Source organism: Streptomyces sp. NPDC001514, assembly GCF_053597075.1.
This window is the reverse complement of the sequence record NZ_JBSFHO010000011.1, coordinates 1-57,671: the sequence shown is the minus strand read 5'-3', so window position 1 is coordinate 57,671 and position 57,671 is coordinate 1. Positions and strand designations below refer to the sequence as shown.

Annotated in this window: 42 protein-coding genes and 1 pseudogene (1 of these 43 running past the window's edge); 27 read left to right on the top strand and 16 right to left on the bottom strand. The window is 72.6% G+C overall.

Features of this window, described 5'->3' with window-relative positions; genetic code table 11:
* The 4 genes from ACWCXB_RS14205 to ACWCXB_RS14190 form a co-directional block, all read left to right on the top strand.
* On the top strand, positions 1-1,198 hold the 3' end of the coding sequence (locus ACWCXB_RS14205; protein ID WP_450722510.1) for a S8 family peptidase. 2,549 nt of this gene lie to the left of the window's left edge; only the last 1,198 of its 3,747 coding nucleotides appear in the window; the start codon falls outside the window, past its left edge; its stop codon occupies positions 1,196-1,198.
* A 133-nt stretch (positions 1,199-1,331) separates the two neighbouring features.
* Complete coding sequence (locus ACWCXB_RS14200) at positions 1,332-2,831, top strand: protein phosphatase 2C domain-containing protein (RefSeq protein ID WP_450722508.1); 1,500 nt, start codon at positions 1,332-1,334, stop codon at positions 2,829-2,831.
* Between the two features lie 41 nt (positions 2,832-2,872).
* Positions 2,873-4,615 (top strand): pyruvate dehydrogenase, encoded by a 1,743-nt coding sequence (locus ACWCXB_RS14195; protein ID WP_450722506.1) that lies wholly within the window; start codon positions 2,873-2,875, stop codon positions 4,613-4,615.
* Positions 4,616-4,756: 141 nt separating this feature from the next.
* Positions 4,757-5,176 carry an ATP-binding protein gene (locus tag ACWCXB_RS14190; protein ID WP_450722504.1) on the top strand — a complete coding sequence of 140 codons (420 nt, stop codon included), beginning with the start codon at positions 4,757-4,759 and terminating at the stop codon, positions 5,174-5,176.
* Between the two features lie 67 nt (positions 5,177-5,243).
* Here the strand turns inward: ACWCXB_RS14190 and ACWCXB_RS14185 are convergent, their stop codons facing one another.
* Both ACWCXB_RS14185 and ACWCXB_RS14180 read right to left on the bottom strand, forming a co-directional pair.
* Complete coding sequence (locus ACWCXB_RS14185) at positions 5,244-6,329, bottom strand: DUF2637 domain-containing protein (RefSeq protein ID WP_450722502.1); 1,086 nt, start codon at positions 6,327-6,329, stop codon at positions 5,244-5,246.
* 244 nt (positions 6,330-6,573) lie between these two features.
* Positions 6,574-7,449, bottom strand: a complete 876-nt coding sequence (locus ACWCXB_RS14180; protein WP_450722500.1) for a (2Fe-2S)-binding protein — start codon at positions 7,447-7,449, stop codon at positions 6,574-6,576.
* A 149-nt stretch (positions 7,450-7,598) separates the two neighbouring features.
* Here ACWCXB_RS14180 and ACWCXB_RS14175 point away from each other — a divergent pair, with 149 nt between their 5' ends.
* From ACWCXB_RS14175 to ACWCXB_RS14165, 3 genes are all read left to right on the top strand, one after another.
* Positions 7,599-8,411, top strand: a complete 813-nt coding sequence (locus ACWCXB_RS14175; RefSeq protein ID WP_450722498.1) for a GntR family transcriptional regulator — start codon at positions 7,599-7,601, stop codon at positions 8,409-8,411.
* Between the two features lie 17 nt (positions 8,412-8,428).
* Positions 8,429-9,742, top strand: a complete 1,314-nt coding sequence (locus tag ACWCXB_RS14170) for a hypothetical protein (RefSeq protein ID WP_450722496.1) — start codon at positions 8,429-8,431, stop codon at positions 9,740-9,742.
* Positions 9,743-10,053: 311 nt separating this feature from the next.
* Positions 10,054-10,527 carry a DUF4429 domain-containing protein gene (locus ACWCXB_RS14165; protein ID WP_450722494.1) on the top strand — a complete coding sequence of 158 codons (474 nt, stop codon included), beginning with the start codon at positions 10,054-10,056 and terminating at the stop codon, positions 10,525-10,527.
* 129 nt (positions 10,528-10,656) lie between these two features.
* Here the strand turns inward: ACWCXB_RS14165 and ACWCXB_RS14160 are convergent, their stop codons facing one another.
* Positions 10,657-11,430 carry a hypothetical protein gene (locus tag ACWCXB_RS14160; RefSeq protein ID WP_450722492.1) on the bottom strand — a complete coding sequence of 258 codons (774 nt, stop codon included), beginning with the start codon at positions 11,428-11,430 and terminating at the stop codon, positions 10,657-10,659.
* A 337-nt stretch (positions 11,431-11,767) separates the two neighbouring features.
* Positions 11,768-13,504, bottom strand: a complete 1,737-nt coding sequence (locus ACWCXB_RS14155) for a PucR family transcriptional regulator (protein WP_450722491.1) — start codon at positions 13,502-13,504, stop codon at positions 11,768-11,770.
* A 284-nt stretch (positions 13,505-13,788) separates the two neighbouring features.
* Here ACWCXB_RS14155 and ACWCXB_RS14150 point away from each other — a divergent pair, with 284 nt between their 5' ends.
* From ACWCXB_RS14150 to ACWCXB_RS14120, 7 genes are all read left to right on the top strand, one after another.
* A complete protein-coding gene (locus tag ACWCXB_RS14150) occupies positions 13,789-14,679 on the top strand; it encodes an FAD binding domain-containing protein (RefSeq protein ID WP_450722489.1) in 891 nt (296 codons plus the stop codon).
* A 2-nt stretch (positions 14,680-14,681) separates the two neighbouring features.
* Entirely contained in the window at positions 14,682-15,278 is a 597-nt protein-coding gene (locus ACWCXB_RS14145) for a (2Fe-2S)-binding protein (protein ID WP_450722487.1), read from the top strand.
* Positions 15,279-15,283: 5 nt separating this feature from the next.
* A complete protein-coding gene (locus tag ACWCXB_RS14140) occupies positions 15,284-17,689 on the top strand; it encodes a xanthine dehydrogenase family protein molybdopterin-binding subunit (RefSeq protein ID WP_450722485.1) in 2,406 nt (801 codons plus the stop codon).
* Between the two features lie 222 nt (positions 17,690-17,911).
* Positions 17,912-19,375 carry an NCS2 family permease gene (locus tag ACWCXB_RS14135; protein ID WP_450722483.1) on the top strand — a complete coding sequence of 488 codons (1,464 nt, stop codon included), beginning with the start codon at positions 17,912-17,914 and terminating at the stop codon, positions 19,373-19,375.
* Positions 19,376-19,421: 46 nt separating this feature from the next.
* Entirely contained in the window at positions 19,422-20,573 is a 1,152-nt protein-coding gene (locus ACWCXB_RS14130) for an XdhC family protein (protein ID WP_450722481.1), read from the top strand.
* 77 nt (positions 20,574-20,650) lie between these two features.
* Positions 20,651-23,074, top strand: a complete 2,424-nt coding sequence (locus tag ACWCXB_RS14125; RefSeq protein ID WP_450722479.1) for an FHA domain-containing protein — start codon at positions 20,651-20,653, stop codon at positions 23,072-23,074.
* Between the two features lie 14 nt (positions 23,075-23,088).
* Positions 23,089-23,754, top strand: a complete 666-nt coding sequence (locus ACWCXB_RS14120; protein ID WP_450722477.1) for a hypothetical protein — start codon at positions 23,089-23,091, stop codon at positions 23,752-23,754.
* A 481-nt stretch (positions 23,755-24,235) separates the two neighbouring features.
* Here the strand turns inward: ACWCXB_RS14120 and ACWCXB_RS14115 are convergent, their stop codons facing one another.
* Complete coding sequence (locus ACWCXB_RS14115; RefSeq protein ID WP_450722750.1) at positions 24,236-25,525, bottom strand: streptophobe family protein; 1,290 nt, start codon at positions 25,523-25,525, stop codon at positions 24,236-24,238.
* 169 nt (positions 25,526-25,694) lie between these two features.
* On the opposite strand from ACWCXB_RS14115, the gene ACWCXB_RS14110 reads away from it, so the two are divergent.
* Positions 25,695-27,275, top strand: a complete 1,581-nt coding sequence (locus ACWCXB_RS14110) for a DUF6777 domain-containing protein (protein ID WP_450722475.1) — start codon at positions 25,695-25,697, stop codon at positions 27,273-27,275.
* A gap of 37 nt (positions 27,276-27,312) precedes the next feature.
* Positions 27,313-29,439 (top strand): SpoIIE family protein phosphatase, encoded by a 2,127-nt coding sequence (locus ACWCXB_RS14105; RefSeq protein ID WP_450722473.1) that lies wholly within the window; start codon positions 27,313-27,315, stop codon positions 29,437-29,439.
* A gap of 56 nt (positions 29,440-29,495) precedes the next feature.
* Here ACWCXB_RS14105 and ACWCXB_RS14100 read toward each other — a convergent pair whose 3' ends face one another.
* Positions 29,496-31,154: a SpoIIE family protein phosphatase gene (locus ACWCXB_RS14100; protein WP_450722471.1), complete on the bottom strand. Its 1,659-nt coding sequence runs from the start codon at positions 31,152-31,154 to the stop codon at positions 29,496-29,498.
* A 151-nt stretch (positions 31,155-31,305) separates the two neighbouring features.
* On the opposite strand from ACWCXB_RS14100, the gene pdxR reads away from it, so the two are divergent.
* The gene (gene pdxR / locus ACWCXB_RS14095; RefSeq protein WP_450722469.1) at positions 31,306-32,889 is read left to right on the top strand and encodes a MocR-like pyridoxine biosynthesis transcription factor PdxR; all 1,584 of its coding nucleotides are present in this window, start codon (positions 31,306-31,308) and stop codon (positions 32,887-32,889) included.
* A 298-nt stretch (positions 32,890-33,187) separates the two neighbouring features.
* On the opposite strand, the gene ACWCXB_RS14090 is transcribed toward pdxR, so the two are convergent.
* The 3 genes from ACWCXB_RS14090 to ACWCXB_RS14080 all read right to left on the bottom strand — a co-directional run bounded on the left by ACWCXB_RS14090 (position 33,188) and on the right by ACWCXB_RS14080 (position 38,053).
* The gene (locus tag ACWCXB_RS14090; protein WP_450722467.1) at positions 33,188-34,279 is read right to left on the bottom strand and encodes a PP2C family protein-serine/threonine phosphatase; all 1,092 of its coding nucleotides are present in this window, start codon (positions 34,277-34,279) and stop codon (positions 33,188-33,190) included.
* 61 nt (positions 34,280-34,340) lie between these two features.
* Complete coding sequence (locus ACWCXB_RS14085) at positions 34,341-36,542, bottom strand: FUSC family protein (RefSeq protein WP_450722465.1); 2,202 nt, start codon at positions 36,540-36,542, stop codon at positions 34,341-34,343.
* A complete protein-coding gene (locus tag ACWCXB_RS14080; RefSeq protein ID WP_450722463.1) occupies positions 36,539-38,053 on the bottom strand; it encodes an MFS transporter in 1,515 nt (504 codons plus the stop codon). The genes ACWCXB_RS14085 and ACWCXB_RS14080 overlap by 4 nt, the downstream gene beginning before the upstream one ends.
* 221 nt (positions 38,054-38,274) lie before the next feature.
* Between ACWCXB_RS14080 and ACWCXB_RS14075 the strand changes: the two genes are divergently transcribed.
* Positions 38,275-39,192: a DMT family transporter gene (locus ACWCXB_RS14075; protein WP_450722461.1), complete on the top strand. Its 918-nt coding sequence runs from the start codon at positions 38,275-38,277 to the stop codon at positions 39,190-39,192.
* Here the strand turns inward: ACWCXB_RS14075 and ACWCXB_RS14070 are convergent.
* Positions 39,119-39,859, bottom strand: a complete 741-nt coding sequence (locus ACWCXB_RS14070; RefSeq protein ID WP_450722459.1) for a TetR/AcrR family transcriptional regulator — start codon at positions 39,857-39,859, stop codon at positions 39,119-39,121. The genes ACWCXB_RS14075 and ACWCXB_RS14070 overlap by 74 nt on opposite strands.
* Positions 39,860-39,993: 134 nt before the next feature.
* Between ACWCXB_RS14070 and ACWCXB_RS14065 the strand changes: the two genes are divergently transcribed.
* Positions 39,994-41,514 (top strand): APC family permease, encoded by a 1,521-nt coding sequence (locus tag ACWCXB_RS14065; protein ID WP_450722457.1) that lies wholly within the window; start codon positions 39,994-39,996, stop codon positions 41,512-41,514.
* Entirely contained in the window at positions 41,511-43,187 is a 1,677-nt protein-coding gene (locus ACWCXB_RS14060; RefSeq protein WP_450722455.1) for an amidohydrolase, read from the top strand. Before ACWCXB_RS14065 ends, ACWCXB_RS14060 begins: the two co-directional genes overlap by 4 nt.
* A gap of 23 nt (positions 43,188-43,210) precedes the next feature.
* On the opposite strand, the gene ACWCXB_RS14055 is transcribed toward ACWCXB_RS14060, so the two are convergent.
* Positions 43,211-43,666, bottom strand: a complete 456-nt coding sequence (locus ACWCXB_RS14055; RefSeq protein ID WP_450722453.1) for a VOC family protein — start codon at positions 43,664-43,666, stop codon at positions 43,211-43,213.
* Between the two features lie 121 nt (positions 43,667-43,787).
* Between ACWCXB_RS14055 and ACWCXB_RS14050 the strand changes: the two genes are divergently transcribed.
* The gene (locus tag ACWCXB_RS14050; RefSeq protein ID WP_450722452.1) at positions 43,788-44,270 is read left to right on the top strand and encodes an SPW repeat protein; all 483 of its coding nucleotides are present in this window, start codon (positions 43,788-43,790) and stop codon (positions 44,268-44,270) included.
* Between the two features lie 207 nt (positions 44,271-44,477).
* Here ACWCXB_RS14050 and ACWCXB_RS14045 read toward each other — a convergent pair whose 3' ends face one another.
* Complete coding sequence (locus tag ACWCXB_RS14045; RefSeq protein ID WP_450722450.1) at positions 44,478-46,559, bottom strand: SpoIIE family protein phosphatase; 2,082 nt, start codon at positions 46,557-46,559, stop codon at positions 44,478-44,480.
* Positions 46,560-46,824: 265 nt separating this feature from the next.
* On the opposite strand from ACWCXB_RS14045, the gene ACWCXB_RS14040 reads away from it, so the two are divergent.
* Together ACWCXB_RS14040 and ACWCXB_RS14035 are read left to right on the top strand one after the other, a co-directional pair.
* Positions 46,825-47,457, top strand: a complete 633-nt coding sequence (locus ACWCXB_RS14040) for a TetR/AcrR family transcriptional regulator (protein WP_450722448.1) — start codon at positions 46,825-46,827, stop codon at positions 47,455-47,457.
* 129 nt (positions 47,458-47,586) lie between these two features.
* On the top strand, positions 47,587-48,510 hold the full coding sequence (locus ACWCXB_RS14035; protein WP_450722446.1) for a MurR/RpiR family transcriptional regulator: 924 nt from the start codon (positions 47,587-47,589) through the stop codon (positions 48,508-48,510).
* A 234-nt stretch (positions 48,511-48,744) separates the two neighbouring features.
* On the opposite strand, the gene ACWCXB_RS14030 is transcribed toward ACWCXB_RS14035, so the two are convergent.
* Positions 48,745-51,303 carry a SpoIIE family protein phosphatase gene (locus tag ACWCXB_RS14030; RefSeq protein WP_450722444.1) on the bottom strand — a complete coding sequence of 853 codons (2,559 nt, stop codon included), beginning with the start codon at positions 51,301-51,303 and terminating at the stop codon, positions 48,745-48,747.
* A 192-nt stretch (positions 51,304-51,495) separates the two neighbouring features.
* On the opposite strand from ACWCXB_RS14030, the gene ACWCXB_RS14025 reads away from it, so the two are divergent.
* Complete coding sequence (locus tag ACWCXB_RS14025; protein WP_450722442.1) at positions 51,496-52,206, top strand: RNA polymerase sigma factor; 711 nt, start codon at positions 51,496-51,498, stop codon at positions 52,204-52,206.
* Entirely contained in the window at positions 52,203-52,937 is a 735-nt protein-coding gene (locus tag ACWCXB_RS14020) for a hypothetical protein (RefSeq protein WP_450722440.1), read from the top strand. Before ACWCXB_RS14025 ends, ACWCXB_RS14020 begins: the two co-directional genes overlap by 4 nt.
* Positions 52,938-53,194: 257 nt before the next feature.
* Here ACWCXB_RS14020 and ACWCXB_RS14015 read toward each other — a convergent pair whose 3' ends face one another.
* Both ACWCXB_RS14015 and ACWCXB_RS14010 read right to left on the bottom strand, forming a co-directional pair.
* A complete protein-coding gene (locus tag ACWCXB_RS14015) occupies positions 53,195-53,983 on the bottom strand; it encodes a TIGR03943 family putative permease subunit (RefSeq protein WP_450722438.1) in 789 nt (262 codons plus the stop codon).
* Positions 53,980-55,050 carry a permease gene (locus ACWCXB_RS14010; RefSeq protein ID WP_450722436.1) on the bottom strand — a complete coding sequence of 357 codons (1,071 nt, stop codon included), beginning with the start codon at positions 55,048-55,050 and terminating at the stop codon, positions 53,980-53,982. The genes ACWCXB_RS14015 and ACWCXB_RS14010 overlap by 4 nt, the downstream gene beginning before the upstream one ends.
* Before the next feature lie 297 nt (positions 55,051-55,347).
* On the opposite strand from ACWCXB_RS14010, the gene ACWCXB_RS14005 reads away from it, so the two are divergent.
* Complete coding sequence (locus ACWCXB_RS14005) at positions 55,348-55,980, top strand: DUF4232 domain-containing protein (RefSeq protein WP_450722434.1); 633 nt, start codon at positions 55,348-55,350, stop codon at positions 55,978-55,980.
* A gap of 53 nt (positions 55,981-56,033) precedes the next feature.
* Positions 56,034-56,965: pseudogene (locus ACWCXB_RS14000) on the top strand (IS5 family transposase).
* A 95-nt stretch (positions 56,966-57,060) separates the two neighbouring features.
* On the opposite strand, the gene ACWCXB_RS13995 reads toward ACWCXB_RS14000, so the two are convergent.
* On the bottom strand, positions 57,061-57,671 hold a 611-nt coding region (locus tag ACWCXB_RS13995; protein WP_450722432.1), incomplete at its 5' end, for a hypothetical protein.

Genomic DNA, 57,671 nt, shown 5'->3' with positions numbered 1-57,671 from the left:
GCTCATCGCCCACCGGGCCGCGCCCGGCGCCTGGTACCCGACCGCCGGCTTCCTCGGCGCCCAGCTGCCCGCGCTCTCCGTGCCCGCCGACGAGGCCGCCGGACTGCTCGAGCGGCTCGCGGCCGGATCCGTCACGCTGCGCTGGAAGGCCACGGCGAAGAGCCCGTACGTCTACAACCTCGCCTTCCCCGAGGACGGCCGGATCACCTCGGACCGCACCTACCGGGTCCACGACAGCAAGCTCGGCGCGACCGAGGCCACCTACCGGGCGATGGGTGTCACCGCCGACTACCTCGACGGCGTGTCCGCGGTACGCCCCGACACCGGCCAGCAGGTCTACCTCGGCGCGCTCGTCGACCCGGTCGCCGCGCCGGGCAAGCGCACCGAGTACCACTCGGCAGGCACCACGGTCTACGCCAAGACCGTGTCCAGCAGCTTCCCCTGGGGCGAGTTCATGCTCGGCAGCCCCGTCAGCTACCGGGCGGGGGAGCGGCGCACCGACTCCTGGTACGGCGGCGTCGTCGCCCCGACCGCCCCGCGCGACGCCGCGGGCCGGCCGGTGCTCGCGGCCGAGCGCCAGGGCGATCTGATCGGGGTCGCGACCGCCTTCTGGGGCGACAGCGAGCACGACGCCGTGGCCGGATCCTTCGGTGACATCGGCAGCATGATGCTCAAGCGGAACGGCGAGGAGATCGGCAACTCGCCCTATCCGTTCGGGGTCTTCGAGGTTCCGGCCGACGAGGCCGCGTACGAACTCACCCTGTGGACCACCAAGATCGGCAGCCCGGCGAAGGTGTGGAAGCGCTCGACGCAGCTGTCCACGGTGTGGACGTTCCGCTCCGCACGTGACGAAAGCGCGTACTCTCAAGGCATCCCGCTCCTCTTCCCGGTGATCGGCCTCCCCGAGGACGGGCTCAAGACCCTCCCGGCGGCCGACGGCCAGAAGCTCACGCTCGGGGTGTCGGGGCACGCGGGGTACACCCCCGGTGCGCTCGTCTCGGCCAAGGTGTCGTACTCGTACGACGGCGGCGCCACCTGGACCGAGGCCAAGTCCGAGCAGCAGAGCGCCGGGGCCTGGACCGCGACCGTGGACCACGCGGGCATGAGCGGCCAACCGGTCACCCTCAAGGTCGAGTTGACCGACGCGAACGACAACTCCGTCACCCAGACAGTGGAGCGCGCGTACGACGTGCGCTGACCACCGATACGTCCGCCGGGCGTCCTTCCCGTGGGGGGTTGGGCCGCCCGGCGGACTCCTTCGTGCACCCGTTCGCGGACAAATTCTCCCGTTGACCCGTTCTCCACCGCGCGCTGCGGTGGACAATAAGGGCATGAGTCAGCAGGGGGAGAAGCCCGCCGCCGCCGACGACGACTGGTGGCACCGGCTGTACGACGAGTCCGCCCCGGACACCGGACCCGCCGCGTCGGCGGGTGACACGCTGGACGACCGTTTCCACTCGGCGGTCGACACGGTGGGCGTGGACCAGGAGCCGGCGCCGCCACCACTTCCGCCCGAGGACGGCCCACGCGCCTGGTGGGAGCCTTCGTCCTCCGGGGCGCCGTCGCACCGCGCGCCCTGGGAGCCACCCGCCCCACCTGCCCCACCCGCCGCGACGATCCCGCACCAGGCCGCACCGCCCGGCGCTGTCCGTGCGGCCGGGAAGCCCGCCGTGTCCCGGCCGCCGGACGCGGACGCGGACGCGGGCACCGCAGGACCGTCGGCCGCACCGCCGCAATCCTCGCCCCCACCACTGCAGCCGCCCGCCCCACCGCCGCCCGCCGCACCGCCGCAGCCCTCGGTGCCGCCCGCCGTCGGCCCAACGCCCGCCCGTCGGCCGGCCGCGCCCCCACGCCCCCGCACCGAGTACGTCGGCGACCGCCCGCCCACGTATGACGCCGAGCCCACCGCGCTGCCCATCGCGCACCCCCAGGAGCTCGGCGAACTGGTCGCGGACACCGTGCTGGACGGGGCCCGGTACGGGGCGTACACGCTGCGGGCCGCGTCCGTGCGCGGGGACTCCGCGCGGTACAGGGGCGAGCCCCGGCGCGACGCCCTGCTCACCGCGCGCTTCGGCACGGGCGAGGGCGCGCTCGTGCTGGTGGCCGTGGCCACCGGGACCCGGGCCGACGAAGGGGCGCATCGTGCCGCCGCCGACGCGACCCACTGGATCGGGGGAGCCGTGGGCCGCAGCCACGTCCGGCTCGCCGAGGACATCAGGGCCGGGCGGCGCGGCGATCTCAAGTCCGGGCTGCAGCGCCTCACCGACCGCTCCCTCGGCAAGCTCCGCGCCCGGGCCGCCGAACTGGGCGTCCCGCCGGAGGAGTACACCGTGAGCCTCCGCTGCCTGCTGCTCTCCGCCGACCCCGCCTGCCGCACCCGCGTGTTCTTCGGCGTCGGCGGCGGCGGACTCTTCCGGCTCCGCGACGGCGCCTGGCAGGACATCGAGCCCTTCGTCCCCGAACCCGCCGCCATCACCGGCGAGCCCGTCGTCGGCTACGGCTCCCGGCCCCCGGAAACTCCCGAGGACGACCGGCTCACCATGGACCTCGGCATCACCACACCGCCGTCGCCGCACATCGACGCCCCCGTCCCGCCGCCCGCCGAGCCCTTCCGCTTCCGCGCCTCCGTGGCCCGGCCCGGCGACACCCTCCTCCTGTGCAGCGCCGGCCTCGCCGACCCGCTCCGCGGCGAGCCCTCCCTCGCCGAGGAGCTCGCCCGCCGCTGGGCGGACGACGAGCCCCCCGGCCTCGCCGCCTACCTCGCGGACACCCAGCTCAGGGTGAAGGGATACGCGGACGACCGCACGGCCTGCGCCGTCTGGGAGGCGTAACGCGAGAGGCGTGACCGCCGCGGCCATGGATAGATGGACCCATGGCCAAGCAGAACGTCGCAGAACAGTTCGTCGACATCCTCGTCCGTGCGGGCGTACAGCGGCTGTACGGAGTCGTCGGCGACAGCCTCAACCCCATCGTCGACGCCATCCGCCGCAACGCCGCCATCGAGTGGATCCAGGTCCGCCACGAAGAGACCGCCGCCTTCGCCGCGGGCGCCGAAGCGCAGATCACCGGCAGACTGGCCGCCTGCGCCGGCTCCTGCGGCCCCGGCAACCTCCACCTCATCAACGGCCTCTACGACGCCCACCGCTCGATGGCCCCCGTCCTGGCCCTCGCCTCCCACATCCCCTCCTCCGAGATCGGCCTCGGGTACTTCCAGGAGACCCACCCCGACCAGCTCTTCCGCGAGTGCAGCCACTACAGCGAGCTCATCTCCAGTCCGAAGCAGATGCCGCGTCTCCTCCAGACGGCGATCCAGCACGCCATCGGCCGCAGCGGCGTCAGCGTCGTCTCCCTCCCCGGTGACATCGCCTCGCAGCAGGCCCCCGAGAAGACCATCGAGCACGCCCTCGTCACCGCGCGCCCCACCGTCCGCCCCGGCGACGCGGAGATCGACGCCCTCGCCCGCATGATCGACGAGGCGGAGCGCGTCACCCTCTTCTGCGGCAGCGGGACGGCAGGTGCCCACGTCGAGGTCATGCAGTTCGCGGAGCGCATCAAGTCACCCGTCGGTCACGCGCTTCGCGGCAAGGAGTGGATCCAGTACGACAATCCGTACGACGTCGGCATGAGCGGCCTCCTCGGCTACGGCGCCGCGTACGAGGCCACGCACGAGTGCGATCTGCTGATCCTGCTCGGCACCGACTTCCCGTACAACGCCTTCCTCCCCGACGACGTCAAGATCGCCCAGGTCGACGTGCGGCCCGAACACCTGGGCCGCCGCTCCAAGCTCGACCTCGCCGTCTGGGGTGACGTGCGCGAGACGCTGCGCTGCCTCACCCCGAAGGTGCGGATCAAGAACGACCGGCGCTTCCTCGACAAGATGCTGAAGAAGCACGCCGATGCGCTCGAGGGCGTCATCAAGGCGTACACCCGCAAGGTCGACAAGCATGTCCCGGTCCACCCCGAGTACGTCGCCTCGGTCCTCGACGAACTCGCGGACGAGGACGCCGTGTTCACGGTCGACACGGGCATGTGCAACGTCTGGGCGGCGCGCTATCTGTCCCCCAACGGGCGCCGCCGCATCATCGGCTCCTTCAGCCACGGTTCGATGGCGAACGCCCTGCCCCAGGCCATCGGCGCGCAGTTCATCGACCGTGGACGGCAGGTCGTGTCGATGTCCGGCGACGGCGGATTCGCCATGCTGATGGGCGACTTCCTCACCCTCGTCCAGTACGACCTGCCGGTGAAGGTCGTCCTGTTCAACAACTCCTCGCTGAGCATGGTCGAGCTGGAGATGCTGGTCGCGGGCCTGCCCTCGTACGGAACCACGAACCGCAACCCGGACTTCTCGGCGATCGCGCGGGCGGCGGGCGCCCACGGCGTACGCGTGGAGAAGCCGAAACAGCTCGCCGGGGCGCTGAAGGAGGCCTTCGCGCACAAGGGACCGGCACTCGTGGACGTCGTCACCGACCCCAACGCGCTCTCCATCCCGCCGAGGATCAGCGCCGATATGGTGACCGGCTTCGCGCTCTCCGCCAGCAAGATCGTGCTGGACGGCGGAGTGGGCCGGATGGTCCAGATGGCCCGCTCCAACCTGCGGAACGTGCCACGGCCATGACGAGCGGAGCGTGCCCTGTCCCTCACGCGTGGTGAAAACCACAGGCGTGGCCGTACGGGGGCGGGGCATGCATTTCGGGAGTGCTTGTGAGCCTGTTCGAGCAAGCGAGAAGGAAGGGACCGTTCCGACGTGCGGTGGGGGATGATGACGAGGCGTCAGGGAGGGTCTCGGCCGGCGCAGCTGCGCCGCAGAGTGGGGCGCGCGGACCTGAGGGCCGTACCGGAGGTGAGGCGCGCCCTGCGCGATTTATTGGGGCACGGTGACTGGGGCGAGCCGGGTTCGGCAGAGGTCGCCGAGCTCCTCGTCAGCGAGCTGGTCACCAATGCCCTGGTCCACACGGACGACGGCGCGGTCGTGACGGCGATCGTCGCACCGACCAGACTCCGGGTCGAGGTGCGGGACTTCACGTCCGGGCTGCCGGAGCCCCGCGTCCCGGTGGCCGACGAGAGCACGCACGGGCGAGGTCTGATCCTGGTGCAGAACCTTGCGGACGCCTGGGGTGTGCAGGCGCATGCCCTGGGCAAAGTGGTCTGGTTCGAGCTGGACGGCGGGCGGACGTGAACCGTCCCCCTCGCCGTCCTCTCCACCCGCCGTCGGCGCCGACCGCCGCCGTCCCGCCGACGATCGCTCAGCCGAACTGCTGCTCGAGGTCCTTGAGTTTCCGTTCCAGGGAGTCGAGTCGCGGCAGCGCCTGGGTGTCGTCCTCGGCGGTGAGGTCGACCGTGATGGGCTCAGTGCCCCTCACGGCCTGAAGGGAGGGCCGGGGGCGTGGCGGCAGCTGTCCCGGCTCGGCTATGGCAGGCTCCGCGACGGGCCCCACGGCGGCCGGTGCGGAGCCCACTGAGCCGCTCACGGCCGAACCGGCCACGGTCGCGCCGTTCATGGTGGTGACCTCCACCTGGCGCCCGCCGCGGCCACGGCCCCACGCCCGGTGCTGCCGGTTGAGCGCCCGCAGATGGGCCCGCTCCAGCTTCTCCTGGCCGCGCCTGCGCAGCCGGTTCTGCTCCTTCTGTCGCCGGTCCTCGCGCACCTCGTCGACCGCCTCGTCCAGGGTGCGTACGCCTTCGAGGAGCATCAGCGACCAGGCGCCGAAGGTCTCGCGGGGCGCCCGCAGCCACCGTACGACCCGGATCTGCGGCAGCGGACGGGGCACCAGGCCCTGCTCGCGGAGCGCGGCCCTGCGGGTCTGCTTCAGGGCGCGGTCGAAGAGGACCGCGGCCGACAGCGACATGCCCGCGAAGAACTGTGGGGCGCCGGCGTGATCGATGCCGCGTGGTGCGTGGACCCAGTTGAACCAGGCGGCGGCGCCCGCGAACGTCCACACCAGCAGCCGGGAGCCGAGTGCGGCATCGCCGTGGCTGGCCTCGCGCACCGCGAGCACCGAGCAGAACATGGCGGCGCCGTCGAGGCCGAACGGGACGAGGTACTCCCAGCCGCCGGAGAGGTTCAGATTCTGCCGGCCGAAGCCGACCAGGCCGTGGAAGGACAGGGCCGCGGCGACCGCGGCACAGCAGAAGAGAAGCAGATAGGAGGCGGTGCCGTAGACCGCTTCCTTGCGCCTGCGGCGCTCCTCGCTGCGTTCCCAGGAGTCGTCGGCCGCGGAACCGTCCCCGGCGCGCCTGCCGCGCGCGAGCACCGCCACCGCCGCCACGACCCCCGCGAGCATCACGCCGCCCGGAAGCAGCCAGTCCAGCGATATGTCGGTCAGTCTCATGCGGGGTCCCTTGCATCCTTGCGTCTGCTGCGTCTGCGTCTGCTGCGTCTGCGCCGCGGTAGGGCGATTCGGGCGCCCATATTGGCCCAAGTCCCGTGCCGGTCACGGGGTTTCGTGGCAAGAGAACGCCAAGGGGGCGTCAAAGCGTACGAATAGGTGGGTTCTGCTCGAACATGCAGCGGGGAAGGGGAAAATGTGTTCGGGTGATTACCTTGATGAGTGGCGTGAGGACGAGCGGATTCCCTCAGCCTTGCGCGGCGGCGCTCAGCCTGCGCACGCGGTCGGCGTCGCACGTGCGGGGGCAGGTGACGCAGGTGTCCTCGGGCCGCACCGTGTAGAAGAGGCAGCAGCTCGCACGGTCGCGGGTGGGCAGCGGCTCGCCGTCCGGGCCCGTGAGCTCGCGGAAGCCGGCCGTGCCGACGTACGGCTCGGTCGTGCCCGGCAGCAGCGCCTCCAGCTCCGTCATCGCCCGCCGCTCCTCGCCCAGCAGATGCGCGATGTACCAGAGGCCCTCGACGACCTCGTCCGTCACCATGCCCCACAGGGCACGCCTGCCACGCCGCATACGCGGGCCGAAGCCGTCGAGCACGGGACCGATGTGCTCGGCGACGGCCTCCCGTACCTCGGCGCGCAGGGCTTCCTCGTCGGGCACGACGTGGGCGCCAGGCAGCTCCGCGGCCGGGTCGCCGGGCAGACACGCGAACGTGCGGACGCGGACGCTCAGCCGCCCGAGGGCTCGCTGGACGGCGACATCCTCGACGGGCACCCGGGGCACCCGGCGGTCCAGGAACCAGGGGACCGTGATCAGCAGGCAGGCCGGCCAGGCGTAGCGGTGCAGTCCGAAGCTGGCGACGACATCGGGGCGGGCCTGCTGCCCGTAGTCGCGGAGCACCTGGGCGTCGTCCCAGGCGAGGAACGCGTCCAGGGCCGGGCCCCCGGCCGCGAGGCCCGCCGCCGCGACCCAGCCGCCGCCCTGCGCTGCCTCCTCGCCTTCGGCCGGCTCCTGGATCCGCAGCCCCGGGAACGCCTCGGCCAGAGGCGCGTAGGCATCCGAGAAGGGCGTGGTGGCGGGGGCGGGGAGGACAGGGCGCGAGCTGGGGAGAACGGCGGGGACGGTCATGCAGGGGACCACCGAATCGCGATCGTCAGCAGGTTAGCCTTACCTTACCCGAAGCGATCGATGTTTGAACTGAGCTCCCGTCCGCTTATGGTGCACAGGGGGCCCACGGCGCGCGACCCGGGCCCCGAGAACGCCGGAGGAGGACCCGAGTGGAGCAGGACAGAGCGCGCGGAGCCGCAGCGGCGCGGCCGTACGCGTCCGCGTCCGTGTCTTCGGCCTCGTACGGGCCGGAGGCGCAGGTACGGATACCGGAGCAGGCGACGCGGGGCGTCGAGCAGGTACGCGGCGAGCAGGTGCGCGGCGAGCACACCCACAGCGAGCCCCCGGCGCCCCGGGCCACCGTCCAGCGTCACTCGGTCCGCGGCCAGATCCTGGAGGCCCTGCGCGCCGCCCTCGTCACCGGCGAGCTGACCCCGGGCGAGATCTACTCCGCCCCCGTCCTCGGCGAGCGGTTCGGAGTCTCCGCCACCCCCGTGCGCGAGGCCATGCAGCAGCTCTCCCTCGAAGGCGCGGTCGAAGTCGTCCTCAACCGCGGCTTCCGGGTCGTCGAGCGCGACGCCCGCGAGCTCTCCGAGCTCGCCGAGGTCCGCGCCCTCATCGAGGTCCCGGTCATGCTCCGCCTCGCCCGCACCGTCCCGGCCGCCCGCTGGACCGAGCTGCGCCCCCTCGCCGAGGCGACCGCCGCGGCCGCGGCGACCGGCGACCGCGCCGGCTACGCCGAGTCCGACCGGGCCTTCCACCGCGCGGTCCTCTCTCTCGCCGGCAACGAGCAGCTCGTCGCCATCGCCGACGACCTCCACCGCCGCTCCCAATGGCCCCTCGTGAGTGCCCCGGCCACCCGCCGGGCCGAACTCGTCGCCGACGCCGCCGAGCACTCCGCGCTGCTGGAGGCCCTGGTCGCCCAGGACCTGGTGGTGGTGCAGACGCTGGTACGGGAGCACTTCACCGGCGCGGACGGCTGAGAGCGGGGGCGGGGCCCTTGCCCGACGCGGTCGTGTCCCTCGCGGGCCAGAGTGTGCGAGGCACCGTCTGGGCGCTGGCGAACCAACTCGGCGTGGTGGCGCGGACACCGGGTGAGCTGATCGGCGCCCTGACCGCCGACCCGCGCCGCAGGGTGCTCGCGCTGCCGGACCTGCCCGCCGCCCGCGATCCCGAGGCGCTGGCCGAACTGATGCGTGCGCTGCGGGAGCTGGGCCACATCCGGCTGATCACCGAGCCACGTCCGGGCGCGGCGGAGCCGGCCGGGGGCGCCCCGCCGGACCTGGACGACCCGGCCGCGGTCTGCGCCGCGGACCCGCTGCTGGTGACGGCCACGTACGCGAACGACACCGGCCACCCGGACGACGCCCACGGAGGTCTGCGGGCGGCCTGGTTCCGGGCCGGCCAGTCCCTGGTGCGGGACCAGCCGGTCGCCGAACGCGCCCTGGTCCTGCTGGCTGCTCTCGGCGACGGCGCGGACCCCCGTCTGCGCCCCGCCCTCACCGGCCTCGCCGCTGCCGCGCCCTGGCGGGTCGACTGGACCCGGGTGCCCGGCGATGTCACCCCGCCCTGGCCCGGTCCCGTGGCCGCCCTGGCCCACGGCAGCGGCCGATGGGCGGGCCATCTGCTCGTGGCGGACCAGCGCGGCACGGTCCGCTCGCTGCATCCCGACGATGCCACCCCGGCGCCGGGTTCCGCCCCGATGCCCGTACGGATCAAGGCACTTGCCCCGGTGGTCGACGGCAGCCTGCTCCTGCTGGACGAACGGGGACACCTGCACACCCAGGGCCGGACGCCCCTCACGGAGGCCGTCGCGGCCACGCTGGCGAAGCACCCGGGCACGGCACTGACCGCGACCGACGGCCTCGTCCTGGTCGGCGACCGGCACGGCTCGGTGCACGCGTTCGGCCTCCGGGGAATGCACCAGGCCGCCCTCCACCGGGGCCGGGTCACCTCCCTGGCGGTGACCGACACCACCCCGGAGCCGCTGGCCTACAGCGGAGGGGCGGACGGCACGGTCCGCGCCTGGCACCCGGGTCGTGCCCCGGAGCCGGCCCCCGTCGCCGAGCGCCCCTGTCCCGTCGTCGCCCTTTCCGCACAGGGCCCGGCCCTGGCGGTCGCCTGGGCCGACGGCCTCGTGGAACTCCACCGCCCGGACGCCGCCGGCGCCCTGGCCTTCCGCCCGGACGCGCCCGGCGTCCTGACCTTCCGCCCGGGCCCGCCCGTCCGCGCCGTAGCGGTGGCCTCCGACCGGTCGGTCGTCATCGGCATGGACGAGGCCCTCATCCGTCTCACGGCCCGATCTGCTTCCTGATCCGCTCCACGCAGGCACCTGCCGGTGGCCACCGGCGTCGGCGACCGCCAGCGACCGGCCCTCGGAATGATCGAGGCCACGGACGTCGTGTACCTCACCCACCCCGAACACGGCGGCACCGGCATCGCCCCCGGCGGCTACGTCGTGCGGCAGCAGCGCGACCTGTCGCTGTCCTTACTGGCCGCCCTCGTGCTCCGTGGCCACAGCCGTCATCGCTTGCCTGCGCCGCGCTGCCGCGGCGAACCGGCCCGCTCACCGTATGACGTCGGACATGCGATGATGCCGTCCGCCAACAGCCGTGGGGGGTACATATGGAAGCCAAGGGCGACACCGGACACATCAGCTTCGACGGTACGTATGTCACCATCACGCGTGAGGGTTTCCGCGCACGGCACACCCTGGGGGAGGGGAGCAAGCGCATCCATGTCTCCGAGATCAGCGCGGTGCGTTTCAAGCGCGGCGGTCTGTTGAAGGCCGGCTACGTCCAGATCGTCCGCAAGGGCGCCGAGCAGCCGTTCTCACCGCCGCCCACCGCCTTCGACGAGGACGCGGTGATCTACGCCAACCAGAGCAGCGCCCCGTTCGAATCGCTGGCCGCCGCCGTCGAAGCCGCGGTCGCGCAGTACCAGGTTGCACAGGTAGCGCCGCAGGTGTCCTCGGCCCCCTCCGCGGCACCAGGCCTGCTCGTGGCGGACGAACTGGTCAAGCTGAGTGGCCTGCTTCAGCAAGGCCTGCTGACCAGGGAGGAGTTCGACCGGCCGAAGGCCCGGCTGCTGGGTGGATGACGCGAGGGTCCCTGGCACGGTCGACGGATACGGCGCACCGGCTGCCGCTGCGAGGGGCGAGCCTCTGGGGGCGGGGCTTCGCCCACCGGGCCGGCGGCCGGAGGCACCCGTAGGGTCCAGAGAGGAGCCTCACACCACCGGGGCGGCCTGCGCCGGCGGAGTCAACTGGTCCGCCAGCCATGTCGGTACGCCGCCCAGCAGCCGGAACAGCCGCATCGCCTCCGCGCGGAGGCGTCCCGCTTCCGGCTCGGGCTCGGTGTCGGCGAGGGCGGCCAGGGCCGGAGCCGTGCCGATCAGGTAGCCGAGCTCCTCGCGGATACGGAGGGACTCCGTGAACCCGTGCCGGGCCTCGGCCAGTTCGCCGTCGCGGAGCGCGAGCGCCGCCAGATGACGCCACGTGAACGAGAGCAGCAGGGTGTCGCCCTGGGCGACGGCGCCCGCGTGGGCCCGGTGGTACGCGGCGCGGGCGGCCTGCGGGGAGTCCGCGAGGTGCTCGGCGACGAGGCCGCGGCGGAAGTCGAGGAGGGGGCGCCCGGGGGCGTCCGGTGCGAGCAGGGCCGCCGCCCGTCCGAGAGCCGCGCGGGCCTCGTCCGCCCGGTCGCGAACGCTCAGCACGGTCGACGCATAGGCGAGCTGCCCGCGTTCGCAGGCCGCGGCGCCGCGCTCGTCGTCGTCGCCGGCCACCGCCTCCGCCGTACGCAGGGCGTCCTCGGCGTCCGCCCAGCCCTTGCCGGTGAACAGGCAGCGCTCGACGAGCAGCGCGGCGCGCTGCAGCGCGAGCGCGGGGGATGGGGAGTGGGGGGCGAGGAGGGCCGCCGCGTCGGTCCAACAGCCGCGCGAGCGCAGCCGCCATACCGCGGTCTGGAGTGGATCGTCACCTGCAGTGGTTCCGGAACCAGACATAGCGGTATGAGCCACATTGCCCTCCCCGAGCGCGCCATTGTGCTGTTGGGTCAGACCGAATCTCAGCATGGACAGGCATGCCTGGCCAAGGGATCTGGTGAATCAGTTCACAATCACTGGGTGTTTGGCCGCTGCCGGCCGCGCCGGTCGGTGCGATTCCGCTCGCGCGTACGCCTTTTGACGCAGGCTGGGCGGACGCCTCACGTGGGGCATGGCCTTTTGGGCGGGCCCCAGCCCCCGGAGGTGAGCGGGTAACGGTGTGTGGGCCGGGGCGTTCGTCCTCGAACGCCGGACGGGCTCCGAAGGAGCCCCCGCGAACGGGGATGCCCTATCGAACTCAGCTCATCCGCAGCGCGAGGAAGAAGTCCAGCTTGTCCTCCAGCCGGGACAGATCGCGACCGGTCAGCTGCTCGATCCGCCCCACCCGGTACCGCAGCGTGTTCACATGCAGATGCAGCCGCGTCGCACAGCGGGTCCACGAGCCGTCGCAGTCCAGGAACGCCTCCAGCGTCGGGATGAGCTCCGCCCTGTGCCGCCGGTCGTAGTCGCGCAGCGGATCCAGGAGGCGGGCCGTGAAGGCGCGTCGGACGTCGTCCGGGACGAAGGGGAGCAGCAGCACGTGCGAGGCCAGCTCGTGATGGCCGGCCGCGCACACCCGGCCCGGGCGGGCGGCGGCGACGCGGCGGGCGTGCCGGGCCTCCTCCAGGGCGCCGCGCAGGCCCTCCGCCGAGTGGACGGCGGCGCTGACGCCGAGGGTGAGGCGGCCGTCGCCGTCGAGGCCCGCGGAGAGCGGGTCGCGGACGGCGGCGAGCAGGGCGTCCGCGTGGAGCCCCGCACTGCTGGTGCCGATGTCGGCAGCCGGGCCCTCGATCAGGTCGTCGTGCGCTTCGGAGGCCCCGGGGACGGTGGTGGGGGCCACGGCGGGCAGCGGCACCAGCGCGATCGCCTCGTCCCCGGTGTGCGCGACGGCGATGCGGTCGGCCGACTCCGCGCCCGTCGTCGCCGGGTCGACCAGGATCTCCTCGAGCAGCGACTGGGTGACGGGTCCCGCCTCGATCGGGGCGCCGCCGCCCTCCTGCTCCCACTCCACCCGCGCGACGACGACCTGCCAGTGGGGGGCGGTGCCGAGGCCGGGCAGCAGCACGGGCGCGGCGACCCGCAGCCGGGCGGCGATCTCGGCGGGCGCGGCGCCCGTCTGGACGAGCTCCAGGACCTCCTGGGCGAGCCGGCGGCGTACTGTACGGGCCGCTTCGCGCCGGTCGCGTTCGACGGCGATGAGCTGCGTGACGCCCTGGAGCAGATCGAGGCGGGCGGCGGGCCAGTCGGAGGCGTCGGCCTCGACGGCGAGCAGCCAGTCGGAGAGCACGGTCTCGCGGACGTCGCGCGAGGCGGGCGCGGCACCCCGGCCGGTGTTACGGATCGGGAAGAGCGAATACGTCGAACCGGCGGCGGTCGCGCGGTGCGGGCCGCGCCGGCCGGTGCGGGTCGCGGCCAGGTGCTCACCGGCGAGCGCGGCGCTCACCCCGGCGGGCAGCGGGTCTCCCGCCCCTGCGATCTGGCGTCCGGTGGGGGAGAGGACCCAGGCGCGGAGATCGAGGTCGGAGCCGAGGAGGTCGAGCACCACCTCGGGGCCGCCGCCCGCCGGTCCCGAGGTCATCAGCCGCCGGTGCCGGTCCACGACGGCGGCCAGGTCCCCGGCCCGCTCGCCGGACACCTGGCGGACGACATGCTCAGTGATCGTTGCGAAAGCAACGGACTCGTTGACCGCGAAGAGCGGCAGTCGGTGCCGTACGCACGCCTCGACGAGATCGTCCGGGATGTCCCCGAGCTCCGCCTCGCCGGCGGCGAGCCCCGCGACTCCGGCGCTTGCGAGAATACGGACAAAAGGCTCGGAATCCTCGGCGGTGCGCCGCCAGGCGAGGCCGGTGAGAACCAGCTCACCGCCCGAGAGATAGCGGCTCGGGTCCCTGAGGTCGGTCGTCATCACGCCACGGACGGTGCGGTCCAGCTCGTCGTCGCCGCCGAGCAGCCGCAGTCCCAGCGCGTCGGTTTCCAGCAGTGCGCGCAGCCGCATCTCGTCGCCGCCGATCTGTCTCGTTGTTGCCGTTGGAGTGGGGTGAGGTTCGGGCCGTTGGTGTCAGGAGGAAAGCCGTGAGGTTACCGAGTCCCGCCTTTCGTTCGAATCTACAAGACGCGGGTGGCGACCAGCCAACTCCTTCATGGTTTCGGTGACTGCACCCGGCGGGGCGGTGCTTGTGTACTTGGGCCACAGCGCGTTAACAGGACATGAATATCCAGTCGAGGGCCGGCCGTCCCCAGCCCCTGCGAACGACCGAATCACGTAGAAGAGAGCCACTCATGGACTTCCTTCGCCCCGCCAGCTGGGAGGAGGCGCTCGCCGCCAAGGCCGAGCACCCCACGGCTGTGCCCATTGCGGGTGGCACCGACATCATGGTCGAGATCAACTTCGACCACCGGCGGCCCGAGTACCTCCTGGACCTGAACCGCATCGTCGAGCTGCGCGAGTGGGAAGTCGGTGAGGAGAACGTCCGCCTGGGCGCCTCCGTCCCGTACACCCAGATCATGGAGAACCTCCGGGCGGAGCTGCCCGGCCTCGCGCTCGCCTCGCACACCGTCGCATCCCCGCAGATCCGCAACCGCGGCGGCGTCGGCGGCAACCTCGGCACCGCGTCCCCGGCCGGCGACGCGCACCCGGCCCTGCTGGCCGCGGGCGCCGAGGTCGAGGTCGAGTCGGTACGGGGCACGCGCTTCATCCCGATCGACGAGTTCTACACGGGCGTGAAGCGCAATGCGCTCGCCCCCGACGAGCTCATCAAGACCGTCCACATCAAGAAGGCGGACGGCCCGCAGCAGTACTCGAAGGTCGGCACGCGCAACGCGATGGTCATCGCCGTGTGCGCCTTCGGTATCGCCCTGCACCCCGAGACCCGCACCGTGAAGACCGGCATCGGCTCCGCCGCGCCCACTCCGGTGCGTGCCACGGCGGCCGAGGAGTTCCTGAACGCCGCGCTCGAGGAGGGCGGCTTCTGGGAGAGCGGCAAGATCATCACTCCCTCGATCGCCAAGCAGTTCGCGGAGCTGGCCTCCGCCGCCTGCAACCCGATCGACGACGTCCGTGGCACCGCCAAGTACCGCCGGCACGCCGTCGGAATCATGGCCCGCCGCACTCTCGGCTGGACCTGGGAGCAGTACCGCGGCACCGGCCGCACGCTTGAAGGAGCTGCATAACCATGCGCGTGAATTTCACGGTCAACGGCCGTAAGCAGGAAGCGGACGACGTCTGGGAGGGCGAGAGCCTCCTCTACGTGCTGCGTGAGCGCCTGGGGCTGCCCGGCTCGAAGAACGCCTGTGAGCAGGGCGAGTGCGGTTCCTGCACGGTCCGCCTCGACGGTGTGCCGGTGTGTTCGTGTCTCGTCGCCGCCGGTCAGGTCGAGGGCCGCGAGGTCGTCACCGTCGAGGGCCTGGCGGACTTCGCCAAGCAGCGCGCCGAGCACGGCGGCTCCTGCGGCACGGGTGCCTGCGGCTCCTCCGGCACCTCCCTCCAGAACGCCCAGCAGTGGTCCGCGAAGGGAACCGACTCCCAGACCGGCGAGGGCACCGAGCTCGCCCCGATCCAGCAGGCGTTCATCGACGCCGGCGCCGTGCAGTGCGGCTTCTGCACCCCGGGTCTGCTGGTCGCGGCCGACGAGCTTCTGGAGCGCAACGCTTCCCCGTCCGACGCGGACATCCGCGAGGCGCTCTCCGGCAACCTCTGCCGCTGCACCGGTTACGAGAAGATCCTCGACGCGGTCCGTCTCGCGGCCGCCCGTCAGGAAGAGGCGGTCTGAGCACCATGGCGCTGAATCCCCGAGTCGCCGCCGCTCCGGCGGGCACTCCCACCAACGTCACCCAGGGGACCCCGACCAAGGGCGGCATCGGCGAGTCCACGCTCCGCCCCGACGGCACCCTCAAGGTCACGGGTGAGTTCGCGTACTCCTCGGACATGTGGCACGAGGACATGCTGTGGGGCCAGATCCTGCGCTCCACCGTCGCGCACGCCGAGATCGTCTCCATCGACACGTCCGAGGCCCTCGCCCAGGCCGGCGTCTACGCCGTACTGACGTACGACGACCTGCCGACCGAGGTGAAGAACTACGGCCTGGAGATCCAGGACACCCCGGTCCTCGCCAACGGCGTCGTACGCCACCACGGCGAGCCCGTGGCCATCGTCGCCGCCGACCACCCGGAGACCGCGCGCCGCGCGGCCGCCAAGATCAAGGTCGAGTACAAGGAGCTGCCCGTCGTCACCGACGAGGCATCCGCGACCGCGCCCGACGCGCCGCTCCTCCACCCGGGCCGCGACGACCACCACGCCGGTCACGTCCCGCACCCGAACATCGTCCACCGCCAGCCGATCATTCGCGGCAACGCCGACGAGGCCGCCAAGCGCGCCGACGTCATCGTCAAGGGCGAGTACACCTTCGGCATGCAGGACCAGGCCTTCCTCGGCCCGGAGTCCGGCCTGGCCGTACCCGCCGAGGACGGCGGCGTCGACCTCTACGTCGCCACCCAGTGGCTGCACTCCGACCTGCGCCAGATCGCCCCGGTCCTCGGTCTGCCCGAGGAGAAGGTCCGCATGACGCTCTCCGGCGTCGGCGGCGCCTTCGGCGGCCGCGAGGACCTGTCGATGCAGATCCACGCCTGCCTGCTGGCGCTGCGCACCGGCAAGCCGGTCAAGATCGTCTACAACCGGTTCGAGTCCTTCTTCGGCCATGTGCACCGCCACCCGGCGAAGCTCTACTACGAGCACGGCGCCACCAAGGACGGCAAGCTCACGCACATGAAGTGCCGGATCGTCCTGGACGGCGGCGCCTACGCGTCGGCCTCCCCGGCGGTCGTCGGCAACGCCTCGTCCCTCTCCGTGGGCCCGTACGTCGTCGACGACGTCGACATCGAGGCGATCGCGCTCTACACCAACAACCCGCCCTGCGGCGCCATGCGCGGCTTCGGCGCGGTCCAGGCGTGCTTCGCGTACGAGGCCCAGATGGACAAGCTCGCCGCGAAGCTGGGCATGGACCCGGTGGAGTTCCGTCGGCTGAACGCCATGGAGCAGGGCACGCTCATGCCGACCGGCCAGCCGGTCGACTCGCCGGCCCCGGTCGCCGAGCTGCTGCGCCGTATCAAGGCCATGCCGCTCCCGCCCGAGCAGCAGTGGGTGACCACCGAGGGCGCCGACGTGCGCGCGCTGCCCGGCGGTCTGTCCAACACCACCCATGGCGAGGGCGTCGTCCGCGGTATCGGCTACGCCGTCGGCATCAAGAACGTCGGCTTCTCCGAGGGCTTCGACGACTACTCCACCGCCAAGGTGCGGATGGAGGTCATCAACGGTGAGCCGGTCGCGACCGTGCACACCGCGATGGCGGAGGTCGGCCAGGGCGGTGTCACGGTCCACGCCCAGATCGCCCGTACGGAGCTGGGCGTCACCCAGGTGACGATCCACCCCGCCGACACCCAGGTCGGCTCCGCCGGCTCGACGTCCGCCTCCCGGCAGACCTACGTCACCGGGGGCGCCGTCAAGAACTCCTGCGAGCTCGTCCGCGAGAAGGTCCTGGAGCTCGGCCGCCGCAAGTTCGGTACGTACCACCCGGCCTGGGCCACCGCCGAGCTGCTGCTCGAAGGCGGCAAGGTCGTCACCGACGGCGGTGAGGTGCTCGCCGACCTGGTGGACGTCCTCGAGGGCGAGTCCGTCGAGGTCGAGGCCGAGTGGCGGCACCGCCCGACCGAGGCCTTCGACCTGCACAACGGTCAGGGCAACGGCCACGTCCAGTACTCGTTCGCCGCGCACCGCGCGGTCGTCGAGGTGGACACCGAGCTCGGTCTGGTGAAGGTCATCGAGCTGGCCTGCGCCCAGGACGTCGGCAAGGCGCTCAACCCGCTGTCCGTCATCGGCCAGATCCAGGGTGGTACCACCCAGGGCCTGGGCGTGGCGGTCATGGAGGAGATCATCGTCGACCCGAAGACCGCGAAGGTGCGCAACCCCTCCTTCACGGACTACCTCATCCCCACGATCCTCGACACGCCGACCATCCCGGTCGACGTGCTCGAACTCGCCGACGACCACGCCCCGTACGGGCTCCGTGGCATCGGCGAGGCCCCGACCCTGTCGTCCACGCCGGCCGTCCTCGCGGCGATCCGGAACGCGACCGGGCTGGAGCTCAACAGGACGCCGGTACGCCCGGAGCACCTCACCGGCACCTGACCCTCCGGGGGTCCGGGGGACTCCGTCCCCCTGACCCCCTTCCCCGGACCGCACCGCTCGCGGTCGCAGCAGCATCACCCCCCGCAGTAACCGGTAGTACCCAATCGTTCGTCTCGGGCCGTCCCCCGGGTCGTGCAGCCCACGCAAGATCCCAAATCCCGCAGCTTGTCCGACTTTCCAAGTCTGATGCGGGTGCCCCTGTGAACCTTGGGAGTAGGCACCATGACCCAGTCGTCAGTGGAGCCGAAGACCGCCGCGGAGGAAGCGGGCCCCGGCTCGCACGTCCCCGCCGGTAGGTCTTGGCTCGACCGGTACTTTCACATATCCGAACGAGGATCGACGGTCGCGCGTGAGGTGCGCGGCGGCATCACCACCTTCATGGCGATGGCGTACATCCTCCTGCTCAACCCCCTGATCCTCAATGGCAAGGACGTTGCAGGCAACGTCCTCGGCCAGCCGGGACTCATCACTGCGACTGCCTTCGCGGCCGCCGCGACCACCCTGCTGATGGGCTTCGTCGGCAAGGTTCCGCTCGCCCTCGCGGCCGGCCTGAGCGTGTCCGGCGTTCTCGCCTCGCAAGTAGTGCCCCAGATGACCTGGCCGCAGGCCATGGCCATGTGCGTCCTGTACGGCCTGGTGATCTGCCTCCTGGTGGTCACCGGTCTCCGTGAGCTGATCATGAACGCGATCCCGCTCGCGCTGAAGCACGGCATCACCATGGGCATCGGCCTCTTCATCGCCCTGATCGGCCTGGTCAAGTCCGGATTCGTCGGCAAGGGCTCTGAGTTCGGCCCGCCCGTCACCCTCGGCGTGGGCGGCGAGCTGGCCGGCTGGCCCGTCCTGATCTTCTGTTTCACCCTGCTGCTGATCTTCATGCTGCAGGCCCGTGCCGTCCCCGGTGCGATCCTGATCGGCATCGTCGTCGGCACGATCGTCGCCGTCGTCGTCCACAACGTGGCCGGCCTCGACGCCAAGGCGTGGAACATGGCCCCGCCGGAGCTCGGCGGCACCGCCGTCTCCATGCCCGACTTCTCGCTCTTCGGGCAGGTCGAGTTCGGCGGCTGGGGTGAAGTCGGCGCGATGACGGTCGGCTTCATCGTCTTCACCCTGGTGCTGGCCGGCTTCTTCGACGCCATGGCGACCATCATCGGCGTCGGCACCGAGGCCGAGCTCGCCGACGAGCGGGGCCGGATGCCCGGCCTGTCCAAGGCCCTGTTCATCGACGGTGCGGGCGGTGCGATCGGCGGTGTCGCGGGCGGCTCCGGCCAGACCGTGTTCGTCGAGTCGGCCACCGGCGTCGGTGAGGGTGCCAGGACCGGACTCGCCTCGGTCGTCACCGGCCTGTTCTTCGCCGCCTGTCTCTTCTTCACCCCGCTCACCGCGATCGTGCCGCCCCAGGTCGCCTCCGCAGCCCTGGTCGTCATCGGAGCGATGATGATGCAGAACGCCAAGCACGTGGACTGGAGCGACCGTTCGGTCGCCATCCCGGTCTTCCTCACCGTCGTGCTGATGCCGTTCACTTACAGCATCACCCCGGGTGTGGCCGCCGGCGTCATCTCGTACGTCGCCATCAAGGTCGCCCAGGGCAAGGCCCGTGAGGTGGGCGCCTTCATGTGGGGCCTGACCGCGATCTTCATCGTGTTCTTCGCCCTCCACCCGATCGAGGGGTGGCTGGGGGTCCACTGACCCCACGCGCCCTCCACGCATCCACAGATCCCCCAAGGAGACCGACATGCTGGACATCGCCGACGAGCTGCACCGGTGGGTCGAGCAGGGACGCGACTTCGCCGTGGCCACGGTCGTGGCCGTCGGCGGCAGCGCGCCCCGCCAGCCGGGTGCCGCACTTGCCGTCGACAGTGAGGGCACGGCGATCGGATCGGTCTCCGGAGGCTGCGTGGAGGGCGCCGTCTACGACCTGTGCCGGCAGGCGCTCGAGGACGGGGCGACCGTCCTCGAGCGCTTCGGGTACAGCGACGAGGACGCCTTCGCCGTGGGCCTGACCTGCGGCGGGATCATCGACATCCTCGTCACCCCGGTACGCGCGGACTCTCCCGCACGGGAGATCTTCGCGGCCGCGCTGTCCGCCGCCGCCGGAGGGGAGGCGGCGGCGGTCGCGCGGATCACCGACGGGCCGGCCGGCCTGATGGGCCGCGCCCTCCTCGTCCGTACTGACGGGTCGTACGAAGGCACCCTCGGCGGCCACCCGGAACTGGACCGCACCGCCGCAGGCGAGGCCCGCGCCATGCTCGACGCCGGCCGCACCGGCACCGCCGTCATCGGCGAGGACGGCTCCCGCTGCGGGCAGCCGCTCACGCTGCTCGTCGAATCCAGCGTCCCCGCCCCGCGCATGATCGTCTTCGGTGCCATCGACTTCGCGTCCGCGTTGGTACGGGTCGGGAAGTTCCTCGGCCACCACGTGACCGTGTGCGACGCCCGACCGGTCTTCGCGACGAAGCTCCGCTTCCCGGACGCGGACGAGATCGTCGTCGAATGGCCGCACCGCTACCTGGAGTCGACGGAGGTCGACGGTCGTACGGTGCTGTGCGTCCTCACCCATGACGCCAAGTTCGACGTACCCCTGCTGGAGCTCGCGCTGAAGCTTCCCGTCGCGTACGTCGGCGCGATGGGTTCCCGCCGCACCCATGAGGACCGCAACAGGCGGCTGCGCGAGGTCGGCGTCAGCGAGCTCGAGCTCGCCCGGCTGCGCTCGCCGATCGGGCTCGACCTCGGCGCCAGGACGCCCGAGGAGACCGCCCTGTCGATCGCGGCGGAGATCGTCGCCAACCGGCGCGGCGGCAGCGGGGTCTCGCTGACCGGTGCGCACACCCCTATCCACCACGAAGGGCCGCGTGTTCCGGCGCAGGTCATCGGGTCGGTGGCCTGACAGTCCCGCGCCTCCGAGGCTCCGCATCCGGCCCGTCCTGACGAGCGCCCAAAGGGGGTAAAAGTTAGAATCTTGGCATGGGAGAGCGTCCCGTCGCGCCGAACGCGCCTGAGCTCGTCCTCGAAACCGACGGGGGCTCGACGCTGATGAGCCCTGGCCGGGTGTACCACATCGGGCGGGACCCCACGAGCGAGATCGTGCTCGACGACGAGCGGGTGTCCTGGCACCACGCCGTGCTGCGCACCGAGGGCGGGCACTGGACCGTCCAGGACGTGAACAGCACCAACGGCACCTACACGGACGGCCACCGCATCAACGAGTGGGGTGTGGGGCCCGGCAGCGTCATACGGTTCGGCAACCCCGCCGATGGACCGCGGGTCGTGCTCAACGGGCTGCCCGAGCCGGAACCCCGGTCTGCCACCGTGCGTTCCGCAGAGCCCCCTCGTGCCGCCGCCCCCTCCGCCGTGCCCCCTCGTGCCGCCGCCCCCTCCGCCGTGCACCCGTCCGCCGTCTCTCTGCCCTCCGCCACCCACACCTTCCGGCAGCCCACCACCGTCCGCCCGCTGCTGACCCGCACCGTCCGCATCGGCCGTGCACCGGACAACGACCTCGTCATCGACGATCTGATCGTCTCCCGCGAGCACGCGGAACTGCAGGCACTCCGGGACGGCACGTACGAGATCGTCGACCTCGACAGCCACAACGGCACTTACCTCAACGGCGCGTCCATCACCCGCGCCCCGGTGACCGAGAACGACATCATCGGCATCGGCCACTCCACCTTCTGCCTCGTCGGCGACCAGCTGCAGGAGTACATCGACTCCGGTGAGATCTCGCTCGACGTACAGAACCTCGAGGTCGCCGTGGACGACGGCCGCAAGGTCCTCCTCGACGGAGTTTCCTTCCCCGTCGCCGAGAAGTCCCTGCTCGCCGTCGTCGGACCGAGCGGCGCCGGAAAGTCCACCCTCCTCAACGCCCTCACCGGACTGCGCCCCGCCGATCACGGCGCCGTCCTCTACGACGGCCGCGACCTCTACCGCGACTACGCGGAGCTGCGCCAGCGCATCGGACTCGTACCGCAGGACGACATCCTGCACCTTCAGCTCACCGTGCGCCGGGCCCTCCGGTACGCGGCCGAACTGCGCTTCCCCGGGGACAGCGCACCCGAGGAACGCGACGAGCGGGTCGAGGAGGTCATCCGCGAACTCGGCCTGGAGCAGCGCGCGGACCAACCCATCCACACCCTCTCCGGCGGCCAGCGCAAGCGGGTCAGCGTCGCCCTGGAGCTGCTGACGAAGCCGTCGCTGCTGTTCCTCGACGAGCCGACATCCGGACTCGACCCCGGCATGGACCGCTCGGTCATGCACCAGCTGCGCGGGCTCGCCGACGACGGCCGCACGGTCATCGTCGTCACCCACAGCGTGCTCAGCCTGGACGTCTGCGACCGGCTGCTCGTGCTCGCACCCGGCGGCCGGATCGCCTACTACGGGCCGCCCGAGGACGCGCTCTCGTTCTTCGGTTTCGAGCACTGGCCCGAGGCGTTCGAGGCGTTCGAGAACGACCACGACCGCGACTGGGCGGAGCAGTACCGGGCATCCCCGTACCACCGCCAGTACATCGCCTCCAGCACGCAGCCCCGGCTCGACCAGGACCGGCAGCGCGTGGACTTCGCGCCGCCGACCAAGTCACAGAGCTGGTTCGACCAGCTCAGCACGCTCGTACGGCGTTACGCGGCCGTGCTGAGCGCCGACCGCACCTTCATCATCATCATGATCGCGCTGCCCTTCGGGATGGGCCTCATGGCCCGGGGCCTGGCCGGCAGCAAATTCACCCAGGAGACGGCGCTGGACGCCCTGCTCGTGCTGTGCGTGGGCGCGGTGCTGACCGGCGCGGCGAACGCGGTGCGCGAGCTCGTCAAGGAACGCGTCATCTACCGGCGGGAGCGAGCCGTCGGACTCTCCAGATCCGCCTACCTGATGTCCAAGGTGGTGGTCCTGGGCGTCATCACCGCCGCACAGGCCGTCGTGCTCACCCTCGTCGGACTGTTCGGGGTCGACCTCAACGTCCCCGGAGGCAAGGGGGTCCTGATGCCTCCGCTCCTCGAGATCACCGTGGCGGTCGCGCTGCTGGCGCTCACCGCGATGATGCTCGGCCTCGTCGTCTCCGCGCTGGTGCCCAAGGAAGAGGTCACCATGCCTCTGCTGGTCCTCCTCACCATGGTCCAGATCGTCTTCTGCGGTGCTCTGCTGAATCTGAACGGCACCACGGGTCTGGAGCAGTTCGCGTGGCTCGTGCCGGCGCGATGGGGCTTCGCGGCCATGGCGGAGTCCGTCGACATCGCCCGGATCGTGCCGACGCCGGACACCGACGACCCGCTGTTCGAGCACTCCGTCGGGCTGTGGCTGCAGAACATGGGCATCCTGGTGGTCTTCTGCGTCGTCCTCCTGTACGTCGTCTCGCGGCTGCTGCGGCGCCATGAGCCCGCGGTCATGCGGAAGTAGAGGACGGTGGAGAGGTGACCGATTCCGCTGCCGTGCCCGGCTTCCGGCCCACGCACGTCGTCCCCGGCGACGGGATGCAGACCTGGGACTCGCCCGACGCCAGCCGCCCCAGCACGCCGCTCGACCCCTATCTGCCGGTCGAAGTCGTCGACCGGCGCGGCGACTGGGGGCAGGTGCTGTGCGCCAACGGCTGGTCGGCCTGGGTCGACGGCCGGCTGCTCGTCGCCGTACCGCAGGACCCGCCGACAGCCGGACAGCCGCTCGCCCGCACCGCGGACCCGCGTCCGCTGCTCGCCCGCGTGGAGGAGGCGCTCGGCCAGTACCGGCGAGCGGCGGAGTCCCTCATCGGGGGCGGGTCGGACGGCGAGACCTTCCGCCGGGACACCCAGGGCATCCGGGTGGGCGTGGTCGTGGACGGCGAGGCGCTCTGGCTGTACGACGGCGAGCACGAGCGATGGGTGTACTGCGACGGCAACCGGCTGGCCACGTTCGCGACGGGGGCACCCCCGCAGGGCGCGCCCGCCCAGGGCACCGCGCCGCCCCGTACGCCGGCGGGCGGTTCCCCCGCGGCTCCGCCACCCACCCGCAGCGTCGTCCTGGACGGCTCCGACCCGCAGGCGACTCCGCCGCCGCCCTCACCCTCGCACCAGGACACCGCGGGCCGGCGCGCACCCGGGTGAGGCCGCATGCCTGGAGCGGCCGCATGCCAGGATGAGCGGCCGATCCTCAGGCCTCGTACCGGGCGCTCCCGGTGTGCCCCGGTACCGACCGGGCGACCCGTGTGTCCGTTCTCAATCGCCGGACGGGCCGAGTGTGCGCGCCCGGCGCAACCGGCAAACTCCCGGGCGCAACCTGCAGAGCACCTCGGCAGGAGTGCGGGGGCACGGCCGCCGACACGGGCCCCGACAGGGCCCCCGACACGGGCCGTGGGGGCGGAGCCCGAGGCGGGGTCTGGGGCGGAGCCCGCCGGGGGTGCGGGGCGGAGCCCCGAAACAAGGCCCCCGGGGCGCAGCTCCGGGACCACGCCGGGGGCGCTGCCCCGTGACGGGGTCTGGGGCCGCGCCCCAGTTCGGGAAGGGTCGGGGTGGGGGCGGTGTCGATGTGCGGCTCCGCCGCGTGGGCCCGCCGCAGGCGCGCACACGCACGTCGGCCGGAGTCGGCCTACGGGCGGCCCGGCCGAGTCGGGACCTCGCCGCGGCGCCGGACCGGGGCGGCCAGGAGGGCGCCGAGCAGGCCGGCGACCAGGCCCCAGGCGAAGCCGATGCCGACCGCCCCCCACAGCCGCGGCTGCAGCGCGACCTCACCGCCGAGGCTCTCGATGTCGCCGATGCCGATGAGCGACAGGCCGTAGCGCGCGGTGACCCGCACGAGGAGGCAGACGACCAGCATGGTCAGGGCCAGCGCGACGCCCATGTGGAGGGCGTGCTGCCAGGGCCGCATCCGGGCCGGTGACCGTACGGCCATGAGGAACGCGGCCGCGAGCACCAGCACCACGGCGGCCACCAGCAGCCACCACACCCGGCCGTCGAGCTCGGAGAGCGTGGAGAGGTTGAGCGTCGAACCGTCCGGTGTGCGCAGCACCTCGTCCAGCACGTGGGGCATCGGCAGCCCGAACGGCCCCTCCACCTTGCCGTCCCACGACGCGCCGAGGCCCAGGGTGAGCGCGAGCCACACCAGGTTCGGCAGCCCGAGCAGGATCACCGCGAAGGTCCGGGCGGCGTGCCCCTGCGTCGCCGCGACGACCAGGGCGATGCACAGGCCGACGACGACGTACGCGAGCAGCAGCGCCACCATCGCGAACGCCGCTGGGCGCACCGACTCCTGGAAGCGCACCAGCCGGGCGGGCAGCGGCGCGCGCCGCGACACCAGGAGCGCCACCGCGATCACTCCGATCAGCCACAGCAGGCCGTAAAGGAGCGTGAGCCCCACGTCCGCCGCGAAGCCGACCTCCGGCGTGGCGTCGAGGAGGTCGCCGATGTCGCCGATCAGCGAGTCCTCACCCAGCGAGACCTGGAAGCTCTGCCGGGCGAGGGTGGCCAGGCCCGCGAGCGCGGCCAGCCACAGCACCGCCAGCCGGGCGAAGCGGCCCAGCAGCTCGCCGGTCCCCGCGACGGCACGGTGCCGCAGCGGGCGCAGGAAGAACTCCGCCGTCACCAGCGCGCCGGCGAGACCGACGGACAGCGGCACGACGGTGAGCTCCGCCTGCGACTCGGCGATGACCCCCGCGTCCCCGGCGAGGCCGACGGAGCCGCCCGCCGCCATGACGACGACGGCGGCGACGACGCGAGGGAACGCGCTCTCGGGGAGATCGGCCCCGCCCGCCGCCCACAGCCCGAGTGCGGCCACGACGATCATGGTGACCAGGCCCGCGAGGACCGTCACCAGCGCGTCGGCCCAGTCGCGAACACCGCGCGCGGTGCCGCTCCGGGCGGTGGATCCCCGCTGGTTCACGCTGCCGCGGTGCTCGCTCACGCTGTCACCGTAAGCAGGGGTGACGCGCCCGCGCGCGCCCGGCGGGGCCGACCGCGTCGGCTTGCGGGCCGTACGGAGCAGGGGCACACAATTGGGGCAAGGGGAACAGGAGTGAGGAAGCGAGCTCCGCTGCCTGGAAGAAGCGCCCGTGAGCGACCAGCCGCAGTCAGGCCGACCCACACGACCTCCCTCGGGCCCGCTGTCCGGCCGGGAGCCGGGGCCGCCGTCCCCGCCGCCCGGACCACCCAGCGGACCACCCAGCGGACCGACCAGCGGCGCCGGCGCAGGACGGCCCGGCGCGGGTGCGGGCGGCCCCCCTCGGGGCCCTGCCGGTCCCGGAGGTCCTGCCGGCCCCGGGGGAGCGGGAGGCCCCGGGGGTGGGCGGCCGACCGGCGGCGGTGAGGGGGGCCGTGGTGAGCCGTGGTACCGGTCCATTCCCAAGATCGCCGCGGTCACGGCAATCGTCGTCGCGGCGGCCGTCCTCTCTGTCGTCCTCACCCGTCCCGACGGCTCGACCGGCGCCCGCGGCGAGGTCGTCCTCCAGGCCGCGGACACCGCCGGTCGCGACCCCTTCACCGCGTCATCGGCCGGCAGCACCACCGAGGAACCGCCCGCGGCCGTCCCCACCACGGCCGCGCCCACCGCGCCGGGCGAGGGCAATGTGCGGGACGTGGACGGTGCGACACCCGGCCTCTACGGCGGCACCCGCAAGACCGCCAGCTGCGACGTCGAGAAGCAGATCGCCTTCCTCACCGCCGACCCGGCGAAGAACCGTGCCTTCGCCCAGGTCCTCGGCATCGAGCCGTCCGCCGTCCCGGCTCATCTCCGCTCCCTGACCGCCGTTCAGCTGCGGGTGGACACCTGGGTCACCAACCACGGCTACAAGGACGGCGCGGCGACCGGCTACCAGGCCGTGCTGCAGGCCGGCACGGCCGTGCTCGTCAACGGCCTCGGGGTGCCGCAGGTGCGCTGTGCCTGCGGCAATCCGCTGACGCCGCCCGACCTGTCCCGGAGCACGTTCAAGCGGACCGGCGACAGCTGGGAGGGCTTCGAGCAGTCCAACGTCGTGATCGTCCGGCCCGCGCCCCAGGTCGTCGACGACTTCGTCGTGTACGACCCCAAGGGCAGCGACTACTTCACCCGGGACCGCGGCGACACGGGCGCGCAGGACAAGCCCGTACCGCCGCCCAACCACCCCCTGACGCCGACCCACGTCCCGAAGCCGGCGGGGAGCGACCGCACCGACAACCCCACGGACAAGAAGGACAAGGAGGGCAAGGAGGACGGGTCGAAGACCGATAGCTGCCCGCCGGGCGACAAGAACGCCACTTGCCCGCCCACGTCGCCGTCGGCCAGGAGCCAGTCCCCCAAGAGCCCGTCGCCGAAGGGCGAGTCCCCGAAGAGCCCTTCGTCCGAGCACCCGTCCTCGAAGAGCGAGTCCCCGAAGAGCAAGCCGGCGAAGACTGCGCCGCCCAAGAGCCCGCCTGCGGAGACCAGGACCGGCGACACGGCCCCGAACGAGTCGCCTCCGGTCGAGCCGCCGTCCGGCCTCCCGCCGATTCCGGGCCGCACCGCGCCGGACAAGGAACAGCCGCCGCCGAAGTCGCTCGCCCCCGAGTCCCCGACCCCGCCCGCGTCGCCGCAGGCGCGCTCTCTGCAGCGGCTGTCGCAGGCCTCCGGGCGCGGCGCCCTCACCGACCTGACGCCGGAGTCCCCGGTGTCGTCGTAGCCGTACACGCCCAAGGACGGGAGGAGGTGAGCAGGACATGACCGACCGGCCCCCGTCCGCTTCCCCGCCCGCGCCCGTCCCCGAGGGCGAGGACCGGCGGCCCGTGCTCTCGCTCGCCCTGGCCGGGATGATGGACGAGGTCCACGCCCACTCCGGTGCCGTCTATCTGATGTCCCACGACGGAAAGGCGCTGGAGATGGCCGTGATGGCCGGCCTCCCGCGGGCGTTCGCCGCGCCCTGGGAGCGCGTCGGCATCGCCGCGCCGATCCCCGTCGCCGACGCGGTGCGCGAGCGGCGGCTCATCTGGGTGGGCGGCGAGCAGGAGATGGCCGCCCGCTACCCGCGGATCGCGGTGGTGCTGCCCTATCCGTTCGCGCTGGCCGCACTGCCCGTCGCCACCGCCGACACCGTGTACGGGGCCGTGTTCGTGACCTGGCCCGGCTCCCGTCCGCCGGAGCTCTCCGAAGGGGAACACGAGTACCTCACCGCGGCCTGCGGGCGGCTCGCGACCCACCTCGAGCAGGCCTCCGAACAGGGCAGGCCCGTCCGCGCCGAGCCCGATCTGCTCGGTGACTCCACCCTGACCGGCGCGTCGAGCGCCGTCGACGCGGTGCAGATGGTGAACCGCATGCCGGAGGGACTCTGCTCGCTCGACCTGAACGGCCGGATCACCTTCGTCAACTCCGCCGCGGCCGCACTCGTGGGCGCCGACCGCCACCGCATGGTCGGCCGAAAGCTGTGGACCGCGCTGCCCTGGCTGCACGATCCCGTTTACGAGGACCGCTACCGCGCCGCCCTGATCAGCCAGCAGACCACGTCGTTCGTGGCGCTGCGCCCGCCGCGCGACTGGCTCTCCTTCCGGCTCCACCCCAGCACCAGCGGCATCACCGTGCGCATCGATCCGGCCCGCACGGAACGCCGCGCCGAACAGGGAGCCCGTAAAGGCGCGCCCGAGCGGCTCATCGCCATCTCCCACGTCCTCAGCCTGGCCGCCGGACTGACCGAGGCCGTCGGCGTGGACGACGTGATCGAGATGGTCGAGGAAGAGTTCATGCCCGCCGTCGGCTGCCAGGCGCTGGTGATGCTCGGATCCGAGGCCGGCCGGCTGAACGTGCTCGGGCACCGGGGCTACGACGACCCCCACATCGTCGAGCGGTTCCACGGTATGTCCCTGGCCGCGCAGACACCGGGTGCGCAGACGCTGGTCACCGGAGTGCCCTCGTTCTTCGAGTCCCGCATGGAACTGGAACAGGTCTATCCCGCCCGCCACGCCACCCCCGACGGCATGGCCGCCTGGGCCTATCTGCCCCTCATCGCCTCCGGCCGCCCGGTGGGCACGTGCGTCCTCGGCTACGCCGAGCCGCACCGCTTCTCGCCCGACGACCGCTCGATGCTGACCAGCCTCGGCAGTCTCATCGCCCAGGCCCTGGAGCGGGCCCGGCTCTACGACACCAAGCACCGGCTGGCCCATGGGCTCCAGGCCGCCCTCATGCCCCACTCCCTGCCTCAGCTGCCCGGCCTGGAGCGGGCCGCCCGCTATCTGCCCGCCACCCGCGGCATGGACATCGGCGGCGACTTCTACGACCTGATGCCCAGCGACGGCGCCGGGGCGGGCGCCGTCATCGGGGACGTACAGGGCCACAACGTGACCGCGGCCGGGCTGATGGGGCAGGTCCGCACCGCTGTCCGCGCCTTCACGGCGGTCGGACAGTCCCCCGGTGAGGTCATGACCGGCACCAACCAGCTGCTGTTCGAACTCGACGCCGACCTCTTCGTCAGCTGTGTGTACGTCCAGCTCGACGTGGATCGCCACCGGGCCCTGATCGCCCGCGCGGGGCACCCGCACCCGCTGCTCCGCGAGCCCGACGGGTCCGTACACGTCCTCGACGTCCTGGGCGGGCCGCTGCTCGGTGTCGACCGGACGTCTCGGTACCCGACCACGGAGGTGCATCTGCTGCCCGGATCCGTGCTCGCCCTCTACACCGACGGGCTCATCGAGGCGCCCGGGACCGACTTCGACGAGGCCCTGGCCGACCTCGGCGCCCACCTCGCCGCGGTCGGCGGCCGACCGCTCGAGGAGGTCGCCGACAGCCTCGTCCGGTACACCGAGCAGACCCATGAACGAGCCGACGACATGGCGCTGTTGCTGCTGCGGCTCCACTGAGGCCGCCCACGGACCCCGATGCCCCCGCCGACTGCGGCCCCGCTCGTGCCCCGGCCCTAATGGCGGGGGCGCTCCAGCAGCGGCTGTTCCTCGGCCTTGGTACGGCGGCGGATGCGTGCCGCGAGCAGCGCCACATCGTCCTCCGCCTTTTCCGCGCCCAGTTCCCTGACCACCGCGTCGACCAGCTCGTCCACCGGTGTGCTGCACGGCAGCCGGACGCGGGTCAGCCGCGCCAGCGACTCGTCGATGTCCTCGCCACGCCGCTCGACCAGGCCGTCCGTGAACAGCAGCAGCGTGTCGTCCGGGGTGAGCGTGCGGGTGACGAGTTCGTACCCCCCGAGGCCGGTGCCGAGCGGCGGCCCCGCCGGTACGTCGATCAGCTCGGCGGTCCCGTCGCATGTGAACACGACGGGCGGCAGATGCCCGGCGCTGGAGAACGACCCGAGCATCCGGGCCGGGTCCACCCGGACCAGCAGACAGGTCGCGGGCCGGGCACTGGTGTCGGAGATGGCGATGTCGAGCTGCCGCAGCACCCGGTGCGGCGGGAGGTCGGCTGCAGCGACGTCGCGCAGCATCGCGCGGTACGTGTTCATCTCGACGGCCGCCTCGACGCCGTGGCCCATCACGTCGCCCATGACGAGGAGCGTCCGCCCGTAGTGGAGGCGCACCGTCTCGAACCAGTCCCCGCCCACCAGATTCCTCGTGCCGACCGGCAGATAGCGGGTCGCGAACTGAAGATTGGGGTGCGGTTTGCCCGGCTCGGTCAGCAGGGCGCGCTGGAGTTCGACCGTGGTCCGCTGCTCCGCCGCGAACTGACGGGCGTGCGCGATGCCGACGGCCGCCCGGCGCGCCGCGTGCTGGGCGATGAGGAGGTCGTTCCTGCCGAACGCCGAGTGCGCACGGGCCAGCTGGACCACTCCCATGACCTTGCCGCCGGTCTCCGTGATCGGCACGGCGAGCACCGCGGCGCGGGCGCCGACGTCGTGCTCGGTGGCCGGCAGACCGGACGCGACGGCCTTCGCGGCCGCCGACCGGGCGGGGTAGCCACTGCCACTGTCCTGTACAGCGTCGGCGCAGAGGTCCTCGGCGCCGGCGGCTGCGGTGCGCAGCATCCTGGCGGGGCTGGGGTTCTTCCGCAGCGAGCCCTTCGGCGGCGGGGCGGGGAGTACGTCGACGGCCGCCGCGTCCGCGATCCAGGTGCCCAGGAAGTCCACCAGCTCCCGGCACGTGGTGCCCTCGTCGAGGGAGGTCCCGATCCGCTCGACCGCCTCGTCGGTCGCGGCAAGGCGGGCCCGGGCCAGCTCCAGCTCTTCGTACACTTCGGGGACGGGGGTCTCGACCACGATGCACAGGACGCCGGTCACCGCCCCGTGGTTCTCCAGCCGGACGCAGGTCGTGTGGCAGCTGCCGCCGGGGCCCGAGACCCGGGTCCGGGGGATCCCGTCGTCGAGCACCCCGGCCAGCAGGTCCGCGGGGCCGAGGAACAGCTCCGCGGGCGCGCTGGGGGACCGGCCGGCGACCTTCTCCGGCGGCTCCCCGGTCATCCGGCAGTAGGCGGGGTTGGCGAAGAGATAGTGGAGGTCCGTCCCGAGAACGGCGATACCGGCTGTGGTGCCCCGCAGAACCTCCTCCAGCGCCCAGGCGCCGGGGCCGTCGGCCTCGGACGTGCGGCGCCCGCTCCGACCCTGGAACCAGTCCCGACGATCGGCGGCCACACGATCACCTCCTCCCCTCACGGGGCGGTGACCCCAGCTTGCTCCACAGCCTCACCGCTCGCATCACCTGAGGGATACGCACTGCTCGGTCTCGCCGGGACGGTCACCGGCCGGGTATCCACGATGCCACCCCGATCGGCAGAATGGTCCTATGAACGGTGCGGAGCGGGGCGCGACCGACCGGACCCTAATTGGCCGGACCGTTCCGTCGGCAGCGTCGATCGGCGCGGGGTCCGACTTTCTCCAGCTCGACCCCCAGGACGCACCGCCGGGCGGCCTCTCCGACTGGCTCGCCGGCCGCCTCCGGCTCGCCATCGCCGATGGCCGGCTCCCGGTGGGCAGCCGGTTGCCGCCCACGCGCCTCCTCGCGGCGGAGCTGCGGGTGTCGCGCGGAGTGGTCACCGAGGCGTACCGGCGTCTGACCGAGGACGGACATGTGGTGGGGCGGGGCCGCGGGGGCACGACCGTGGTGGCGGCACCGGTGACGCCCGCGGCGTCCGCGGTGCCGGTCGGGCCCGCGGTGCCTGTCGCGCCCGCCGGGTCGGCCGCGGCGCGCGCGGCGCCCGTGCGCGAGGGCGTGCCCGTGGCCGCCGGGCTGTTCTCGGGAACGCCCGGGACCGGGATCTTCGACGCCGTGCGGGCTGCGGGCGCGCGGATCGATCTGTCGCCCGGAGTGCCGGAGCTCGCCGCGTTCCCGCGGGGCGCCTGGGTGCGGACCGAGCGCGCCGTGCTCGCGGAACTTCCCGCATCCGGACTGGGGTACGCGGATCCGCGCGGAACACCCGAGCTGCGGCTCGCCGCCGCCAACTGGCTGGGCCGCAACCGGGGCATCCGGGCGCGCCCGGACGAGGTGATCGTCGTCGCCGGCACGGCGCAGGCGCTGGGACTCGCCGCCCAGGTGCTCCGCGCCGACGGCATCGACCGCGTCGCGGTCGAGGACCCCGGGTCGCTCGGCTTGCGCCAGCACCTCGAGCACTGGCGGCTCGACACGCTGCCCGTGCCCGTCGACTCCCGGGGCGTACGGGTCGACGCACTCCGCGCCACCGGGGCCCCCGCCGTGCTGCTGACCCCGGCACACCAGTTTCCGACGGGCGTCGTACTCGACGGTGCGCGGCGGCGGGAGCTCCTGAGGTGGGCGGACGGGGACGGGGGACTGGTCGTCGAGGACGACTACGACGCGGAGCACCGCTACGACCGGCCTCCGGTCCCCGCCCTGCGGTCGATGCTTCCCGAGCGGGTCCTCTACGCCGGCAGCGTGTCCAAACTCCTCGCCCCCGCCCTGCGCACCGGCTGGGTGCTCGCCCCGCCCGCCTACCGGGACGCCCTCGTCGACGCCAAACGCTTCGCGGACCTGGGCAACCCCGTACTGCCGCAGCTGGTCCTGGCCCGGCTGATGGAATCCGGCGAGCTGGAACGCCATCTGCGCCTCATCCGGGGGCGCCACCGGCGGCGGCGCGATGCCATGATCGCGGCGATCGGGGCCCGGCTTCCCGGCGCGGAAGTGCACGGCGCGGCGGCCGGGCTTCATCTGATGATCACCTTCGATGCGGGGTTCGCCGACGCCGACCTCGCCGGGGCGGCGCTCGCGCGCGGCGTGAAGACGCAGCCCCTCTCCTGGCACCGCATGCGCCCGGGCCCACCCGGCCTGGTCCTCGGCTACGCCCTCAACACCCCCGCGTCCATCGCCGAGGGCATCGCCCTCATCGCCGAGGCGCTCGCCACGATGCGGAAATGACCCCCGGGCCGCGTCCTCGGGTGGCGGCGCCTGGGGCGGGCCTTCTCCCCACCCCACCCCACCCCGCCCCTTCCCGAACCGGGGGCTCCGCCCCCTGACCCCCGTGCCGGGGCTCCGCCCCAGGCCCCGTTACCGGGGTGCTGCGCCGCGGGCGTTTCGTTTCCCGATGGGTGCGGGGCGCGCATACTCAGCCCGTCCGGCGTTTGACGGACACCGGGGTCACGTGCCGGTGCGGGGGGCGCGCTCCAAGCCTGTCCGGCGTTTGCCGACGCACCGACCGGGGCCGGGGCCTGCGCCGTCACAGGACGGTCGCCCCCGTCAGCGCAAGGGCCAGGACCGCCTGGTCGTCGTTGTCGGTGTCCGCCGCATCCGCCGCCCAGTACTCCGTGTCCGACCGCAGGAACGCCACGACCGCCTCCGGGTCCGGGGAACGCGCACCGCCGAAGTGTGCCGCGAGCCGCTCCAGGACCGGATAGAAGGCGCCGGACGCGTCGCGGGCCTCGCTCACCCCGTCGGTGTGGACGACGAGCACTTCGCCGGGATCCAGGGCGTGCACCGTGGTCTCCGCGGATCCGCCCGGACACATGGCGCCGAGCCCCAGCGGGAGCCCGGGCGCGGTGGTCAGGCGCTGTGTGCCCCGCCGGCCGACCACGATCGGCGGCGGATGCCCGCGGTCGACGACCCGGACCTCGCCGCCCTCGTGCGGGAACTCCAGCACCAGTGCGGTCACGAACAGCTCGGGGTCGCCGTCCTCACCGGCCGGGCTGTTGCGGGCGATGCTGAGCTCCAGCCGGTCGGCGAGACTGCTGAGGCTCATCCACTCGTGGGCGGACACCCGGAAGCTGCCCAGGACGGCGGCGACCGTCTGTACCGCGTCCATGCCCTTCCCGCGTACGTCACCGATGATCACCCGCACCCCGAAGGGTGTCGTACACACGTCGTACAGATCCCCGCCGACGAGCGTTCCGCCCTCGCCCGCCGCGTAGAAGCCGGCGGCCCGCACCGGACCGAGCGTGCGCGGAACCGGGCGCAGCAGGGTCTTCTGCATCGCCTCGGCCACCGATTTCGCGCGGATCAGGTGCTGCTGCGTGCGCTCGCGCTGCCAGGCGAGGGCCGTGCTCGCCGTCCCGATGAGCAGCGTGGCGATGTACAGGGCCACATGGTGCTCCTCGGCGAAGTGGCCGGGGCGGAGGGTCGCCATCAGCATCTGCAGTCCCAGGCAGACGGCGGTCACCAGGGCCGTGCCCCGCGGCCCGCGCGTCGCGGCGGTCAGGGGCGGTACGCCGGTGAGCAGGAAACTCACGGGCTCCTGCCCGCGCAGGGCCAGCTCCATGGCCAGATCGAGCATCACCGCCACGAACGGCAGCCACCAGAGCCAACCCTGACGCAACAGGGACCACCGGTCCGGGCGACGACTCCTGTCAGACGTGGGGCCAGGCATAAGGCGCACCCTAAGAGCCCGGGCCGCCGCGAACGATCACGGCGTGCGCCGTGTCGTGGACCGAGCCCGCGATGCGGGCGAGCTGGGCCGTGAGACTGCTCAGCCACACTTCGAGGTCGATCAGCATGGGCAGCGGCGGGGCGTCCGCCGGCACCGGGCACGGCGGATCGGGTGGCCGTGGCCGAGGTTCGTCCGCGGTGACGAGTGCGGCGATCCGTTCGGTGGTCGCCTCCAGGCGGTCGGCTGTCGTACGGGCCCAGCCGGCGGCGTCAGGCGGGACCGCGACGACGGGCAGATCGACGCGGGGAAGCCAGTGGGCGCCGAGGAGGATGTGGTTCGCGGTGATGAGCACGGCATGCCAGTCCGCGCGGGCGGCGGCCCGGTCGCCGCCCGGTTCGCTCCGGTACTGGTCGTACGCGGACTCCGCGAGCCGCAGGTGGTGCAGGGTGGACCACGTGGACGGCGGCCGGGGCCCGGTGCCCGGTGGGCCGGCCAGCAGCGCGCCGACCGTCCCCGTGACCAGGGAGCCGCAGCAGCGGAGCAGGGCGGCCATGGTTCTGCGCACCTCGCGCCGGGCACCGGCGGGCCACGCGAGCAGCGCGCACAGCAGTCCGATCACGCTTCCCGTGACCACGTCGACGATGCGTGCCTCGGCCAACTGCCAGGACGCGGGGGCGATCTGGGCGAACGCGGACGCCACGACGAGCGTGAACAGCGCCTGCGCCCATGCGATACCGAGCAGCGGCCCGAGCGAGAACGCGACCAGCATCCCGGGAGCAAGGATGGCCGCGTACGCCTCGCTCTTCGGCCCGAGCTCCGCGATCAGCAGGCCCGCCGCCACCGCGCCGACGAGGTTCCCGGCCACCGCCTTGCGCACGGCAGCCCACGTGGCCCCGGCGGTCGTCCGGCCCAGTGTCAGGACGGCGAGCAGCACCCAGAACCCGTGCGTCAGATCGAGCGATCCCGCCACCAGCCGCGCGGCACCGAGCCCCAGCGCGGTCCGGACGGCGTTCTGGAACTGCACCGACCGCAGGGTCATGTTCCCGAAGAGCCGCGCCGTCCACAGCTTTGCGGTGCCGGCGTCGGCGTACCAGAACAGCTCCCGCGGCGGAATCGGTGCCGTCCGCTTCCCGTCCGTGCCGACCCGTACCGAGGTCTCCAGGATCCGCGCCGACTCCGCCATTCCGAGCACCGATGCCTGCCTCCGCAGCACGGGCACCGCCGGCACGGCGTCGGGCGGCCCCGTGGCCTGCCGGACGCGCAGCTCCTGGAATTCCCGTATCGCTTCTTCGAGCGTCCCGGGTGCCGGGGGCGGCGTGCCCGCACGCAGGGCGGCTGCGATGCACGTGCACAGGGCTGCGACCCGGCGCAGGAGCGACTCGGAAGCGGCGTCCACCGCGGCCCTGCCCCCGTTCCTGCCGCCTGGCCCGGCCCTGCCCCCGTTCCCGCCGCCTGGCCCGGCCCCGCCGCCGGGCGGCGGGGCCGCGCCGGGCGACATCGTGTCGGCGAAGTGCGCCAGTTGGTCGAGGAGCCGGCGGGTCGCGCTGCCCGCCTCGAACATGGCCCGGTCCGTGCGCCAGGGGCCGGCGGGCCGTTCGGCCGGGGGCACCTGCGAGAGGCGCAGGCGCCGGCCGGAATCACGTAGGTCGGCTGCGGACGTGGCGGAAGGATCCGCCGCCGCGGCGGCCGCGACGTCGACCGCGTCCGCCAGCAGGTTCCGGTAGGTGGCGGTCGCCGGGGCCGGCAGAAGGAAGAGCTCGGAGGCGACCAGGAGCAGGACCCCCGCGGTGAGGCCGGCGAGGCGCAGGCCCAGGGTTTCGGGGGCGTACGGCGGGAAGCACGCCAGGATGTAGAAGAGCTGCAGACCGGGCGCCACCCCGGCCGGGCGGGGTCCGGCGACCGCAGCGAAGGCGAGGAGGAAGCCGACGACGAGCATCCCGAGCACCGCCGCCCAGGTCCGTACTGCCAGCGCCGTTCCCAGCGCCACGAGCGCCAGCCCGATCGGCAGCGCCTTCAGCATCACGACCGCCCGCTGCCGCCCCGACCCGGGGACCGACGACAGGGCGCCGAAGGAGACGGGGGCGAACAGAGCGTAAAGAGCGATGACGGGCTGGTCGAGCCCGTACAGGAAGGTGTAGAAGCCGGCGCTCGCCGCGACGGCCACCCGGACCGCCCGGTGCAGGATCGCCGTACGCTCCGGCCCGCCCGTCACTGCCGGTCCTCACCGGTCCGCCGGTCACCACCGGCGCCGACGCCGCCCTCGACACCGCCGCCCTCGACGCCACCGACGCCACCGTCCCCGACACCGCTCGGCACCTGGACGGCCGCCGCGCGCATGGACAGCGGTGGGACCTTGCCGAGGACGACGAGCCGGTGGCGTACGGCCATGACGACAACGGCCGCCGCCAGGATGACCACACCGCCGAAGCGCAGGATCGCGTCGTACGCCTCCTCGGGGGACCTCTCCGGGGTCATGGCGGTGATCGCGGCCGCCGCGCCGGCCAGGGCGATCGCACCGAGCGTGACCAGGAACGTGAGCAGCACGCCCGACGCCTCACCCGCTCTGGCGGGCGGTACGACCTGCTGGGTCGCGACGCTGGAGAAGGTCCAGCCGAGGCCGAGGCCGAGCCCGCACCAGGCGAGGACGGGCACATACAGCCACCAGGCCGTGACATGGCTGAGCGCGTACATGCCCGTCCCTGCGACGGCACCGGCGAGCGCCATCACCGCGGTGGCCCGCATCCGCGGCGCCAGCCGCGCCCCCAGCGGCCCGCTGAGGGCCACGAGCACCGCGGGGGCCAGGAAGACGATTCCGGCCGTCAGCGGGGACAGCCCGCGCACGCCCTGGAGGTAGAGCGTGGCGACGAAGACGGTGACGGCGTAGCCCATGTTGGCGATCGACCCCATCCCGGTCACCAGGACGTACGGGATGTTGCGGAAGAGCCGCAGATCGATCAGCGGATGCCGCGCCAGCCGCTCGCGCAGCAGGAAGAGCCCGCCCGTCACCACCGCGAAGCCGAGGAGGGCGAGGGTCCGGGCATGGTCCCAGCCCCAGGCGCTGCCGCGCTCCACGGCGAGCGTGAGGGCGGCCAGACAGCACACGATCGCGAAGCAGCCGACGAGATCGAGCTGGCGGGGCACCGAGGTGTCGCGGGAGTCGGGCACGTACGCGAACGCGATGAGCAGCGCCAGTGCGCTGAGCGGCGCGAGCAGCCAGAAGATCCAGCGCCAGCCGGGCCCCTCGGTGAAGCCGCCGCCCACGAACGGGCCCAGCGCGGTCCCGATGTTCGCGATGCCGAACGCCCAGCCCAGGGCGTGCGCCCGGGTCTCCTCCGGAAACGCGTTGCTGATCACGGACACGGAGACCGGGAAGACGAACCCCGCGCCGACGCCCTGCACGATCCGCGCGGCCACCAGCGGACCGAGACCGGGCGCCAGCGCACACCCCACGGAACCGGCGGCGAACAGCGCGGTCCCTACCAGCAGCGTGCCCCGGCGCCCGAAGACGTCACCCAGCCTGCCGCCCACGATGAAGAAGCAGCCGATGGCGAGCATGTACGCCGAGAGCGTCCACTGGGCGGCCGAAGCCGTGACACCGAACTCGTCGGAGATACCGGGGATGGCCAGGTTCAGGGCGAAGAAGTCGACCTGGATGCAGAACAGCGCAACCGCGACCGCGATGAAGGCCCCCGTCCGCGCGGCCGCTGACGACTCTGCTCGCATGAGCACGTTCCTCTCGGCCGACGCCGTGCCGACGTCGTGCCGAAGGCGTGCCGACGTCGTGAGTGGGTCGAGGCATGCGGGTCGGGGCATGCGACCTGCTCCCATTGTCGGACGGCGCCGTGCGGTCCGCAGCCCGGCCGGTTCGGTCGCGGGGGACGGCGGGCCGGGGTGACCATGGCAGGAAGCAGCGGTCCACGGGGGCGGAGGCGGGAGGTCGTACGGTGCACGCCCTCCTCCTCCCGGTCCTTTTCGCCCTCGCCTCGGCGCTCAGCAACGCCTTCGCCACCGTGCTGCAGCGCGAGGAAACCCTCAAAGTGCCCAGCGCCACCGGCTTCCGCCCGGGGCTGATGCTCGATCTGCTGCGGCGCCCCCTCTGGCTGGCCGGGATCGGCGCCGTGATCGCCGCGGGTGTGTGCCAGGCCCTGGCCCTGAACACCGGGCCGCTGACGGTCGTTCAGCCGGTCTTCGTCCTGGAACTGCCGCTCGCGCTGATCGTCGCCTCGCTGCTCATGCGCCGGCATCTGCCCCGTGCCGGCTGGCTGGCCGTCACCTGTGTGGTGGTGGGCCTCGCCGTCGCCCTCGCCGCCCTGTCCCCCACGGGCAATCGCACACAGGTCCCGATGGCTCGCTGGCTGCCCGCCCTCGCCGTCTGTGCCGGAGCGGTCGTCGTCCTGTCCGCGGTGGCGCTGCGGCGCCCCGAAGGGCGGGCCCGAGCGGCTTTCCTGGGCGCTGCCACCGCCATCAGCTACGCACTGACCGCGGCGCTCATGAAGTCGGCGACCCACACCCTGGACGACCACGGAGTCGCGGCATTCTTCACCGCCTGGCAGACCTACGCGTTCGCCGTGACCGGCGGGACCGCGCTCTTCCTGCTGGAGAACGCGCTGCAAGGGGGGCCGCTGGTCGCCTCGCAGCCCGCGCTCACGCTCGGCGACGCGACGGTGAGCCTCGCGCTCGGCATCACCCTGTACGAGGAGCATGTGCGTTCCGGCTGGTGGCTGCTGCCGCAGCTCCTCGGTCTCGCGCTGATCGCCGTCGGGGCGGTCGCCCTGGCCCGTGCCCCGCTCACCCGGTCGCTCGTGGCCGCCGGTGAGGCGTCCGGTCCGTCAGCTCCGCCAGCCGGGCAGCCGCTGCCGTGAGCAGCATGTCGAGTGCCCTCGGGTAGGCGCTGAGGTTCATGTCCGCCACCAAATGCCGTGCCGTGGCGGCGATATGGGGGTGGGTCCCGGCGGGCAGCCTGGCGTACGTCGACCGCCACGCCGCCTCGTCCGCCTCCCGCGCGGCCGCGGGGAGCGCCGCGGCCGCCGAGTCCAGGGCGGCGAACGCCAGGGCCTGGTCGACGAATGCGTGGTAGATCCGCACCGCCTCGGCATCGGGGAACCCTGCCTCGCGCAGTACGCCGATCATCGTCTCGACCGCGCGGATCTCATGGAGCCGGCCCGTCACCCGGCAGGCGCTGAGCACCGCCGCCTGCGGGTGCGCGAGGTAGTCGGCGTGCATCCGCAGGCCCAGGGCCCGCAGGTCGGCGTGCCAGTCGCCGGTGGGCCGCCATGCCCGCAGCGTACGGCCGATCAGCTCGTCGGCGATGGCGAGCAGCAGCTCGTCGGTGTCCCGGAAGTACCGGTACAGCGCGCTCGGGTCGGCGCCCAGGGCGAGGCCCAGGCGGCGGACCGTGAGCGCGTCCGCGCCGTGCTCCTTCAGCAGCCGCAGGGCGGTCTCGACGATCAGCTCCTCGGACAGCACGACGCCCTGCTTGGTCGGGCGTCTGCGCCGCCGGGCCGCCGGGGGTACGACGCGTTCACTCATCGGCATCCTCCTCACCGAGGGGGTGTCCTGGTCCGCGCACCTTATGACAACGCCATTGACCTGTGAAGGCCGCCGCCGGTTTCATGTGCGGTCACCGGGGCCGGCCAGGCCCCTTCGGTGCGAGCGGAGCTGCCATGACAGCGAAGAACACGCCCTACGGCGCGGACCCTCCCGCGCACGCCTCCCTGCGGAAGTCCCTCGGCGTCGTGGACGGCGTCGCCATCGCCGCCTCCAGCACGGCGGCAACCACCAGCATCGGCATCGGCCTCGGTGTCACGGCCGGAGTGGTCGGGCTGCATCTGCCCGCGATCATGCTGGTGGCCTTTCTGCCCGTCCTCGGTATCGCCGGAGCCTTCTCCCGGCTCAACCGGGTCGAGCCGAACGCCGGCAACGGCTATGTCTGGGTGGGCCGTTCACTGTCTCCCTGGCTCGGATTCCTCGTCGGCTGGCTGGCCATCGTCGCCACGGTCGTCTTCCTCGCCTACACCACGGCCGTCACCGGGTCCGCGATCCTCCAACTGGCCGGGCAGGCCGGTCTCCACGAGGTGGCAGGGTTCGCCCTGGACCCGGATTCCACGGCCCGGTCGACCGCGGTGGGCATCCTGGTCCTCGCCGCCGTCACCCTCACAGCGGTCACCGGCGTCCGCACCGCGGCCAGGCTGCAGGGCTGGCTGCTGGTCTTCGAGTACCTGGTCCTGCTGGGCTTCTGCGGCTACGGCATCGTCACCGGACCGCACGCCTTCAGCCTCGACTGGTTCAACCCGCTCGCCGTACCGTCGCCGTCCGCGCTCGCGCAGGGACTGCTGCTCTCGGTCTTCTGCTACTGGGGCTTCGAGGCGGCGTTCAGCGTGAACGAGGAGGTCCGTGAGCCCCGCGACGCCTCGCGTGCCGGGATCACCACCCTGTTCACGATGCTTGCGCTGTTCCTGCTCGGCTCGGTCGCCTTCCAGCGCGTCCTGAGCGAGGAGGAGCTGGCGGGCCACGGCGCGCAGGGTCTGGCGTTCTTCGGCGAGCGGCTGGCCTCCCAGCCGCTGGCCGCCCTGCCGCTGGTGGCCCTCATGTTCTCGGCCGTCGCCTCGCTCCAGGCCGGGGTGATCCCGGCCGCGCGGGGCATGTTCGCGATGAGCAGGGACCGTACCGTCGGGCCCGTGTGGTCCAGGGTCAGCCCCCGGTACGGGACGCCCGCGGCCGGGACGCTGGTCATCGGCGCACTCGCCGGCGCCGTCGCCGTGCTGTCGCTGGTCATCCCCGAGCTCGCCGACCTGATCCTCGCGGCGGTCAGCGCGATCGGCATCGTCGTCGCCCTCTCGTACGCCCTCACCGCGCTGGCCGCCGCCGTACGGTTCCGCGGGCTGCTGCGCGAAGCATGGTGGGACGGGGTCCGCGCGGTGATCCTGCCCGCGCTCAGCGCCCTCGCACTGCTCACGCTCGGCGGCTACCTCGCCTGGTCCTTCTACGACGCGGCCGACCACTTCGAAGTCAGCGCGGACAACGGCTGGTTCATGCTGACCGTCCCAGGGATCATGATCGTCTCCGGGATCGTGGCCGCCGCCTGGGCCAAGTGGGGCCGCAAGTCCCCCTACTTCCGTACCGGCCGCGGCACCGACGCCGACGCCGTCCACCTGCTCACCACCGAGCCGACCACCACCTCATGACCCGAGAAACGGAACGCTGCATGCACTCCCGCCACGCCGACCTCGTCTTCACCGGCGGCCCCGTCCTCACCCCCGGCACCTCCGAACGGCCGCTCGCTGCCGCGGTCGCCGTCAGCGGCGACCGGATCACCGCCGTCGGCCACCCCGACGACGTACGCGACCTGATCGGGCCGAAGACCGAAGTCGTCGACCTCGCCGGGCGGTTGCTGATGCCCGGCTTCCAGGACGCCCACATCCACCCGGTCCCCGCGGGCCTCGAACTCACCCAGTGCGACCTCACCGGAACCAGCACCGCCGAGGACACCCTCGCCGCCGTACGGACGTACGCCACGGCCCACCCCGACCGGGAGTGGATCACCGGCGGCGGCTGGTCCATGGAGGCCTTCGAAGGCGGTACGCCGACGAAGGAGCCGCTCGATGCTGTCGTCCCCGACCGGCCGGTCTATCTGCCCAACCGGGACCACCACGGCGCCTGGGCCAACAGCCGCGCCCTCCAGCTCGCCGGGGTCACCCGCGACACCCCCGACCCGGCCGACGGCCGCATCGAGCGGGATGCCTCGGGAGAGCCCACCGGCATGCTCCAGGAGGGGGCCATGCAACTCGTCGGCCGCATCGCGCCCAAGGCCGGACCCGCCGACCGGCTCGCCGCGCTCCTGCACGCCCAGCGGCATCTGCACGCCCTCGGCATCACCGCCTGGCAGGACGCGCTCGTCGGCGACTTCCTCGGCATGGACGACCCCTCCGCCACGTATCTCGCCGCCGCCCGCGACGGGCTGCTGACCGCCCGCGTCGTCGGCGCCCTGTGGTGGGACCGCGAGCACGGGGCCGAGCAGATCCCCGGACTGGTCGAGCGCAGGGAAGCGCTGACCCACGGCCGGTTCCGTGCGGGCACCGTCAAGATCATGCTCGACGGGGTCGCCGAGAACGGCACGGCCGCGCTCCTCGACCCCTATCTGGACCGCTGCGGCTGCGCCACCGCCAACCGCGGCACCAGCTTCGTCGACCCGGCGCGCCTCGGCGCGTACGTCACCGAGCTGGACGCGCTCGGCTTCCAGGCCCACTTCCACGCCCTCGGCGACCGTGCCGTACGCGACGCGCTGGACGCCGTCGAGGCCGCCCGCGACGCCAACGGCCGCACCGACACCCGCCCGCACCTGGCCCACCTCCAGGTCGTGCACCCCGACGACATCCCACGTTTTCGCCGCCTCGGCGCGACCGCGAACATCCAGCCGCTGTGGGCCGCGCACGAACCGCAGATGGACGAGCTGACCATTCCTTTCCTCGGGGCTGAGCGGACCGCTTGGCAATACCCGTTCGGCGCACTGCTGCGCGCCGGGGCGACCCTCGCCGCGGGCAGCGACTGGCCGGTCAGCAGCCCCGACCCGCTCCAGGGCATCCATGTCGCCGTCAACCGCGTCCTGCCGGGGGAACGGGGACCGGTGTTCCTGCCCGACGAGCGCATCGGCCTGACCGCCGCACTCACCGCGTACACCGCGGGCTCGGCGTACGTGAACCACCTCGACGACGCCGGAGCCGTACGCACCGGAGCCCTCGCCGATCTGATCGTCCTGGACCGTGACCCGTACGCCGGACCGCCCGAGGCCATCGCGGAGACCGGGGTCGCGCTGACGTACGTCGGAGGGGAGCGGGTCCACACGGCGCCCGACGCCTGACCGGTAACGGGCTCCGAACGGCGTCAGACGACGCAGAACTCATTGCCCTCCGGGTCCTGCAGCACCACCGCGTAGTACTCCATGCCGGGCTCGTCCATGACGCGGAGCACGGTGGCGCCGGCCTTCGTCAGCCGCTCCACCGTGCTCGTGACCCGCTGGGTGCGGACCGCCACCGGCACGGCCCGGCCGCCGCCCACCTTCAGATCCAGATGCACCCGGTTCTTGACCGTCTTCGGCTCCGGAACCCGCTGGAACCACACCCGTGGCCCCCGCCCCTCCGGATCGACGATCGACTCCGGCGCATCCCCCGCACCGTCGGTCAACTCCTCCTCGGGCACCCCCATGTCCGCCCAGTAGTCCCGCCAGGTGGCGTGCCCGCCCGGCGGCGGCTCGGGCACATAGCCGAGGGCCTCGCACCAGAAGGCGACGAGCCTTCGCGGGTCGGCACAGTCGATCGTCAGCTGCAGTGTCGTCTCCATGCCCGGAGCCTCCCAGACGGGTCCGACAACCACCCTCCGAGCCCGTTGACCGGAACGGTACAAAAAGCGTTTCATTGCAGGTGAAAGGGTCAATTCAGGCTTCCGAGGGAGGCGGCCCGCAATGACCACGCACCCGAGCATCGAGCAACATCCCGACCTGGCCGAGATGCGCGCCCGCTTCGAACGGGCGACCACCACGCCCCGTGCCCAGGCGATAGAGACTCTGGCCCTGCTCACGGGCCTCTACCTGGCGGCCTCGCCGTGGATCGCCGGGTTCAACGGCCTCACCACGCTGGCCGTCTGCAACCTCATCACCGGCGTCGCCTACGCCCTGTGCATGGGCGGGTTCGGCTCGGCGTACGAGCGGACCCACGCCATGGCCTGGTCCGCCATCGCCATCGGAGCATGGACGATCATCGCTCCGTGGGTGGTCGCCGGGAACGTCGCCACGACCCGCAGCATCGTCAGCAACGTCATCGTCGGCGTCGTGGCTCTGTGCCTCGGCCTCGCCATGGCCGCCACGGCCGGCGCCGGCACGTCCGGTGGTCGCCGCCTCTCCACGGCCCGGCGCGGCGGCCGCTCGAACATCGACCCGCTGCACTGACACGCACCGCTCCACGGAGGGGTCCCGCTCCACGAAGTGCCCCGGCCCGGACAGGGCCGGGGCACTTCCCGTGTGCGCCGTGTCGGCGGCGGTGCGTCGGCCGCTGCTCGTCGGCCGCGGTCCGTCGGGTGCGGTCCGTCGGCCGCGGTGCGTCGGGTGCGCTCCGTCGGCCGCGGTGCGTCGGTGCGGACCGTCAGCCGCCGTGCGTCAGTCGCGTACGCGGGCGATCAGCAGCGCCACATCGTCCTGGCCGGTCCCGCTGCGCAGGGCATCGAGGAGCCGGTCGCACGTCTCCTCCAGCCCCGGACGCGGGTCGTCGAGCAGCCCGAGCAGCACGTCGAGGCGCACGTCGATGTCCTGGTCCCGGGTCTCTACGAGCCCGTCGGTGTAGAGCACGAGCCGGTCGCCCGGGTCGAGGCCGACGGTGACGGCGCGGAACGGGACGCCGCCGACGCCGAGCGGTGCGCCGGTGGGCAGTTCGAGCAGCCGCGGTGCGTGGCCGGGCCGTACCAGCACCGGCGGCAGATGGCCGGCGGTGGCGATGGTGCACTGTGCCTGGTGCGGGTCGTAGCAGGCGTACAGGCATGTGGCGATGTGCGACTCGAGGCCGATGGTGACCGCGTCGAGGTGTCGCAGCACCTGCGCCGGGTCGAGGTCGAGCACGGCCAGCGTCCGGGTCGCGGTGCGCAGCTGCCCCATGGCGGTGGCCGCGTTGATGCCGCTGCCCATGACGTCGCCGACCACCAGGGCGGTCCGGTCACCGCTCAGGGGCAGGATGTCGTACCAGTCGCCGCCGACCTCTCCGGCGGCACCGGCGGGCTGGTAGCGGGACGCGACGTCCAGGCCCACCACGGGAGGCGGCTTCTGGGGCAGCAGACTGCGCTGCAGCGTGAGCGCGGTGTTGCGCTGCTGCTGGTACCAGCGGGCGTTGTCGATGCACACCGCCGCCCGGGCGGCCAGCTCGGACGCCAGGACGACGTCGTCGGCGTCGAAGGGCAGCGGATTGCTGAACCTTTTGAGATCGAGCGCGCCGAGCACCTCACCACGGGCGATCAGCGGCACTGCGAGATACGAGTGGACGCCGGCCTCGGCGAGCAGGACGGCGGCCTCGGCGTCGCGCGCGATGCCCGGCAGGTCCGCCTCGCCCACATGGGGCACCACGACCGGCTCGCCCGTCTGCACGCACTTCGTGACCAGGCGGTCCGAGTCGTAGCGGGCGAGTTCGCCGGGAGGATCGGCCGCGCGGAACGCGGGGGTGGGATGGGCCGCGGCGACGGCGAGGGCGCGCAGGACCGCGGTGCCGCCCGCCGGGATCTCTTCGCGACGGCCCTGCACGGCGGAGTCCAGGACGTCCACGGCGGCGATGTCGGCGAGCTCGGGCACGGCGACCTCGGCCAGCTCCCGGGCGGTCTCGCGCAGGTCCAACGTGGTGCCGATGCGCACCGACGCATCGGCGACCATGGCGAGCCGGTGCCTGGCCCGCTCCGCCTCCGTGGCCGCCTGGTGCCGGTCCGTCACGTCGACGACCGATGCGGCGACCCCCAGGATCCGCCCGCTGGGGTCCTCGAGCCGGTACAGCGAAACCGACCAGGCCTGCTCGGTGTCCGGGTCGGCCGGCGTGCTGCCGAGGACCTGCCGGTCCAGCAGCGGTTTCCCGGTTTCCAGGACCTTCAGCATCGCGGCCTCGATGGTGCCGTCGTCCCGGAACGGGAGCGTTTCGTCCGCCCGCCGGCCGATCTGCTGCGCCGCCGGGATCCCGTTGACCCGTTCCAGTGCCGGGTTGACCGCCACGTAGCGCAGGTCGGAGTCCAGGACGGCGAGCCCGATGGGGGACTGGTCCACGAGGCGTACGGACAGGGCGAGGTCCCGTTCCACACGGCGCAGCGTGGCCTGCTCGGCGGCCAGGCCGAGCGCGTAATAGCGGCCGTGCACGTCCTGCAGCCGCATGTTGCGCATCTCGAGGAGCCGGATGCCGCCGTCCTTGTGCCGGACCGGGAAGACTCCGGCCCAGCTCTGGCCGCTGCCCATGACCTGCGCGAAGAGGCCGAGCACCAGATCGACGTGCTCGTCGGCGACCAGCAGCTGGGCCGCGTACTGGCCCAGTGCCTCCTCCGGCGTGTAGCCGAGCAGCTCCTCGGCAGCGGGGCTCCACAGGGAGATCCTGCCCGACTCGTCGAGTACGACCGCCGCCATCTGCAGGACGTCCAGCAGCCCGCCCGGCGGGGCAGGCCCGAACTTCACCTGACCGGTCGCGGCCGGGCCGGTGGAGAACGCGTCCGTGCCACCCATCCCTAGCCGCTCCTCCCGACGCCGTCACGGCGTGCTTGTGCGGACCTGCCCGCCCCACCGGATCCGCGCGCGTTCCATACTCCCTCCGCGACCATGGACACGCACCCCCCGCGTGCGGTTCGTCCCCGGAGTGTGATCCGGAGGTCCCGCCGGCCGACCACTTCGGAGGTACGTACGCCCCGGGCCGGAAAGTCCGGAAGGAGCACGGCCCGCTGTGGGGATCGGCTCGGACCGGCGCGCTAGACCGATCGGTATACTCGGCGCCATGGGCAGCCCGGCACCGACCTCGGCCCCGCGCCGCATCGCGATGACCCCCGGAGCACGCCGCGCCCTGGAGGCCGCCTCACAACTCTTCTACGAGCGCGGGATCCACGCCGTCGGCGTCGATCTGATCGCCGCCGCGGCGGGGGTCACGAAGAAGACCCTCTACGACCGGTTCGGTTCCAAGGAGCAGTTGGTCGTGGAGTATCTCGCCGCGCGGGACGAGCGCTGGCGGGAGTTCGTCTCCGAGCGCCTGGATGCGGCCGCGGGGGACTCGCCCGAGGGCCGGGTCCTCGCCGTCTTCGACGCCTCCCGCGACTGGTCGGTGCGGCACGGCACCCGCGGCTGCGGCATGGTCAACGCCCATGCGGAGATCGACGACCCGCGGCATCCCGCGTACGGGATCATCGCCGGCCAGAAGGCGTGGATGCTCGCGCTCTTCACCGGACTGGTCCGCGACATCTCCCCGAGCGACCCGGGCGGCATCGCCCCGAGCGTCCCAGGCCGGGCGGAGAGGCTGGGCCGGGCGCTGATGCTGCTGCACGAAGGGGCGCTGGTCGCGTACGGCCTCGACGTCTTCCCCGACCCGCTCGGCGCCGCGCGGGACCAGGCCCGTGCGCTGCTCGCCTCGGCCTGAGGCCCCTGAGGGCCCGGTGCCCCCGGCCCGAACGCCCGAGGAGGGGGCGGACCGGCGGACGACGGACCCGGTCACCGCGGTGCGGGTCGCGCTATGTTGAGCACGAATGGGACAAGAAGGAGGCACACGGTGCCATCAGGGCAGCAGGCGCGCGCACAGGCGTCTGCGATCACGCCGGGCCGGCAAACCCCGGACACGGAGCCGTCCCCCGCGGACAAGGTCCGCGCTCTGTTCGGCGGTCACCGTCTCTCTCCCGGGCAACGGCGCATCGCGCAGTACATCACCGACCACCTGACCGAGGCCGCGTTCCTGTCGATCACGGACCTGGCGGACCGGGTGGGCGTGAGCCAGCCGTCGGTGACGCGCTTCGCGTCGTCGCTGGGCTTCAGTGGTTTCCCGGCGCTCAGGGAAGCCCTCCAGCCCATCGCGCTGAGTGCGCTCGCCGGCTCCCCGGACACGGGGGACGAGCTCCGCCGCAACGAGCTCCAGGCCGCTGTCGACGCCGAGATCGGCAACCTGGAGAGCCTGCGCCGCGTCTTCGCCGACACCGACGAGGTGCTCGCTCTCGGCCGCGAACTGGCCAGGTCGGTCCCCCTGACGATCCTGGGGCTGCGGATCTCCGCCTCGCTGGCGGAGTACTTCGCCTACGCGGCCCGGCGTATCCACCCGGACGTACGCCTGGTCTCCCGCGGCGGCAGCGTGGCCTACGACGCGCTCCTCCAGTCCCGGGAGGCGGGCGGGACCTGGGTGCTGGCCTTCGCGATGCCGCGGCACGCCAAGGAGACGCTTGCGGCGGTGCGCTCCGCGCGCAGCACGGGCCTGCGCGTCGCCCTGATCACCGACCTCACGCTCGGCCCCCTCGTCGAGGAGGCCGACGTGGCGCTCACCGCCGGCACCGGATCCCGTCTCGTCTTCGACTCGTACGCGGCGCCGGGCGTCCTCTCCGCGGCGATCCTTCAGGCCATGGCCGACGCCGACCCCGAGCGCACGCAGCTTCGGCTGGAGAAGTACGAACAGGCCGCGGAGCAGCACGACTTCTTCCTCGATCACTGACGGCGGCCTGCGCCGGGCCCGGAACTTTCAGGCCAACTCCCAGCATGAAATTTTTCATACCCTTGCTTACTTGGCGGTATATATATTTACTGCTTCTGGCACTGTGGACGACACTCCTCCTCGTCGGCCCCACGGTGTTCTGATCGGGTACTTCGCTCCCCTCGGAGTGCCCGATCCCCGGTGGCCCCGGTCGACCCCTGGGCCGGGGCCGCCGGCAAACGCCTTCAGTGGCGATCAGGCGATCTTCTGCTCGGTCCAGATCGTCTTGCCCTGCTGCGTGTAACGCGTTCCCCAACGCTCGGAGCACTGCGCGACCAGGTACAGGCCACGACCGCCCTCGTCGGTGGTGCGGGCGTGCCGCAGCCGCGGGGCCGTACTGCTGCCGTCGGAGACCTCGCAGGTCAGGACGCGGTCGCGGATCAGACGCAGCCGGATGGGTGCCTTGGCATGCCGGATGGCGTTGGTGACGAGCTCGCTCGCGATGAGCTCGGTGGCGAACGCCGCTTCGTCCAACTCCCACGACGCGAGCTGGCGGGTGACGAGCGAGCGGGCGGTGGAGACGATGGCCGGGTCCTCCGGCAGGTCCCACGACGCGACCCGCTCGGAGCCCAGGGCGTGTGTACGGGCCACGAGGACGGCGGCGTCCTCGTCGGCGCGATCCGGTACCAGCGCCTCGATGAGCATGCGGGCCGTCTCCTGCACGGAGCCGGGCGAGCGGGCCAGCAGGTCCGCGAGCCGGGCCTCGTTCCCGTCACCCTGGTGCGCCTGCAGGAGCCCGCCGGTGTAGAGCGCGAGCACCGTGCCCTGGGGCAACGTCACCTCGGTCTTCCCGAACGGCGGCCCGGGGAGGCCGAGGGGAGCGGCGAACGGAACGTGCAGGATCGTGGCCGTGCCGTCCGGGTGGGCGACAGCGGGGCCGGGATGGCCCGCCCCGGCCACGGAGCAGCGCTGCGAGACGGGGTCGTAGACCAGATAGAGGCAGGTGCACCCGGCCTCCTCGCCCTCAGGACGCGCCCCGGAGGTCTCGTCGGGCTGCCGTTCACCGACGCCGCCCTGGGAGTCGCCACTGGCGAGACGGTGCACCAGGTCGTCCAGGCGGGCGAGCAGCTCGTCCGGCTCCAGGTCCAGGTCCGAGAGTGTGTGCACGGCCGCGCGCAGCCGCCCCATGGCGGCGGCGGACCCCATGCCGCGTCCGGGCACGCTGCCGGCCACGAGCGCGACCCGGGCTCCCGACAGCGGCACGACGTCGACCCAGCCGCCCCCGGTGCCGGCGTGGACGTACTCATGGGCCACCTCCACCCCGTTGCTCTGCGGCAACTCACCCGGAAGCAGACTGCGTTGCAGTGCCAAGAGGGAGTTGTGCTCGCGGAGGTAGCGGCGGGCGTTGTCCAGGCACAGGGCAGTGCGCCGGCTGAGGTCGGCGGCCAGCGTCAGATCGTCCTGCTGGAAGGGACCCTGCTCACCCCAGCGGTAGAAAGTGGCGATGCCCAGGACACGGTCCTGGGCGACCAGCGGCAGGACCATGAGCGAGTGCACGTTCTCCTCCAGCATCCGCCTGCCGCGGACGGGATCGTGGAGCACCCAGTCGCTGTCCGCTGTCACCGGGCTGACCAGACGCGGTTGCAGATCGGCGAGGGCCCGGGCGGAAGGTGCGACGAGGGGGAACGTGCTCTCCTCGCCGACCGCGTAGACACCGGGCGGTACGCCGTGCCGACGGGAAAGCGACGCCGCACGGCGCAGCACGGCGCCGGGCGGCGCCGGGCCGGGGGCGATCTCCTCGCCCATGAGTACGGGTTCGAGTACCTCGACCGCGATGCTGTCGGCCAGCCGGGGCACCGCCACTTCGGCCAACTCCTGGGCGGTGTGCATCACATCGAGGGTGGAGCCGATACGTGCACTGCCTTCGGCGAGCACGGCCAGCCGCTGCTGCGCGCGGTAGCGGTCGGTGACGTCGACCGCGGCGTCGGCCGCGCCGAGGACCCGGCCGTCGGCGTCCTCGAGGCGGAACGCGGAGACCGAGTGGACGTGCACGTGACCCGGGTCACCGGGCGGCCTGCCGTGCTTCTCGAAGCCGATCACCGGTTCACCCGTCTCCAGCACCTGCTTCAGGATGCGCTCCGCCAACTCCGCGCTGAAGTCGGGCCACACCTCGCTCGGCCGTTTCCCGATCCCCTCCGAGGCGATCGTGCCCTGCATCCCTTCCGCCGCGGCGTTGAACCGCACCAGCCGCAGCTCCGGGTCGACGACGAAGAGCCCTACCGGCGACTGGGTGAACAGCGCCTCCAGCAGCGCCCGGTCCATCTCCGACTGCCGCGCCATCTCCGACTGCCGCGGCCTTTCCGGCTCCCGCGGTCCCTCCGGCTCCCGCGGTCGCTCCACCGGTTCCCGCGACCCCACAGGGGCGAGCATCATCGCCCAGCGCGGGGCACCGGCCGCACCCACTGCCTCGGCCGGTTCCTCGGCGCGGATGGCCAGCCGGAGGGGCACGAGCCTTCCGTCGCGGTGCCGTGCGAGGATCGCGCCGCCCTCCGCGCCGGCCTCCGCGCCGCCCTTCGCGCCACCCTGAGCGTCGTTCTCCGCGTGGCCAGGCTCGTGCGCCCGCTCCACGGCCGTGGCCAGCAAGTCGGCCGCCGGGCGCCCCAGCACCCGGTCGGCCGGGTAGCCGAGCAACTCCTGGGCAGCCGCGCTCCATCCGGTCACGACACCTCGCGCGTCGACCACGACACGAGCCCAGCCGGGCCCCATGTACGCGTCGCGCCCGCTCGTGCCCTGTCCGACGTCCGGTGCACCCATGGCCACCAGCCTCGCCCTGCGTCGACGTCTTCCCTGCTCCCCAGTCTCCTCTACGGAAACCCGGTCACAAGTCGGTGACCGGACCGGGCGCCGACGCCCGGACATCTGTGACACATATGTCGCTCCTGACGCAGACCTCTAGGGGGACGCGAGCCGTGAGCGTGGCCGTGACGGCGTGACAAAGAGGAACATGTGAACAAATGGGGGAGCGAGCGCCGTGGGACGGTCCACGACGCGGAGCTCGGCGCGGCCGTCGCGAGGGCGCAGCAGGGGGACGAGACCGCGTTCGCCACCGCTTACCGACTCGTACATCCGCGACTGCTCACTTTCCTGCGGGGCCTGGTCGCCGACGACGCGGAGGACGTCGCCGCCGATGCGTGGCTGGAGATCGCCCGCGATCTCGGCCGGTTCCGGGGGGACGGCGCGGGCTTTCGTGCATGGACCGCGAGCATCGCGCGCAACCGGGCCCTCGACCATCTGCGCCGCCGGCGGAGCAGACCGCGCGGGACGCTGCTCGAGCAGGACCTGTACGAGCTGCCGAGCATCCAGGACACGGCCGCCGAGGCGCTGGAGAGCATCACGACGGAGCAGGCCCTCGCCCTCATCGCGACGCTGCCCCGCCAGCAGGCGGAGGCCGTGCTGCTGCGTACGGTCATCGGCCTCGACGCAGCCGCGGCGGCGCGGGTGCTGGGCAAGCGGCCCGGGGCCGTACGGTCCGCGGCCCACCGGGGCCTGAACCGGTTGGCGCAGTACGTCACGGCGTCCGGCCCGGATCACGCGAGCGACCCGGAGCATGACGCCGGACGCAGGCGCCGTGACGGGCGCCGCGAGCGGCCCGCCTCCAGGCCCCCACAGGGCGATGTGACAGATTCGGACTCGCGTGCGCTGGGAGATGCGAGATGACCGAAAACCGATCCGGGGACGCCATGGACTCCAGGGACGGCACGCGGCGGCCCGTAACGCTCGACGATCTGCTGACGGCCGTGGCACGGCCGGCACCTGTGGACGCGGAGGCCGCTCAACGGGCCCTTTCCGCGTTCCGCGCCGCCCGGGATGCTGGGACCCTGTCCGCGCCCACGCGACGCGGGGACGACTGGCGGACGACAGGACAGCGTCGCCGCACCGTCTGGTTCAAGACAGCCCTCGGTGCGGTCACCGGCACTCTGATGCTCGGCGGCGTCGCCATGGCGACAGGCACGGTCCCGGCGCCGTTCGGCGCGGATGAAGAGGAGCCGCGCCCGCGACCCGGCGTCTCGCACGGCAGGCAGGGGGCGCCCGCCGGATCGGACCACGACGGTCCGCAGGAGCCGACGGGCACGCCGTCCGTTCGTCCCTCGGCCGGCCTGCCGACCCAGGGGAGGGCCGACGTCGCGCGCTGCCGCGTCTACGAGGCGAAGGCCGGGCACGGCCAGGCAGTGGATGCCACCGCGTGGCAGCGTCTGGAGGAGGCCGCGGGCGGCCCGGGCGCCGTCGCCGACTACTGCGCGCGCCTGCTTCACCCGCAGCCGCCGAAGCAGGCTCCGGATGAGCTGCCGGGGAGCGGCAGGGACCAGCAGCAGACCCACGGCACCGACAAGGAGCCCGGCGGAACGGCCGATGCGAAGCCCGGCTCCGGGCCGTCCAAGGCACCGTGACCTGAGCGCCGTTCGAACGCTGTCCGCCACCGGCCGCGACGACCAATGGGCGGACGCGCTCGGCCACTTGTCCCGGCTGGACGAGCTCGGGCTCGCGCTCAGACTCGGCGGTGCCGCCGGCGCCCGGGTCCGCGTCCCGGTCCGCGCCGGCGTCCGGGTCGCGGCCGGCGCCGCGCCCGTCAGCCGGGCGCGGCCGAACAGAGCGCGTGCCCGGGCGGAAACAGGCTGTGGGACGGCAATGCCCGCGAACCACGCATTCAGCCGACCGCGGGGGCCCTGTCGATGTACGGACTCGGCGGCTCCGGGATGCTTCGGAGAGTCGCCACGTCGAGTGCGAGGGCCGCGCTGGTCGTCCCGAGAGTGCCGTGCGCATGCCAGGTACCGGTCACCTCGACCCAGGTGTCGGCAGGCGGCGCCTCGACACCGTGCATCGTGACGGTGAGCGACTGCGAGTCGGCCGCACAGCAGGCGACCAGGAGTCGCGTCAGCTCCCAGGTCCCGTCCTCGCCGGGAGTGACGAACCCCTGCAGGGTCACGGTCCGGCCCTTGAGGCTCGCCTTGTCGTCCTGCTGCGCCCGCGCGATGAACTCGGTCAGGGACAGCGGCGCCGGGCCATGAGCGGGGAGCGGTTCGAAGCGCTCGTAGTCCTCGACGATCTTCGGGTTGTCGCGGGTCGCGGTGTACGAGCCCAGGGCGGGCGGAGCGAAGAGGAGCAGGGCCAGCGCGGGCGGCAGCATCAGCCAGGCGATCCGGGGACCGTGGGAGTGGTCGTGCCCGTGCCCGTCACCAACACCGTCGCCGTCACCGTGGCCGTGGCCGTGTGCGGGGTCGTCGTCCTCGTCGTCGGCCGTCCCCCTGCCGCGGAAGGGCAGGCCGTCCATCCGGGCGCCGATCAGGCCCAGGACGAACAGGACGGCCCCGGAACCGATGAGAAGCGGCTGGAGGCCCGGCTTCACGTAGCGCAGCGAGATGTCGCTGAACAACGAGACGCGCAGGACTCCGGCACCCACCAGCAGGAGCAGTACGCACTGGACGCTGCGCCTCACAGCAGCCACCACCCCACGAGGGCGCTGCACACGACGGCGACCACGGCGGTGGCCGTCGAGAAACGGAGCGCGAAGGACCGGCCGAAGGTTCCGGCCTGCAGAGCGATCAACTTCAGATCGACCATCGGGCCCACCACCATGAACGCCAGGCGGGCGGTGGGCGAGAACCCCGTCAACGAAGCCGCGACAAAGGCATCGGCCTCCGAGCAGACGGCGAGGACGATCGCGAGTGCCGCGAGGAACAGCACCGACAGCCACGGGGATCCGGAGAACGTGTCCAGCACCGAGCGCGGCACGGTGACGTTGAACGTGGCCGCGGCCATGGCGCCCAGGACGAGGAATCCGCCCGCGTGCAGGAAGTCGTGCTGGAAGCCCAGGCGGAACTCCTCCCACCGGCTGTGGCCGTGCCGGTGGCCGGTGTGCCGGGCCGGCATCCGCAGCCACTCCGACCGCCCGAGCCTCAGCCACAGCCAGCCCATCACCGCGGAGGCGCCGAGCGATGCGACCAGCCGGGCCGCCACCATCTCGGGGTTCGCCGGGAAGGCGACGGCCGTCGCGACGAGCACGACCGGGTTGACGGCCGGCGCCGACAGGAGAAACGCGAACGCGGCAGCCGGTGTCACCCCGCGCCGGATGAGGCTCCCGGCCACGGGTACCGAGGCGCACTCGCAGCCCGGCAGCACGATCCCGGCCGCGCTCGCGACCGGTACCGCGAGCGCCGGGTTGCGCGGCAGCACCTTGCTGAACGCATGGGCGGGTACGAAGGCGTTGACGGCTCCTGAGATCAGTGTGCCCAGGATCAGGAACGGCAGGGCCTGCACGGTGATGGCCACGCAGATCGTCTGCCAGGCCCGAAAGCCGGGGTGGGTCAGCCAGTCGGCTCCGCCCGCGGCCCACACGAGTCCCCAGACGGTCAACCCCGAGACGGCGCCCGCGACGACAAGGGAAGCGGCTGCGGGCCGATCCTGAGGACTGCCTGTCTCGGGTCGCCCGGGTGCGTCGAGCCGCCGTTCCTTCACCATCCTGTCCGGTTCGTTCACATCGGCTCCGGTCGCGTCGGGAGACATCACACTAGCCGGGAGATTCTCCTGCACCGCGGATTGCCCGTGCCCGTGCCCGTCTCCGGGCGCGGCTGTGGGTGTGGACGTCTCCTGCACGACGTACAGCGCCGGACGTTGAGACAGGCGCCGAGCAGCCGCCGGTAGTCGTCGGCCTGGCGGGCCGCCGGAAGAATGGAGTGTCACGGTCGAAACCTTTTCGAACCCACAGGATGCGTACGGGAATTGGCCACCGCGACGTCGGACGATTCGGGGCGTGTCCGGATCACAGCCGGGATGCGGGAGTGGCCATGTGATGATCGCGGCATGACCGTCATACCTGTGACACGTGTGCTGGCCCTGACGGCGGTGGCTGCTGTCCTGACGACCGGGTGCGGGCTCGCGGCCGAGCTCGACCGTGAGGCGGACCCCGCACGCACCGGGGCACGGGAGCGGCCGCGCACCGAGGAGGGGGAGCGGCCCCGGTCGCCGGGCGACACCGCGCCGCCCCCTTCCGCGGCCACGCAGGACTGCCCGGACACGGGTGTGCGGGTGTCGACCGAGATGGTGACGGCCGCCATGGGCCTCCGGGCCACGACCGTGATGCTCACCAACTGCGGCGAGCGCGACCAGCGACTGAACGGCTACCCCGATGTCCGGGTCCGGGACGTGGACCACAAGCGCATGGACGTGACGGTCCTCAAGGGCCCGGGCCCGATCACCCAGCTCGACGACCCGGGCCCGCACCCCGTCACACTGAGGCCCGGAGACTCGGCGTACAGCGTGTTCGTATGGCGCTATTCGGCCGTCGACGCGGCGACCCGACGCGGGAGCGGCGTGTACGTGGACATCGCTCCGTCCGCCGGCGCCGAGCGCCAGACGGTGCAGCCGGAGGGCGGCCTCGACATCGGCGAGACGGGGCTGCTCGGGACGACGGCGTGGGAGAAGGTCGCCGACTAGGACTTGTCCGGCCGATCATGTGACCGCTTCATGGCCAGTGCGTTGATGTGGACATGGGGCGGGGTGATCTGAGTGATGCCGAGTGGGAGCGGCTGCGGCCGTTCCTGCCGGTCAGTAACGGGCGTTGTGGCCGGTGGCGGGATCACCGGCAGGTGATCGACGGGATTCTGCACCGGGTTCGGACCGGGGTGCAGTGGCGTGACCTGCCCGAACGGTTCGGGCCGTGGAAGACCGTTTACGAACGGCACCGGCTGTGGTCGGCCGACGGGACATGGGAGCGTCTGCTCCAGCAGGTCCAGGCCGCAGCGGACGCGGCGGGTGAGATCGACTGGGACGTCTCGGTCGACTCGACCATCGTGCGGGCGCATCAGCACGCGGCTGGCGCCCGCAACGACCCACCGCCGGCCCCCGCCTCCAAGGGGGCGGAAGTTCCAGAACACCAGGACGAAACGCCGTGGCAGAGCCTGCACGCCCGCCTGGTGGAGGTGGTGCGGGAGGTGAGGGCTTGGGCCGCTCGCGCGGCGGCTTCACCACCAAACTCCACCTCAGCGCGGACGGCCGCTGCCGCCCGTTGTCCCTGATCGTCACACCCGGCCAGCGGGCAGACTGCACGCAGTTCAAACCGGTCCTGGAGAAGATCCGCGTCCCGAAGTCCGGGCCGGGCAGGCCCCGCAAGAAGCCGGACAGCGTCGCGGCCGACAAGGCATACAGCAACGGACCGTGCCGCGAGTACCTGCGGCACCGGGGCATCCGGCACACGATCCCGGAGAAGACCGACAGCGAGGCTGCCCGCCTGCGCAAAGGCTCACGCGGCGGGAGGCCACCTGGCTTCGACGAGGAGCGGTACAAGAAACGGAACACCGTCGAACGGGCTATCAATCGGTTGAAGCAGCACCGGGCGGTAGCCACCCGCTACGACAAGCGCCGTTATGTCTACCTCGGCACAGCGACTGCGGCAGCTCTCACGATCTGGCTCCGAACATGATCGACGGGAATGCTCCGTGGCACTGAGCCGACAACGTGCTCCTCGCTGCCCTGTCGTCGAGGATCTGCACCCTCACAACAGCGCTCGAACCCCCGCTATGAGGGGCGAAGAACGGGATCGATCTCTGCCAGGCTCTCGTGCAGCCGACGGGCCCCCCGGGCAACACGATCGTCGGTGCCGCCCGACATCTCCTCGCAGAGCCGTAGCGCCTCGTCCAGGTCGTCCGAGAAGACGCTGAAGACATCGACGATTGCGGTGTGGATCCAATCGGCGTGGTTGTCGTTGGCGACTGCCAGTGCGGACGCGACTATCGTCAGTCCGGCCCTGTCCTTTCGCCGAAGCAAGCCCTCCGCGGTCCGCCGGGTGACGAAGGTGTCACGAGGGTCGAGCACAAGCCCCAGCAGCGGCTCTACGGCCTCCTGCATCTCGGCGAACCCTGCCAGGCTGTGACCGGCATCCGCCCGGTCACGCCAGTCATCGCTTCGCCCGAGTTCGCCAAGCGTCACGACGACCGCACGCCGCAGGTCACTGTCCACGGATTCGCCCGCCTCTCCCACGATTCCGGTCAAAATATCACCGAGGCGCCCTACCGGATGATCGCCAGGACAGGTCCTAGGTGTATTGATCACGAGCGTTGTTAACAGTGCTGGGTCTTGATCATGGCGAAGACCTCCGGTGTGGTGGAGGTGTCTAGGCTCCACACCAC

Excerpts from the sequence above, each read along its gene's own strand:
- ACWCXB_RS14190 (WP_450722504.1), top strand. The coding sequence starts at position 4,757 with ATGATGACGAGGCGTCAGGGAGGGTCTCGGCCGGCGCAGCTGCGCCGC.
- ACWCXB_RS14070 (WP_450722459.1), bottom strand. The coding sequence starts at position 39,859 with ATGAGTGAACGCGTCGTACCCCCGGCGGCCCGGCGGCGCAGACGCCCG.
- ACWCXB_RS14045 (WP_450722450.1), bottom strand. The coding sequence starts at position 46,559 with ATGGGTGGCACGGACGCGTTCTCCACCGGCCCGGCCGCGACCGGTCAG.
- ACWCXB_RS14125 (WP_450722479.1), top strand. The coding sequence starts at position 20,651 with ATGGGAGAGCGTCCCGTCGCGCCGAACGCGCCTGAGCTCGTCCTCGAA.
- ACWCXB_RS14160 (WP_450722492.1), bottom strand. The coding sequence starts at position 11,430 with ATGTCTGGTTCCGGAACCACTGCAGGTGACGATCCACTCCAGACCGCG.
- ACWCXB_RS14130 (WP_450722481.1), top strand. The coding sequence starts at position 19,422 with ATGCTGGACATCGCCGACGAGCTGCACCGGTGGGTCGAGCAGGGACGC.
- ACWCXB_RS14145 (WP_450722487.1), top strand. The coding sequence starts at position 14,682 with ATGCGCGTGAATTTCACGGTCAACGGCCGTAAGCAGGAAGCGGACGAC.
- ACWCXB_RS14165 (WP_450722494.1), top strand. The coding sequence starts at position 10,054 with ATGGAAGCCAAGGGCGACACCGGACACATCAGCTTCGACGGTACGTAT.
- ACWCXB_RS14060 (WP_450722455.1), top strand. The coding sequence starts at position 41,511 with ATGACCCGAGAAACGGAACGCTGCATGCACTCCCGCCACGCCGACCTC.
- pdxR (WP_450722469.1), top strand. The coding sequence starts at position 31,306 with ATGAACGGTGCGGAGCGGGGCGCGACCGACCGGACCCTAATTGGCCGG.
- ACWCXB_RS14020 (WP_450722440.1), top strand. The coding sequence starts at position 52,203 with ATGACCGAAAACCGATCCGGGGACGCCATGGACTCCAGGGACGGCACG.
- ACWCXB_RS14195 (WP_450722506.1), top strand. The coding sequence starts at position 2,873 with ATGGCCAAGCAGAACGTCGCAGAACAGTTCGTCGACATCCTCGTCCGT.
- ACWCXB_RS14140 (WP_450722485.1), top strand. The coding sequence starts at position 15,284 with ATGGCGCTGAATCCCCGAGTCGCCGCCGCTCCGGCGGGCACTCCCACC.
- ACWCXB_RS14065 (WP_450722457.1), top strand. The coding sequence starts at position 39,994 with ATGACAGCGAAGAACACGCCCTACGGCGCGGACCCTCCCGCGCACGCC.
- ACWCXB_RS14185 (WP_450722502.1), bottom strand. The coding sequence starts at position 6,329 with ATGAGACTGACCGACATATCGCTGGACTGGCTGCTTCCGGGCGGCGTG.
- ACWCXB_RS14040 (WP_450722448.1), top strand. The coding sequence starts at position 46,825 with ATGGGCAGCCCGGCACCGACCTCGGCCCCGCGCCGCATCGCGATGACC.
- ACWCXB_RS14105 (WP_450722473.1), top strand. The coding sequence starts at position 27,313 with ATGACCGACCGGCCCCCGTCCGCTTCCCCGCCCGCGCCCGTCCCCGAG.
- ACWCXB_RS14155 (WP_450722491.1), bottom strand. The coding sequence starts at position 13,504 with ATGCGGCTGCGCGCACTGCTGGAAACCGACGCGCTGGGACTGCGGCTG.
- ACWCXB_RS14050 (WP_450722452.1), top strand. The coding sequence starts at position 43,788 with ATGACCACGCACCCGAGCATCGAGCAACATCCCGACCTGGCCGAGATG.
- ACWCXB_RS14180 (WP_450722500.1), bottom strand. The coding sequence starts at position 7,449 with ATGACCGTCCCCGCCGTTCTCCCCAGCTCGCGCCCTGTCCTCCCCGCC.
- ACWCXB_RS14200 (WP_450722508.1), top strand. The coding sequence starts at position 1,332 with ATGAGTCAGCAGGGGGAGAAGCCCGCCGCCGCCGACGACGACTGGTGG.
- ACWCXB_RS14055 (WP_450722453.1), bottom strand. The coding sequence starts at position 43,666 with ATGGAGACGACACTGCAGCTGACGATCGACTGTGCCGACCCGCGAAGG.
- ACWCXB_RS14030 (WP_450722444.1), bottom strand. The coding sequence starts at position 51,303 with ATGGGTGCACCGGACGTCGGACAGGGCACGAGCGGGCGCGACGCGTAC.
- ACWCXB_RS14150 (WP_450722489.1), top strand. The coding sequence starts at position 13,789 with ATGGACTTCCTTCGCCCCGCCAGCTGGGAGGAGGCGCTCGCCGCCAAG.
- ACWCXB_RS14005 (WP_450722434.1), top strand. The coding sequence starts at position 55,348 with ATGACCGTCATACCTGTGACACGTGTGCTGGCCCTGACGGCGGTGGCT.
- ACWCXB_RS14135 (WP_450722483.1), top strand. The coding sequence starts at position 17,912 with ATGACCCAGTCGTCAGTGGAGCCGAAGACCGCCGCGGAGGAAGCGGGC.
- ACWCXB_RS14080 (WP_450722463.1), bottom strand. The coding sequence starts at position 38,053 with ATGCGAGCAGAGTCGTCAGCGGCCGCGCGGACGGGGGCCTTCATCGCG.
- ACWCXB_RS14010 (WP_450722436.1), bottom strand. The coding sequence starts at position 55,050 with ATGTCTCCCGACGCGACCGGAGCCGATGTGAACGAACCGGACAGGATG.